At 71.2% G+C, this 43642-nt stretch carries 32 protein-coding genes; 9 read left to right on the plus strand and 23 right to left on the minus strand.

All coding sequences use genetic code 11. From position 1 onward, the window contains the following. Positions 1–50 precede the first annotated feature (50 nt). Positions 51–1136, minus strand: coding sequence for a branched-chain amino acid aminotransferase (locus ACFU53_RS18985; protein ID WP_383993263.1), 1086 nt, complete (start codon positions 1134–1136; stop codon positions 51–53). A gap of 251 nt (positions 1137–1387) precedes the next feature. Beyond that, the gene (locus ACFU53_RS18990) at positions 1388–2431 is read right to left on the minus strand and encodes a 3-isopropylmalate dehydrogenase (RefSeq protein WP_383993267.1); all 1044 of its coding nucleotides are present in this window, start codon (positions 2429–2431) and stop codon (positions 1388–1390) included. A gap of 175 nt (positions 2432–2606) precedes the next feature. On the opposite strand from ACFU53_RS18990, the gene ACFU53_RS18995 reads away from it, so the two are divergent. Next, the gene (locus tag ACFU53_RS18995; RefSeq protein WP_383993270.1) at positions 2607–4181 is read left to right on the plus strand and encodes a purple acid phosphatase family protein; all 1575 of its coding nucleotides are present in this window, start codon (positions 2607–2609) and stop codon (positions 4179–4181) included. 109 nt (positions 4182–4290) lie between these two features. Here ACFU53_RS18995 and ACFU53_RS19000 read toward each other — a convergent pair whose 3' ends face one another. From ACFU53_RS19000 to ACFU53_RS19010, 3 genes are all read right to left on the minus strand, one after another. Beyond that, positions 4291–4422, minus strand: a complete 132-nt coding sequence (locus ACFU53_RS19000) for a hypothetical protein (RefSeq protein WP_005479955.1) — start codon at positions 4420–4422, stop codon at positions 4291–4293. Positions 4423–4761: 339 nt separating this feature from the next. After that, on the minus strand, positions 4762–6393 hold the full coding sequence (gene pruA, locus ACFU53_RS19005) for an L-glutamate gamma-semialdehyde dehydrogenase (RefSeq protein ID WP_383993273.1): 1632 nt from the start codon (positions 6391–6393) through the stop codon (positions 4762–4764). Between the two features lie 107 nt (positions 6394–6500). After that, the gene (locus ACFU53_RS19010; protein WP_383993275.1) at positions 6501–7427 is read right to left on the minus strand and encodes a proline dehydrogenase family protein; all 927 of its coding nucleotides are present in this window, start codon (positions 7425–7427) and stop codon (positions 6501–6503) included. Positions 7428–7538: 111 nt separating this feature from the next. Here ACFU53_RS19010 and ACFU53_RS19015 point away from each other — a divergent pair, with 111 nt between their 5' ends. From ACFU53_RS19015 to ACFU53_RS19035, 5 genes are all read left to right on the plus strand, one after another. After that, entirely contained in the window at positions 7539–8771 is a 1233-nt protein-coding gene (locus tag ACFU53_RS19015; protein WP_383993278.1) for a PucR family transcriptional regulator, read from the plus strand. 112 nt (positions 8772–8883) lie between these two features. Further along, a complete protein-coding gene (locus ACFU53_RS19020) occupies positions 8884–10374 on the plus strand; it encodes an ABC transporter substrate-binding protein (protein WP_383993281.1) in 1491 nt (496 codons plus the stop codon). A gap of 152 nt (positions 10375–10526) precedes the next feature. Continuing rightward, positions 10527–12323, plus strand: coding sequence for an ABC transporter permease subunit (locus tag ACFU53_RS19025; RefSeq protein ID WP_383993346.1), 1797 nt, complete (start codon positions 10527–10529; stop codon positions 12321–12323). A gap of 88 nt (positions 12324–12411) precedes the next feature. After that, a complete protein-coding gene (locus ACFU53_RS19030) occupies positions 12412–13401 on the plus strand; it encodes an ABC transporter ATP-binding protein (protein WP_383993284.1) in 990 nt (329 codons plus the stop codon). Next, complete coding sequence (locus ACFU53_RS19035; protein WP_383993287.1) at positions 13398–14081, plus strand: ATP-binding cassette domain-containing protein; 684 nt, start codon at positions 13398–13400, stop codon at positions 14079–14081. Before ACFU53_RS19030 ends, ACFU53_RS19035 begins: the two co-directional genes overlap by 4 nt. 155 nt (positions 14082–14236) lie before the next feature. On the opposite strand, the gene ACFU53_RS19040 is transcribed toward ACFU53_RS19035, so the two are convergent. Continuing rightward, positions 14237–14842, minus strand: coding sequence for a TetR/AcrR family transcriptional regulator (locus ACFU53_RS19040; RefSeq protein ID WP_383993290.1), 606 nt, complete (start codon positions 14840–14842; stop codon positions 14237–14239). Between the two features lie 98 nt (positions 14843–14940). On the opposite strand from ACFU53_RS19040, the gene ACFU53_RS19045 reads away from it, so the two are divergent. Then, positions 14941–16506 (plus strand): MFS transporter, encoded by a 1566-nt coding sequence (locus tag ACFU53_RS19045; RefSeq protein WP_383993293.1) that lies wholly within the window; start codon positions 14941–14943, stop codon positions 16504–16506. Here the strand turns inward: ACFU53_RS19045 and ACFU53_RS19050 are convergent. From ACFU53_RS19050 to ACFU53_RS19080, 7 genes are all read right to left on the minus strand, one after another. Beyond that, on the minus strand, positions 16484–19429 hold the full coding sequence (locus tag ACFU53_RS19050; protein WP_383993296.1) for an AAA family ATPase: 2946 nt from the start codon (positions 19427–19429) through the stop codon (positions 16484–16486). The two genes, ACFU53_RS19045 and ACFU53_RS19050, sit on opposite strands and share 23 nt — an antisense overlap. A gap of 109 nt (positions 19430–19538) precedes the next feature. Beyond that, positions 19539–21128 carry a phosphoglycerate dehydrogenase gene (gene serA / locus ACFU53_RS19055; RefSeq protein ID WP_383993299.1) on the minus strand — a complete coding sequence of 530 codons (1590 nt, stop codon included), beginning with the start codon at positions 21126–21128 and terminating at the stop codon, positions 19539–19541. Positions 21129–21519: 391 nt separating this feature from the next. Beyond that, positions 21520–22521 (minus strand): ketol-acid reductoisomerase, encoded by a 1002-nt coding sequence (gene ilvC / locus ACFU53_RS19060; RefSeq protein ID WP_383993302.1) that lies wholly within the window; start codon positions 22519–22521, stop codon positions 21520–21522. Between the two features lie 118 nt (positions 22522–22639). Next, positions 22640–23167, minus strand: coding sequence for an acetolactate synthase small subunit (ilvN, locus tag ACFU53_RS19065; RefSeq protein ID WP_383993306.1), 528 nt, complete (start codon positions 23165–23167; stop codon positions 22640–22642). 21 nt (positions 23168–23188) lie between these two features. Further along, the gene (locus tag ACFU53_RS19070; RefSeq protein ID WP_383993309.1) at positions 23189–25036 is read right to left on the minus strand and encodes an acetolactate synthase large subunit; all 1848 of its coding nucleotides are present in this window, start codon (positions 25034–25036) and stop codon (positions 23189–23191) included. Between the two features lie 247 nt (positions 25037–25283). Further along, positions 25284–28343 (minus strand): putative bifunctional diguanylate cyclase/phosphodiesterase, encoded by a 3060-nt coding sequence (locus tag ACFU53_RS19075; RefSeq protein WP_383993312.1) that lies wholly within the window; start codon positions 28341–28343, stop codon positions 25284–25286. Between the two features lie 391 nt (positions 28344–28734). Next, complete coding sequence (locus ACFU53_RS19080) at positions 28735–29736, minus strand: 2-hydroxyacid dehydrogenase (protein WP_383993315.1); 1002 nt, start codon at positions 29734–29736, stop codon at positions 28735–28737. A 74-nt stretch (positions 29737–29810) separates the two neighbouring features. Here ACFU53_RS19080 and ACFU53_RS19085 point away from each other — a divergent pair, with 74 nt between their 5' ends. Both ACFU53_RS19085 and ACFU53_RS19090 read left to right on the plus strand, forming a co-directional pair. Next, positions 29811–30809: an aldo/keto reductase gene (locus ACFU53_RS19085; RefSeq protein ID WP_383993318.1), complete on the plus strand. Its 999-nt coding sequence runs from the start codon at positions 29811–29813 to the stop codon at positions 30807–30809. Positions 30810–30954: 145 nt separating this feature from the next. Then, positions 30955–32121, plus strand: a complete 1167-nt coding sequence (locus ACFU53_RS19090; protein ID WP_383993321.1) for a PQQ-dependent sugar dehydrogenase — start codon at positions 30955–30957, stop codon at positions 32119–32121. Positions 32122–32133: 12 nt separating this feature from the next. On the opposite strand, the gene ACFU53_RS19095 is transcribed toward ACFU53_RS19090, so the two are convergent. From ACFU53_RS19095 to gatC, 10 genes are all read right to left on the minus strand, one after another. Then, complete coding sequence (locus ACFU53_RS19095) at positions 32134–32334, minus strand: DUF6191 domain-containing protein (protein ID WP_383993325.1); 201 nt, start codon at positions 32332–32334, stop codon at positions 32134–32136. 81 nt (positions 32335–32415) lie between these two features. Next, on the minus strand, positions 32416–35499 hold the full coding sequence (locus tag ACFU53_RS19100) for an AAA family ATPase (RefSeq protein WP_383993348.1): 3084 nt from the start codon (positions 35497–35499) through the stop codon (positions 32416–32418). Positions 35500–35630: 131 nt separating this feature from the next. Then, complete coding sequence (locus ACFU53_RS19105) at positions 35631–35846, minus strand: hypothetical protein (RefSeq protein WP_383993327.1); 216 nt, start codon at positions 35844–35846, stop codon at positions 35631–35633. Between the two features lie 203 nt (positions 35847–36049). Further along, on the minus strand, positions 36050–36694 hold the full coding sequence (locus ACFU53_RS19110) for a hypothetical protein (protein ID WP_383993330.1): 645 nt from the start codon (positions 36692–36694) through the stop codon (positions 36050–36052). Positions 36695–36729: 35 nt separating this feature from the next. Then, complete coding sequence (locus ACFU53_RS19115; protein ID WP_383993333.1) at positions 36730–37305, minus strand: GNAT family N-acetyltransferase; 576 nt, start codon at positions 37303–37305, stop codon at positions 36730–36732. Beyond that, positions 37283–39580 carry an MMPL family transporter gene (locus tag ACFU53_RS19120; RefSeq protein WP_383993335.1) on the minus strand — a complete coding sequence of 766 codons (2298 nt, stop codon included), beginning with the start codon at positions 39578–39580 and terminating at the stop codon, positions 37283–37285. Before ACFU53_RS19120 ends, ACFU53_RS19115 begins: the two co-directional genes overlap by 23 nt. Positions 39581–39860: 280 nt before the next feature. Then, a complete protein-coding gene (gatB, locus tag ACFU53_RS19125; protein ID WP_383993338.1) occupies positions 39861–41375 on the minus strand; it encodes an Asp-tRNA(Asn)/Glu-tRNA(Gln) amidotransferase subunit GatB in 1515 nt (504 codons plus the stop codon). A gap of 15 nt (positions 41376–41390) precedes the next feature. Further along, entirely contained in the window at positions 41391–41633 is a 243-nt protein-coding gene (locus ACFU53_RS19130; protein ID WP_037695811.1) for a hypothetical protein, read from the minus strand. Then, a complete protein-coding gene (gatA, locus tag ACFU53_RS19135; protein ID WP_383993342.1) occupies positions 41630–43126 on the minus strand; it encodes an Asp-tRNA(Asn)/Glu-tRNA(Gln) amidotransferase subunit GatA in 1497 nt (498 codons plus the stop codon). The genes ACFU53_RS19130 and gatA overlap by 4 nt, the downstream gene beginning before the upstream one ends. Positions 43127–43133: 7 nt before the next feature. Beyond that, positions 43134–43430, minus strand: a complete 297-nt coding sequence (gene gatC / locus ACFU53_RS19140) for an Asp-tRNA(Asn)/Glu-tRNA(Gln) amidotransferase subunit GatC (RefSeq protein ID WP_005480000.1) — start codon at positions 43428–43430, stop codon at positions 43134–43136. Positions 43431–43642: the final 212 nt, after the last annotated feature.

The following is a 43642-nucleotide window of genomic DNA, read 5'->3' on the forward strand; positions in this document are numbered from 1 at the left end:
GCCGCGGACACATCGTCCGCGGCGGCCCTGGAGGAGATCTACGGTCGGCGTCAGCCCAGCTCGTGCATCCACCCGTGCTTGTCCTCCACCGTGCCGCGCTGGATGTTCAGCAGGGCCTCGCGGAGCTTGAGGGTGACGGGGCCGGGCTCACCGGCGGACTGCTGCCAGGCGGCGCCGGTGCGCTTGACCGTGCCGACGGGGGTGATGACGGCGGCCGTACCGCAGGCGAAGACCTCGGTGAGGGCACCGCTCTCGGAGTCGGCCTGCCACTGGCCGATGGAGATACGGCCTTCCTCGGCGCTGTAGCCGAGGTCGGCGGCGACCGTCAGCAGGGAGTCACGGGTGACGCCCTCCAGGATGGAGCCGGTGAGGGAGGGGGTGACGATGCGGTCGCCGTACACGAAGTACAGGTTCATGCCGCCGAGCTCCTCGACCCACTTGCGCTCGACCGCGTCGAGGTAGCAGACCTGGGCGCAGCCCTCGGCCGCCGCCTCGGCCTGGGCCAGCAGGGAGGCCGCGTAGTTGCCGCCGGTCTTGGCGTCGCCCATGCCGCCGGGGACGGCGCGGACGTGCTCCTCGGAGACCCAGATGGAGACGGGCTTCACGCCGCCGGGGAAGTAGGCGCCGGCCGGGGAGGCGATGACCAGGAAGAGGTACTCGTTGGCCGGCTTGACGCCCAGGCCGACCTCGGTGGCGATCATGAAGGGGCGCAGGTAGAGGGACTCCTCGCCGCCGTGGGCCGGGACCCAGGCCTGGTCCTGCCGCACCAGCACGTCACAGGCCTCGATGAACGTCTCGATGGGCAGTTCCGGCATGCCGAGCCGGCGGGCGGAGGACTGGAAGCGCGCCGCGTTCTTCTCCGGGCGGAAGGTGGCGACGGACCCGTCCGGCTGCCGGTAGGCCTTCAGGCCCTCGAAGATCTCCTGCGCGTAGTGCAGAACCATGGTGGCCGGGTCGAGGGAGAGCGGCGCGTACGGAACGAGCTGGCCGTCGTGCCAGCCCCGGCCCTCGGTCCACTTGATGACGACCATGTGGTCGGTGAAGTGGCGGCCGAAGCCGGGGTCGGCCAGAACCGCGTCGCGCTCGGCGTCGGAGAGCGGACTGGCGGAGGGCTTGAGCTCGATCGTGGGCGTCATGAGTGGTTGTCCTTCACCGGTTGTGTGTGACGGGCCGCGCTCACATCCGTACTGCCAGTGCGAGTGCTGGGACGTCCGAGCATTCCAACATTCGGCGGCTCCGCGTTCGATTATCGCAAGCGGAGTCGGCGGAAGAAAACGGCGTGGATGCGACCCAGGGATGATGGTGACACCCGGCGGGAACAAGCGAAAGCCGCCGGGTGCAGGTGCGACCCGGCGGCTTCGAAAGAATTTCGAGTGAGCGCGGCAGGTCAGCCGGCTACTCGTACGGCGAGGGCGTCGCCGATCTCGTCCGTGGAGCGGGCGGGCAGCTCGCCGCGCTCCGCGAGGTCGGCGGAGACTGCCTCCTCGATGCGCGCGGCCTCGGCCTCGTAGCCGAGGTGCCGCAGGAGCAGGGCGACGGACAGGACCGTGGCGGAGGGGTCGGCCTTGCCCTGGCCGGCGATGTCCGGGGCCGAGCCGTGCACGGGCTCGAACATGGACGGGAACTCTCCGGACGGGTTGATGTTGCCGGAGGCCGCGACGCCGATGCCGCCGGAGACGGCCGCGGCGAGGTCGGTGATGATGTCGCCGAAGAGGTTGTCGGTGACGATCACGTCGAAGCGGGCCGGGTCCGTGACCAGGTAGATGGTGGCCGCGTCGACGTGGATGTAGTCGGTGGTGACCTCGGGGAACTCCTGGGCCACCTTGTTGAAGATGTTCGTCCACAGGTGACCGGCGAAGGTCAGCACGTTGTTCTTGTGGACGAGGGTGAGCTTCTTGCGCGGGCGGGCCTGCGCGCGGGCGAACGCGTCGCGGACCACGCGCTCGACACCGAAGGCCGTGTTCACGGAGACCTCGGTGGCGACCTCGTGCTCGGTGCCCTTGCGGATCGTGCCGCCGTTGCCCGTGTACGGGCCCTCGGTGCCCTCGCGGACCACGACGAAGTCGATCTCGGGCTGGCCGGCGAGCGGGGTGGCGACACCCGGGAGCAGCTTCGACGGACGCAGGTTCACGTGGTGGTCGAAGGCGAAGCGGAGCTTCAGCAGGAAGCCGCGCTCCAGGACCCCGGAGGGGACGCTCGGGTCGCCGATCGCGCCCAGCAGGATCGCGTCGTGCTGCTTCAGCGAGTCGAGGTCGGCGTCGGTGAGGGTCTCACCGGTGGCGTGATACCGCTTGGCGCCGAAGTCGTACTCCTTGGTCTCCAGCTTCACATCCTGCGGAAGGACGGCGGAGAGGAGCTTGAGCCCCTGGGCCACGACTTCCTGACCGATGCCGTCACCGGGGATCACTGCGAGATTGAGGCTGCGAGACATGACGGCACCGTACTCCTGGTCCCACGGGATGACATGGGGTGTCCGCGATGCGGACGCTCGGGCGGGTGACCGACAGGCGGCGGACGGGTGACTGACGGGTGACGGCACCCACACGTCGCCACACGTTCACCCGTATGTGTGGCGCGTGTTGGTATTCGCTGGGAACTTCGTCGCCATGGATATACCCGACTTCGGCATCCCGCCGCAGCTCGCGCGCCGGATGAGCATGGCCGAGCAGCACGAGTACCTGCGTACGAAGCTGACGCGGCGCCGCACGCTGGTGACGGCGGGCTCGCTGGCGGCGGGCGGGCTGCTGACCGGCTGCGGCGACTCCGGATCGTCGGCCTCGCCGAACTCGACGACCTCGGCCCCGTCGCCCGTCACCTCCAAGGTGCCCGGCTCCACCGTCTCCCCCTTCGGTCGCCATCTGGCCTTCGGCGGCGACCCGAAGACACAGATGCGGATCTCCTGGCAGGTGCCGCTCGCGGTGAAGAAGCCGTACGTGCGCGTGGGCCTGAAGCCCGAGGAGCTGAGCCGGAAGATCGACGCCGAGGTCCGCGACCTGCACACGCCGGGGGTCGAGGGCGTGCGCCTGGAGCTGGAGCAGTACTACCTGCACGCGGCCCTGGACGGCCTGCGCCCCGGCACGACGTATTACTACGGCGTCGGCCACGAGGGCTTCGACCCGGCCACCCCGGCCCACCGCTCGACGATCGGCACCTTCCGTACGGCGCCCGCCGCCCCCGAGAAGTTCGTGTTCACCGCGTTCGGCGACCAGGGCGTCGGCAAGGCCGCGGCCGCCAACGACAACCTGATCGTCCGCCAGAAGCCCGCCTTCCATCTCCACGCCGGCGACATCTGCTACGCGAACGGGAACGGCAAGGGTGTGGAGTCGGACGGCTACGACCCCGCGTTCTGGGACCTGTTCCTCAAGCAGAACGAGTCGGTGGCCAGGTCCGTGCCGTGGATGGTGACGACCGGCAACCACGACATGGAGGCCTGGTACTCGCCGGACGGCTACGGCGGCCAGCTCGCCCGCTGGTCGCTCCCGGACAACGGCTTCGACCCGCGTTCGGCGCCGGGGGTGTACGCGTTCACCTATGGCAACGTCGGCTTCGTGGCGCTGGACGCGAACGACGTGTCGTACGAGATCCCCGCCAACTTCGGCTACACGGACGGCCGGCAGACCAAGTGGCTGGACAAGAAGCTGGGTGAGCTGCGGGCGGCGAAGGACATCGACTTCATCGTCGTGTTCTTCCACCACTGCGCCTACTCGACGTCCGCGCACGCCTCCGACGGCGGCATCCGCGACACATGGCTGCCACTGTTCACGAAGCACCAGGTGGACCTGGTGGTCAACGGCCACAACCACGTCTACGAGCGGACCGACGCCGTCAAGGACGGCGGGGTCGGCAGAGCGGTACCCATCGGCGCGTCGACCGACCCGACCCGGGACGGGATCGTGTACGTCACGGCGGGCGGCGGCGGGCGCGATCTGTACGGCTTCCCGTCCGGCGTGAAGGAGAGCTACGAGGGCCACGTCACTCGCCACGACGCCGTCGAGACCTTCGAGTGGACCAGGTCACGGAGGTCCAGGGCGGAGACGGTGGAGTGGTCACGGGTGCGCTACCGGGGCTTCTCCCTGCTCTCGGTGGAGGCGGAGAGCGGCGCGCGACCGGCCCTGAAGGTGTCGGCGCTGGCGCAGAACGGCGAGCGCATCGACCACTTCGAGGTGCGGCGCGGCGCGTAGGTCGTCTGCCCACGGCCGCGCCGCACCCCGAACGGGTGCGGCTCCCGGCTGATGGGGGCACCGAGCGCCCGCTCGTGCGGGCCGTTCGGCACCCGGTTGTGCGGGCCGCTCAGTGCCCGGTCGAACCGCCGTTGTCCCGGCGGTCGAGGGCGCGCTGGAGGGCGGCGGCGGCGTTCTTACGGTCGGACTCGGTCGTCCGGGAAACGTGACGGACTCGGCGGCGGACGGTCGTCTCGGCCATGGGGAATCGACTCCTTCGAGGCAATCCGGAGTACGGAAACGGGAGGTGTACGAGACGCCGGATGGGGCGGGGAGCGGAGCCGCAGGGGTTGCCTGCCTCGGGCTCCGGCTCACGACCGCCATTCGCTGGATCGAGCGAGACGTTCGGCTCCTACAAAGCTAAGTGAGGGCAGCGCATCTGTCTCTACAAATAATCGGACTTCCTACTATCTGAGACGGTGGATTGGGTCACACGCTGTTGACCTGGTGTTTCCTCTTCCGTCACATGACGGCGCCCCCACTCCCGGGTCTCGGGAGCGGGGGCGAGGACGAAGCCGCCGGGCTGGGCCGGGCGTCCGGGTCAGCCCATGTGCGGGTACGTGTAGTCCGTCGGCGGGACCAGCGTCTCCTTGATGGCGCGGGTCAGGGTCCAGCGCATCAGGTTCTGCGGGGCCCCGGCCTTGTCGTTCGTGCCGGAGGCGCGCCCGCCGCCGAAGGGCTGCTGGCCGACGACGGCGCCGGTGGACTTGTCGTTGATGTAGAAGTTGCCGGCCGCGTAGCGGAGCTTCTCCATCGTGTACGCCGCCGCCGCGCGGTCACCCGAGATGACGGAACCCGTCAGGGCGTAGGCCGACACCGACTCCATCTGGGTCAGCATCTCCTCGTACCGGTCGTCCTCGTAGACGTGCACGGCGAGGAGGGGACCGAAGTACTCGGTGGTGAAGACCTCGTTCGTCGGGTCGGTGCACTCGACGACGGTCGGGCGGACGAAGTAGCCCACCGAGTCGTCGTAGGAGCCGCCGGCGACGATCGTGCAGGTCGGGTCGGACTTGGCGCGGTCGATGGCGGCCTTGTTCTTGGCGAAGGACCGTTCGTCGATGACTGCGCCGACGAAGTTGGACAGGTCGGTGACGTCACCCATGGTGAGGTGGTCGACCTCGGCGGCGAACTCCTCCTTGAAGCCGGAGTTCCAGATCGACGCCGGGATGTACGCCCGGGAGGTCGCGCTGCACTTCTGACCCTGGTACTCGAAGGCACCCCGGGTGAGGGCGGTCTTGAGGATCGCGCGGTCGGCGGTCGGGTGGGCGACCACGAAGTCCTTGCCGCCGGTCTCGCCGACCAGCCGCGGGTACGAGCGGTACGTCTCGATGTTCGCGCCGACCGTCTTCCACAGGTACTGGAAGGTCTTCGTCGAGCCGGTGAAGTGGATGCCGGCGAGGTCGCGGTGCTCCAGCGCGACCTTCGACACCTCGACGCCGTCGCCGGTGACGAGGTTGATGACGCCCTTGGGCAGCCCCGCCTCCTCCAGCAGCTGCATCAGCAGCACGGCGGCGTGGGTCTGCGTCGGGGACGGTTTCCACACCACGACGTTGCCCATCAGGGCCGGGGCGGTCGGCAGGTTGCCCGCGATCGCGCTGAAGTTGAAGGGCGTGATCGCGTAGACGAAGCCTTCGAGCGGGCGGTGGTCGAGGCGGTTCCAGACGCCCGGGGAGTTGGCCGGGGGCTGCTCGGCGAGCAGGTCACGGGCGTACTTGACGTTGAAGCGCCAGAAGTCGACCAGCTCGCAGGGACAGTCGATCTCGGCCTGCTGGGCGGTCTTCGACTGACCGAGCATGGTGGAGGCGGCCAGCGTCTCGCGCCAGGGACCGGCGAGCAGTTCGGCGGCGCGCAGGATGATCGCGGCGCGGTCGTCGAAGGACATCGCGCGCCAGGCGGGCGCGGCGGCGAGCGCCGCGTCGATGGCGTCCTGGGCGTCCTGTCCGGTGGCGTTGCCGTAGGTGCCGAGGCGGGCCTTGTGGTTGTGCGGCTGCACCACGTCGAAGCGGTCGCCGCCGCCCATCCGCTTCGCGCCGCCGATCGTCATCGGCAGCTCGACCGGGTTCTCGGCCAGCTCCTTCAGCTTGACCTCCAGCCGGGCACGCTCGGGCGAGCCGGGGGCATAGCCGTGCACCGGCTCGTTGACGGGGGTGGGGACCTGGGTCACAGCGTCCATGGGTTCCGTGTCTCCTTGACGTGAGCGGTGTCGTGAGCCGTGGGTGGGTGACCGTTCCTGTGCGGCCGTATGTCTGTGGGCTCTTGTGCGGCCTATGTCTGTGGGGCTCAGCCCTTGCTGACCATCGAGCGGGCGAAGAAGCGCAGGTTCGCCGGCTTCTCCGCGAGGCGACGCATGAAATAGCCGTACCAGTCGGTGCCGTACGCGGTGTAGACGCGCATCCGGTGTCCCTCGGCGGCGAGCCGCAGATGCTCGTCGCCTCGGATGCCGTACAGCATCTGGAACTCGTACTCGTCGAGCTTGCGCCCGGCCCGGTGGGCGAGTTCCTGGGTGATGGAGATGAGGCGCGGGTCGTGGGACCCGATCATCGGGTACCCCTCTCCCTCCATGAGGATCTTCAGGACCCGTACGTACGCCTTGTCGATCTCGGCCTTCCGCTGGAAGGCGACGTCGACGGGCTCCTTGTACGCGCCCTTGACCAGCCGCACCCGGCTGCCGTTCTCGGCGAGGCGGCGGGCGTCGGCCTCGGTGCGGAAGAGGTAGGCCTGGATCACGCAGCCGGTCTGCGGGAAGTCCCGCCGCAGCTCGTCGTGGATGGCGAACATCGAGTCGAGGGTGGTGTGGTCCTCCGCGTCGAGCGTGACCGTCGTCCCGATCGCGGCGGCGGCCTCGACGACCGGGCGGACGTTGGCGAGCGCCAGCTCGTGGCCGCCGGGCAGAGCCTGCCCGAAAAGGGACAGCTTCACGGACATCTCGGCGCGCTCGCCGAGCTCCAGCTCCTTCAGCCGGTCGATCAGCTCCAGATAGGCGTCGCGGGCGGCGGCTGCCTGCTCGGGGCGGGTGATGTCCTCGCCGACGACGTCCATCGTCACTTCGAGGCCCTTGCCGGTGAGGTCCCGGATGACCGGGACGATGTCGTCGACGCGCTCACCCGGGATGAAGCGGTCGACGACCTGCTTGGTCACGGGCGCCGCCGAGACCAGACGTCGCATCCGGTCGCTGCGCGACGCGGCGAGAATCACGGGACCCAGCACGGGGCACCTCCACAAACCAGCAGATAGAACCACCGTGAAACCTAAGGATCCCCCCGTTCGTCGACCATCGACAGCTGTCACGTATCCGTGCCGCAGATCTCAGACAGATGTATGAAGGGCTTCGAGAAAGACCTCCGAGAAGTGCAGGAGAATGCCCGAGTGACGCCGGAATCCGCATCGCCCCGCCCCGTGGGTGACTACCAGGACCTTGTCGACGAGATCTCCGGGCTGCTCGGCGCCCCGGCGACGCTGGAGAACCGCGACTTCGAGCTGATCGCCTTCGGCGCGTACGACAGCGAGGGCGACCTCGATCCATCGGCCCTGGACCCGGTCCGCACCCGCTCGATCCTGACCCGCCGCTCGACGACGGCGGTACGGGAGTGGTTCGAGGGCTTCGGCATCACCCGGGCGACGGCCCCGGTCCGCATCCCGCCGACTCCGGAGGCGGGGGTGCTCCGGGGCCGCGTCTGCCTCCCTGTACGCCATCGGAGTGTCGTCCTCGGTTACGTCTGGCTCCTGGACGACGATCCGGGCCCCACCGACGCCCAGCTGTCCGCCGCCATGGCGGTCGCCTCCCGCATCGGTGCACTCCTCGCGGACGAGGCCCAGGCCGGCGCGGACCTCACCCGCGAGCTGCGCGCGGTCCTGACCGCCGAGCGCGACTGGGAGCGTGACATGGCCGTGGCAGAGCTGCGCGCGGCCCTCGGCCCGCGCGGCGACGGCGTCCACACGATGGTGTGCGTGGCGCCCTGGCCGTCCGCCGCCCCGGACGACGCCCCGTCCTTCCGTACGGTGCCGGGGGCGACCGCGCTGTGCACGGTGCCGTGGGGCACGGCGGGCCAGGGCCTGGCCCTGCTGGTACGGCTGCGCTCGGCGGACGTACCGGCCCCGGCGCTCACGGCCGCCGCGCGGCTCCTGGAACGCGCGGGCGCGCACGCGGCGGCGGGCGTCTCGGGCGCCCGCGCGGGCCTCGCCGAACTGGGCGCCGACTGGCGGGAGGCCTCGGCGGCGGCCCGCGCGGCGCTGGCGGAGCCGCGGCTGGGACCGGTCGCCGAGTGGCGCTCCATCGGCCCGTACCGCCTGCTGACCGCCCTCCCGCCCGACACCCCCCAGGACCCCTCCGTCCGAGCCCTCCTCACCCCCGCCCACCGCGAACTCGCCCGCACCGCCGAGGCCTTCCTCGACCACGCGGGCCAAGCGGGCCGCACCGCCGCCGAGTTGGGCATCCACCGCCAGACCCTCTACTACCGCCTCTCCCGCGTCGAACAACTCACGGGCCTGCACCTGACCGACGGCGAGGACCGGCTGCTGCTGCACATGGCCCTGAAGGGGGCGCGGCTCTGACGCGTTCTCCCACCCGTCTCAGTGGCGGAAAAACGCGCTTCTGAAAATGATTGTCATCATGCTACGGTCGGGCACGTTGGATCTTTGACCACGCCCTTACTCGGAGTGTCCCGTGCGCCTCCCGGCCCGTTTCGTCCCTCTCACCGCGGTCACCACCGCGGCCTCCGCCCTGCTCACGGGCTGTTTCTCATCGACGGGACCCGAGGAAGCCGGGAGCGAGGGCAAGCGGATACGGATCGCGATGATGCAGCCGCCCCGCTCGGGCCTGTCGCCGCTGTCCGACGACGCGTTCAAGCTGTCTCGCTGGTCGACCGCCGAGACCCTGGTGAAGCTGGACGCGGAGGGCGACGCGCAGCCCGCGCTGGCCACGGAGTGGAAGCGGTCGGGCAAGAAGTGGACGTTCACGATCCGGGACGGCGTGACCTTCCATGACGGTACGAAGCTGACGGGCGAGGCCGTCGTCAACTCCCTCACCGAGGCGGCCACCGCCGCACCCAAGCCCCGCATCCTCGACGGCGTGGACCTCACCGCGCGGGCCGACGGCGACACCGTCACCGTCACCACGGCCACCGAGGACCCGCTGGTCCCGCAGCGCCTGAGCTCGCCGCAGCTGTCGATCCTCGCGGTGAAGGCGTACGAGGGAAAAACGGTGAACCCGGTCGGCGCGGGCACCGGCCCCTTCGAGCTGACCAAGGTGAACGGCACCACCTCCGCCGCCCTCGACCGCTACGACGACTACTGGGGCGGCAAGGCCAAGGCCCCCGGTATCGATGTGACGTTCGTGCCCGACGGCACCGCCCGCGCGGCCTCCCTGCGCAGCGGCGAGGCCGACATCGTCGAGTCGGTCCCGGTGTCGCAGGCCGCCTTGCTCGACCAGGACCTGATCACCGAGGTCCCGATGCCCCGCACCAACACCCTCTACCTGAACACCGGGAAGGGCGTCTTCAAGGACGCCTCGCTGCGCGCCACCGCCCGCGAGGCCGTCGACGCCGAGTCGATCGTCGAGGGCGTGTACGAGGGACGGGCCGATGTCGCCGAGGGTCTGCTCGGGCCCGCGCTCCCCTGGGCCGCCGAGCTACGGCCGACGGTGAAGCGCGCGAAGGCGGGTGACCCCTCCGGCAAGTCCATCACCATCGGCACCTTCACCGATCGCGCCGAGCTGCCCGAGGTCGCGGCCACGCTGCAACAGCAGCTGCAGAAGGCCGGGTTCGAAGTGAAGCTCGATGTGCGCGAGTACGCGAACATCGAGTCCGACGCGCTGGCGGGCGAGTTCGACGCGTTCATCCTGTCCCGGGCGACCGTCCTCGACTCCGGCGACCCGGCCGCGTACCTCTACAGCGACTTCGCCTCCGACGGCTCCTTCAACATCTCCCAGCTCGCCGACAGGACCGTCGACACGGCCCTCGGCAAGGCCTCCGACACCGCCGCCGGTGACGCCCGCCGCCAGGCCGTCATCGACGCCGAGGCCGCCGTCCTCACCACCGACGCGGCCGTACCGATGCTGCACGAGAGGGTGATCCAGGGCGACGCGGCCGGAGTCGTGGACGCGGCACACGACCCGCGCGAGCGGGAGCTGGTCACGGCGGACACGTACGTCAAATGAAGCGTGCTGCAGGGAAGTCGGCCGGCCCGGCACGGGTGGGACGTGCCGTGGGGAAGTCGGCAGACCCACTGTCCGTGGGACGCGTCGTGGGGAAGTCGGCAGACCCACCGTCCGTGGGACGCGTCGTGGGGAGGTCGGCCGCGTCATCGCCCATAGGACGTGCCGCGAGGAGCGCCGGGAAGTGGGTCGGTCCCGCCGGGCTCACCCGCCTCGTCTGTCTCGTCGCCGTGCTGGCCGCCGTCGGTCTGCTGCCGTGGCTGTCCGGCCGCGATCCCGCGCTGACCGTGCTGCGCGCCCGGTCGGCCGAGCAGGAGGCGACGCCCGAGGCGCTGGCCGCGATCCGCGAGGACCTCGGCCTGGAAGCCGGTCCCCTGTCCCTGCTGGGGAATTGGGCTTCCGGGCTGCTGCGCGGCGACCTCGGCACGTCGTGGGTGTCGGGCACGGACGTGCTCCCCTCGGTGGTCTCCGGTCTCCAGGTCTCTCTCGGTCTGATGGGCGCCGCTTTCGCCGTAGCCGTACTGCTGGCCTGCGCGCTGGTCGCCCCGGTGCTCGTACGGGGCCGGGGGTCGGCCGGCGCGTTCGCCGCGATGCTCGCCGCCGTGCCCGAGTTCCTGCTGGCCACGGTGGCGCTGCTGGTGTGCGGGGTGTGGCTGGGCCGGCTGCCGACGGCGGGCTGGGCGGGCCCCGAGTACCTGGTCCTGCCCGCGATCGCGCTCGGTGTCCCGGCCGGCGGTCTGCTGGGCCGCCTGGTCGCGGACGCGCTGCCCGCCGTGCTCGACGAACGCTGGGTGGAGCTGTGGCGCGGCGCGGGCGTGAGCCGGGCCCGTGTCTCGGCGGCCGCCCTGCGCCGCGTACTGCCGCCCCTGGTACCGCAGTTCGGCATGGCCGCCGTCGGTCTGACGGGCGGCGCGGTCGCCGTGGAGACGGTGTTCGCGGTGCCCGGCATCGGCCGTACGGCACTGGGCGCGGCCAAGTCCCAGGACCTCCCCCTCCTCCAGGGCTCGGTCCTCGCCCTCCTCGCCCTGGGCCTGGTCGCGGGCGCCCTGGCCGCGCTCGCCCGACACCGTCTCCTCGGCCCGGCCCTGCGCGACGCGGGCCTCATCCTGCCGCCGGCCCGCCCGGTCCGCACCCACCCCGCGATACCGTCGGCCCTGGCAGTCGTCCTCCTGGTCACCATCGGCTGGGGCCTGTTGCGCGACCCGTTCGCCGTGGACACCACCGCCCGCCTTCTCCCGCCGTCCTGGGCGCACCCGCTCGGCACGGACGGACTCGGCCGTGACGTGCTGGCCCGCCTCGGGCACGGCGCGGCCTCCACGGTCGGCACCGCGGCGGCGGTCTGCGCGCTGAGCCTGCTGGTCTCCCTGGCGCTCGGCTTCCTGCCGGGTGTGGCGGCGGGCGCGGCCGACATCGCCAACGCGCTGCCTCCGGTGATCGTCGGCATCCTCGTCGCCGCGGCGGCCGGCCCCGGCACGGGCGGCGCGGCCCTCGCCGTGGCCCTGATCTCCTGGCCTGCCCTGTCCGCCCACGCGGCGGCGCTGGTCCAGGAGGTCCGTGCGTCCACCTTCCTCACCGCCCAACGGGCCATCGGGGCGAGCCCGTTGTGGATCCTCACCCGGCACGTCCTCCCCTCCGTCGCCGCCCCGGTCGCCCGCCACGCGGTCCTCCGTCTCCCGGGCATCGCCCTGGCCCTCGCCTCCCTGGGCTTCCTGGGCCTCGGCGCCCAACCACCCACCCCCGAGTGGGGGCTGCTCCTCGACGAGTCCCGCGCCTACGTGGAACGCGCCCCGTGGGCGGCCCTGGCCCCGGCGGTCGCCCTGGCCCTGCTGGCCGGGCTCGCGGTGTCGGGGGCGTCGTACGCGGAGCCGCGCACGGGCCGCCGTACGAGGAAACCCGGCCGGGCACACACTGTGAAGGGGGCAGCGTCCGTTGAAGTCGCGACCGAAGTCTGACGTCCCGCCGAAGACTGACGTACTACACAAGTCCGACACCCTGCTGTCGGTTCGCGGGCTACGGATCGCGTTCGACGGGGTGGAGGCCGTGCGCGGGCTGTCCTTCGATGTCCGCCCGCGCGAAGTTCTCGCCCTGGTCGGCGAGTCGGGCGCGGGCAAGTCCCTGACGGCCCGCGCGCTGCTCGGGATGCTGCCCGAGGGCGCGACGACGAGCGGAACCGTACGGCTGCGCGGTGACACGGATCTCGCCGCCCAGCGTGGCCGCGGTATCGCCCTCGTCCCCCAGGACGCCCTCGCCGCCCTCTCCCCCGTGCACCCCGTGGGCGACCAACTGGCCGCCGCCGTACGGTCGGTGGCGCGTGTCTCGCGCAAGGAGGCCCGCGCCCGGGCGGTGGCCGCGCTCGACCGGGTGGGTATCCCCGATGCCGTACGCAGGGCGCGGGCGTATCCGCACGAGTACTCCGGCGGTATGCGCCAGCGAGCCGTGATCGCCATGGCGACGATCAACGAACCGGACGTCGTCGTCGCCGACGAGCCCACGACCGCGCTCGACGCGGAGCTCCAGGAGCAGGTGCTCCGGGTCCTCGGCGAACAGCGGGAGGCGGTCGGTGCCGCGCTCGTGCTGGTCACCCACGACCTGGGCGTGGTCCGGGAACACGCCGACCGTGTGTTGGTCATGTACGCCGGCCGCCAGGTCGAACAGGGCCCGGCGAGAGGGGTGTTGGGGCGTCCGCGAGCGCCGTACACGGCGGGCCTGCTGGCGTCGCTGCCACCGGACGACGACGGCGATGTCGGCTCGGACGGTGCTGTCGGCGGCGGTCGCAGCCATGGCGGTGACGATCCGCGCCCCACTGCCGGTCGTCGTCACCGTCGGCTGCCCTCGATCCCCGGGTCCCCGCCCGCCCCCGACGCCCTCCCGCCGGGCTGCGCCTTCGCGCCGCGCTGTCCGCTCGTCGAGGACCGCTGCCGTCGGGCGGAACCGGAGCCGTGGGTGGCCGACGACGGCCATGAGGTCTCCTGCCACCGCTGGGACGAAGTCCCGTATCCCGCGACCGAGTTGTTCCAGGAGCCCGTATGAACCGGCGTGACCCCCTGCTCGACGTGCGCGACCTGGTCGTCCGCTACGGCACGGTCACCGCCGTCGACCAGGTGTCCTTCACGGTGGACGCGGGCGAGACCCTGGCCCTGAACGGCCCGTCCGGCTGCGGAAAGTCCTCCACGGTCGCCGCCGTGCTGCAGCTGCGCCGCCCTGTTGGGGGCGAAGTCCGTTTCGAGGGGCGGGAGTTGACGACGCTCACCGAACGCGGACTGCGCCCGCTCCGCCCCCGTATGCAGCCGGTCTTCCAGGACCCGTACGGCTCGCTCAGCCCTCGCCACCGCATCCGGGACGCGGTGGCGGAGCCCCTGCGCGTCCAGGGCCGCTGGGACGCGACGGGCCCCGCCCGGGTCGACGAACTCCTCGACCGGGTCGGCCTGGACCCGGCCTACGGCGACCGCTTCCCGCATGAGCTGTCCGGCGGCCAGTGCCAACGCGTCGGAATCGCACGGGCGCTGGCCTCCGATCCCCGCCTGCTGGTCCTCGACGAGCCGGTGTCCGCCCTCGACCCCTCCATCCGGGCCGGGATCCTCAACCTGCTCGCCGACCTCCAGGACGAGCTGAACCTGGGGTACCTCTTCATCTGCCACGACCGCGCGGTCGTACGCCACTTCGCGGACCGCTCGATCGAGATGCGCGCCGGGAGGCTCGTCCCGGCCTAGGCGGAATTCCCCGATCGGCCGCCGACCAGCGGCGATCAACAGTCGATCACTTGCGCCACAAATCCGAACAGCATGCGCACAGCAACCTTAGGCCGCTTCCGTCAGTTCCGCTGGACGACGATCGGCCGGGCGCCCCCGGGCAGGGCTTCACAGACCTAGTCCCCGGCGTCCGCTCCCCCGGGCTTCGCCACGGCCTCCAGCACCCGGCGGAGCCCTTCGGCGAGTTGGTCGGCCTCGGGGGCGCTCGGCGGGTCGAAGGTCCACTGGGCGATCAGCCCGGTCATCAGGGTCACGAAGAACTTGCCCAGGGTGTCCACGTCCCGTTCCGTGACGTCCTCGTCCCGGCCGCCCATGAACATCGGGATCAGGCCCCGTCCGGCCTCCCGCTGCGCCAGCGCCAAGTGGTCCCGCAGTTCGGGTAGTTGGTCGCCCATGACGATGATCTCCATGCTGAGCCGCCACATCGAACCGGGCCCCCGCATGGTGTCGATGACGTTCCCCCACACCTCCTGGAACCGTTCGAGCGACCCGGGCTCGGCACCGCCCGTCACCGGCTCGTCCGCATCGAAGGCCTCGGACATGTCTCCGACCAGGGCCACGTACGCCTGCGCCAGCAACGCGTCCTTCGAGCCGTAGTGGTAGCCGATCGACGCCAGGTTCGTCCCCGACTCCTTGACGATGTCACGCGCCGTCGTACGCGCGAACCCCTTCTCCAGCAGGCAGCGCTTGGCGCCTTCGAGCAGATCCTCACGGTGTCCCATGCGGGTCAGCGTAGCCCCGTGGCCATACAACCGTCCTAGACACATGTTTTATACAGACGTACTAGACGACCGTATAAGACGCCCGTACAGTCACCGTCATGACGACGAACCTCAAGGACCCGGCCGCCCCCGACGCCCCTCGGGGACGCGCCGGTCGCCGCGAATGGACCGCTCTCTGCGTCCTGATGCTTCCGCTGCTGCTGGTCACGATGGACGTGTCGGTGCTGTACTTCGCGGTCCCCGCGATCAGCGCGGATCTGGAACCGAGCGGCACGCAACTGCTGTGGATCTTCGACATCTACGCGTTCGTGCTGGCCGGGCTGCTGATGACGATGGGCTCCCTCGGTGACCGCATCGGCCGTCGCCGCCTCCTGCTGATCGGCGCGGCCGCGTTCGGCGCGGCGTCGCTGGTGGCGGCGTACGCGAACAGCGCCGAGACACTGATCGCGGCCCGCGCGGTGCTCGGCGTCGGCGGCGCGACGCTCATGCCGTCGACGATGGCGCTGACCCGGACGATGTTCACGGACCCCGGCCAGCGGGCGAAGGCGATCGGCATCTGGTCCGGTGTGATGACGGCGGGCATCGCGCTCGGCTCGGTACTCAGCGGTGCGCTCGTGGAGTTCTTCTGGTGGGGCTCGGTCTTCCTGGTGAACCTGCCCGCGATGGCGCTGCTCCTGCTCCTCGGCCCGCTCCTGCTCCCCGAGTCGAGGGACCCGTCCCCCGGCCGCTTCGACCTGCTGAGCGTCCCGCTGTCGATGGCGGCCGTCCTGCCCGTCATCTACGGCCTCAAGGAGATCCCGTCGGAGGGCTGGAACGTGCTGTACGTGGTGTCGCTGACCATGGGCCTGCTCTTCGCGGCCCTGTTCGTCCACCGCCAGCGCACCACGGTCTCCCCCCTCATCTCCCCCGCGCTGTTCCGCGGCAACGGCTTCACCCCGGCCCTCGTCCTCAACCTCGTCGCGGCCTTCGGGATGATGGGCTCGGCCTACTTCACCACCCAGTACCTCCAGTCCGTCCTCGGCAAGAGCGCGCTGGAGGCCGCACTGTGGGGGCTGCTGCCCTCCCTGCTCGTCGGCGTCGCCGCGCCGATCACGACATACCTCGTACAGCGGGGTGTGAACCGGGCGCACGTCGTGTCCGCGGGCTTCGCGACCGCCGCGTGCGGTTACGCGCTGCTGGCCGTCATCGGCACCGACTCCCTCTGGCTGGTCCTCGCCGGCTCCGGCGTCCTGGCCGCCGGCATCGTCACGGTCCTCTCCCAGATGACCGACCTCGCCCTCGGCGCCACCCCCGTGGAACGCGCCGGATCCGCGTCCTCCCTCCTGGAGACCGGTCAGGAGTTCGGCGGCGCCCTCGGCATGGCCACCCTCGGCTCCATCGGCACGGCCCTCTACCACCACGAGATCCCGGCCTCCGCGCCCGCCCCGGCACGCGAAACCCTCGGGGGCGCCCTCGCGGTGGCCGACCAACTGCCCGGCCCCGCGGCCGAGTCCCTGACGGCGGCCGCGCGAGCCGCCTTCACCACCGGCATGCAGGGCGCGGCGACGGCGGGGGCCGTCGTGCTGCTGGGGGCGGCGGTGCTGGCGGTCGGGGCGTTGCGCGCAGTGGGCGTGCGGGATCCCGAGGTGGAGGCAAGCCCGGTCAGGACAGCGAGCCGGTCGTGATCAGCCCCTCCCGATACGCGATGGCCACCGCCTCCGTACGGCTCGCCGCCCCCAACTTGGCCAGGATGTTGGACACATGCACGCTCGCCGTCTTCCCGGTGATGAACAGCTCGTCGCCGATCTGCCGATTGGTACGCCCGAGCGCGAGCAGCCGAAGGACATCGCACTCCCGCGCGGTGAGCGCGGGCAGCAGGGGCACGCCCCCGTCCCCCGAGGCCTGCGCCAACCGCCCCCGACGGACCAGCGCGTCCAGGGCGGCGCGCAACGGCACGGCCCCCAGCCGGTCGGCGGTCTCCCCCACCGCCCGGGCCTGCGCCACGGCCTCCTCCCGCGCCCCCGCCTCCAGCAATGCCTCCGCCAGCCGCAGCCGACACCGGGCCCGCTCGTACGGATCGCCGAACGCGAACGCGTCCACCGCCTTCCGCCACGCCCCCACATCGGGCCCGGTACGCACCCGGGCCCACTCCGCCTCGGCCCGGGCCAGCCAGGCCAGCCCCTCCGGTCCCTGCTCGCCGCCGTCCTCCCCCTCTGCGGCGGTCGCCCGCGCGGCCTCCACCAGTTCCTCCCCCGTGGCGGCCCAGTACTGTGCCCCCTCCTCGTGCCCGGCCGACCTCCGCTCCGCCACCGCGTCCCCGATCGCCCCGAGGGCCAGCGCGGCGAGCCGGACGGTCGCGGCGTGCCGGGACCCGGACTCGTCGGAGAGGGCGGCGACGCTCGTACGGAACTGCGCGACCGCAGCCTCGGGATCGTGCCGCAGGACGGCCGCCTCGGTGAGCGCGACGCCCGCGACGAGCCCGGCCATCCAGTCGTCGTACGGCCCGTTCAGAAGCGCCCGGGCCCGCTCCGCGGCGCTCTCGTCACCGCGGGCGAGGGCGACGTACAGGGCGGGACCGACCGCGTAGCCGACCGCGGCGGGCAGCCGGTCGGCGGCCGCGGCCGAGCGGACGCACTCGTCCCAGCGGCCCAGCGTGTAGAGGCAGAGGGAGTGGAGGTAGCGCATCTCCACCGGGTACGGGGAGGAGAGGAGACCGGTGCGGCCCGCGCTGTCGAGGCCCTCGGAGAGCCAGTCGAGGCATTCGCCGAGGTCGCCGGACTCGAAACAGCCGACGGCGAGGTTGAACAGGGCGCGCATCTCCACGGGGACGTTGCCCGCGCGGCGGGCCAGCTCGCGGGCGTCGCGCAACCGCACCCGTCCCTCCCGCGTACGCCGGTTGCCACGAGGGTCGAGACCGACCACGGAGATGATCAGGTCGGCCCGGGCGTCGCCCAGTCCGAGCCGCTCGGCGACGCGCAGCGCGTCCCCCGCCACCCGCCCGGCCTCCTCGTTCTCCCCCACGTACCGAGCCGCCATCACATGCGTGGCCGCCGCCCACACCCAGGTGGGGGACGGAGGCTCGGCGGGGATCATCGCCAGCGCCTCGCTGCTGTACCGGAACGCGGCCTTCAGACTGTCCACGCGCATCAAGTCACCGGCGAGGGTGTAGCGCACCCGGGCGCCCAACTCCGAGTCCGCGTCCGGGCCGGCTCCGGCGAGCGCCGAGCGGGTGAGGGAGACCGCGCGGTGGTTCTCCCCGGCGCGCGCGGCGGCGGACGAGGCGCGCAGGGTGAGGGTGACCGTGTCGAGGTCCCGGGGCCGCGCCCCGGCGTCCACGGACGACCACAGATCGAGGGCGCCCTCGAGATGCCGCAGTTCCTCGGCGGGCGCCCCGATGCCGTGCGCGTGGTCGGCGGCCTCGACGGACGCCGTCAGCGCGTCGGCGAGGTCGTGGCTCTCGCGCGAGTGGTGGGCGCGCTCGGCGCTCTCCCCGGCACGGCCCCGGCGGGCCAGCAGCTTGGCGAACACCCCGTGCAGCCGGACCCGTTCGCCCGGCAGCAGATCCGCGTAGACGGCCTCCCGCGTGAGGGCGTGCCGGAACTCGTACGTCGCCCCCCGGCCCGGCAGCAGCAGTTGCCGGCCGACCGCCTCCCGCAGCGCCGACTCCAGCTCGTCGTCCGGGAGTTGGACGGCGTCCCGCAGCAGGTCGTGCCCGACCCTGCGCCCCGCCACCGCCGCCGTGCGCAGCACCTGCTGGGCGGCGCCGGGCAGTTGCTCGATCCGGATCAGCAGGACATCGGCCAGCCCGCTCGGCAGCACGGCCCCGGGCTCGTCCGCCGTCGCGGCCAGCAACTCCTCCGCGTAGAACGCGTTGCCCTCCGCCCGCTCGACGATCCGGCCGACCGTGACCTCGGACAGCGGCTCGGCGCGCAGCGAACGCACCAGCCGCGCGACCTCCGTGTCCGGCATCGGCTTCAGCTCCAGCCGCTCCACGGCGGGCAGCCGCACCAGCTCGGCGAGCAGCGGGCGCAGCGGGTGGCGGCGGTGCAGGTCGTCCGCGCGGTACGAGGCGAATACCGCGAGACGGTGGGCGGGGGCGCCGGGAGTGGGCCGCTGGAGCACACCCCGGCTGAGCAGGAAACGCAGCAGATCCCGCGAGGACTGGTCGGCCCAGTGCAGGTCCTCCAGCACGAGCAGGACGGGGGCCGTCCCGGCGAGGTCCGCGAGCAGCGCGGCGATGCCCTCGAAGAGCTGCGGCCGGTCAGCGCCGTCGCCTCCGCCGCCGAGGAGCCGTGCGGTGGCCGGGTGCGCCTGGAAAAGCGGCGCGAAGCGCTCGTCCGCGGCGAGGGCGCCGAGGATCTCCGTGAACGGCAGGTACGGCAGACCGACATCACCGAGGTCCACACAGTGGCCGGTGAACACGGCAGTCCCTTTGCTCACCGCATACGCCGCCGCCTCCGCCAGCGTCCGGCTCTTGCCGACGCCCGCGTCCCCCGCGACCAGCACGGCCCGGGGTTCACCGCCCCCTGCCCGGTCCACGACATCCGTCAACCGGGCCAGCTCGGCGTCCCGCCCGACGAACGGCGCGTGGAATATGTTCTGCGACACACGGCCATCCTGGCACGCACCCCCCGCGATCCTCTCGTCGGCGGGGGGGTGCAGAAGGCGGGACCCTGCCACCCCAGGTGACCAGGCCCCGCCTCCCGCAAGAACAACCTCAGACCAGGTTCACCGACCGCGCCGACGTCGCGCCGATCTCCTCCGCGACCTCGGCAAGCACCGGCTGGGGAACCGTGTCGTCGACGGTCAGCACGGCGAGCGCCTCGCCACCCGCCGTGGAGCGGGCGACCTGCATACCGGCGATGTTGATCCCGGCCTCGCCGAAGATACGGCCGACGGTCCCGACGACACCGGGACGGTCGACGTAGCTGAAGACGACCATGTGGTCGGCGAGGGCGAGGTCCACGTCGTAGTCACCGACGGCGACGATCTTCTGGTGGTGCTTCGGACCGGCCAGCGTGCCGGAGACCGACACCTCCTCGCCGCTGCCGAGCGTGCCGCGCACGGTGACGACGTTGCGGTGGTCGGGCGACTCGGAGCTGGTGGTCAGCCGGACCTCGACGCCGCGCTCCTGGGCGAACAGCGGAGCGTTGACGTAAGACACCGTCTCGTCGACGACGTCCTCGAAGACACCCTTGAGGGCGGACAGCTCCAGCACCTTCACGTCGTGCTGGGTGATCTCGCCGTACACCTCGACGTCGAGGCGGACCGCGACCTCACCGGCCAGCGCGGTGAAGATACGGCCGAGACGCTCGGCGAGCGGCAGCCCCGGCTTGACGTCCTCGGCGATGACACCGCCCTGCACGTTCACCGCGTCCGGGACCAGCTCACCGGCGAGGGCGAGACGCACGGACCGCGCCACCGCGATGCCCGCCTTCTCCTGGGCCTCGTCGGTGGAGGCGCCGAGGTGCGGGGTGCAGACGACCTCGTCCAGCTCGAACAGCGGCGAGTCGGTGCAGGGCTCCTTGGCGTACACGTCGAGGCCCGCGCCCGCGACCCGGCCCTCCTTGAGCGCCGAGTACAGCGCGGCCTCGTCGACGATCCCGCCGCGCGCGGCGTTGACGATGCGCACCGACGGCTTGACCTTCTGCAGCGCCTCGGCGCCGATCAGACCGACCGTCTCGGGGGTCTTCGGCAGGTGGACGGTGATGAAGTCGGAGACCTCGAGCAGCTCGTCCAGCGACAGGACCTTGACGCCCATCTGCGCGGCCCGCGCGGGCTGCACGTAGGGGTCGAAGGCGACGACCTTCATGCCGAAGGCGGACATGCGCTGGGCCACCAGGGCACCGATACGGCCGAGGCCCACGACGCCGAGGGTCTTCTCGGCCAGCTCCACGCCCGTGTACTTGCTGCGCTTCCACTCGCCGTTCTTCAGCGCCGTGTTCGCCTGCGGGATGTGGCGGGCGGTGGCGAGGAGCAGACCACAGGCCAGCTCGGCGGCGGTCACGATGTTCGAGGTGGGGGCGTTGACGACCATCACGCCGGCCTTGGTGGCGGCGGAGACGTCCACGTTGTCCAGGCCGACGCCGGCGCGCGCGACGACCTTCAGCTTCTTCGCGGCGGCGATCGCCTCGGCGTCGACCTTGGTGGCCGAGCGGATCAGGATCGCGTCGACGTCGGCGATGGCCGGGAGCAGTTCGGCTCGGTCCGCTCCGTTGACGTTCCGGATCTCGAAGTCCGGGCCCAGCGCGTCGACGGTGGCGGGCGACAGCTCTTCAGCGATCAGTACGACTGGTTTCGAGCTCACGTGAGTCCTCACAAGTCCAATGCTGCGGACGGCCGTCCCGACGGCCGCAGGCGGTGGAGGGAAGCGGCACCGGAGATTCTCGGGTGTGTTCCCGCGTCGTTCGGTGCGTGCTCTCGGTGTGTCGGGTGAAGGCGCTCGTAGCGGAGCTACTTGGACCTTCACCCGGTGCGGCGAGAGTGCGTGCCGGGCGGCGCGGGGGCGTGCCCGCAAATCTTCGGTGTCGCTGGGCCGCGTGGAAGACGCACGACGCTGTGGGCCTGACGCGTATGTAGTGCAGCAGTGTAGTGGCGCCGGGGGCGTCGCCTCACGCCACTGCGGAAGGATCACCCGGACGTGAAGCAAGGTCGGCCGTGGCACCGGGTGAACACCCGCCACGGCCGACCTCAAGAGGTCACGCCTCTTCGTCGTTCACCCAGCTCATGAGCTTGCGCAGCTCCTTGCCCGTGGTCTCCAGCAGGTGCTCGGAGTCCTGGGTCTTGTACTCGTTGTACTTCTTCAGACCGCCGTGGTACTCGTCCATCCACGCCTGGGCGAACGTGCCGTCCTGGATCTCGGCGAGGATCTTCTTCATCTCGGCCTTGGTGGCGTCCGTGATGATCCGGGGGCCGGTGACGTAGTCGCCCCACTCGGCGGTCTCGGAGATCGACCAGCGCATCTTCTCCAGGCCGCCCTCGTACATGAGGTCGACGATCAGCTTCAGCTCGTGCAGGCACTCGAAGTACGCGATCTCGGGCTGGTAACCGGCCTCGGTCAGCGTCTCGAAACCGGCCTTGACCAGCGCGGCCGTACCACCGCAGAGAACGGCCTGCTCACCGAACAGGTCGGTCTCGGTCTCCTCGGTGAAGGTCGTCTTGATGACACCCGCGCGGGTGCCGCCGATGCCCTTGGCGTACGAGAGAGCCAGCGCGAAGGCGTTGCCGGTCGCGTCCTGCTCGACGGCCGCGATACACGGAACGCCGCGGCCCTCCTCGTACTGGCGGCGGACGAGGTGGCCCGGGCCCTTGGGGGCGACCATGCAGACGTCGACGCCGGCCGGGGGCTTGATGAAGCCGAAGCGGATGTTCAGGCCGTGGCCGAAGAACAGCGCGTCGCCGTCGTTGAGGTTGTCCTTGATGGACTCCTCGTAGACCTGGGCCTGGATCGGGTCCGGGACGAGGATCATGATGACGTCGGCCTCGGCGGCGGCCTCCGACGGGGTCACCACGCGCAGGCCCTGCTCCTCGGCCTTCGCCTTGGACTTGGAGCCCTCGTGCAGACCGACGCGGACGTCCGCACCCGAGTCGCGCAGGGACAGCGCGTGGGCGTGGCCCTGGCTGCCGTAGCCGATGACCGCGACCTTGCGGCCCTGGATGATGGACAGGTCGGCGTCGGCGTCGTAGAACAGCTCGGCCACTTTGGGTTCTCTCCTTGAGTGCAGGTGTTGCGTCCCACCGTATGACGGCGGGCGGAATGAAAGTCTGCGGGTCTCGGTATACGGGCGGCCGCGCGTCGTCGGCCGCCCGTATCGAGTGTCAGGCCGACCGGTCCAGTGCGCGCAGCGAGCGGTCCGTGATCGAACGGGAACCGCGGCCGATCGCGATCGTGCCGGACTGGACCAGCTCCTTGATACCGAACGGCTCCAGCATCTTGAGCATGGCGGTCAGCTTGTCGCTGGACCCGGTGGCCTCGATGGTGACGGCCTCCGGGGAGACGTCGACCGTCTTGGCGCGGAACAGCTGGACGATCTCGACGATCTGGGAGCGCGTCTCGTTGTCGGCGCGCACCTTCACCAGAACGAGTTCCCGCTGAACGGCGGAGCCCGGCTCCAGTTCGACGATCTTCAGGACGTTGACGAGCTTGTTGAGCTGCTTCGTCACCTGCTCCAGCGGCAGTTCCTCGATCACGTTCACCACGATGGTGATACGGGAGATCTCGGGGTGCTCGGTGACACCGACCGCGAGCGAGTCGATGTTGAAGCCGCGGCGGGAGAACAGGGCCGCGATCCGGGCCAGGATGCCCGGGGTGTTCTCCACCAGGACGGAGAGCGTGTGCTTGGACATGTCTCGTTCGGTCTCTCTCGCTCAGTCGTCTTCGTTGTCGCCGAAGTCGGGGCGGACGTCCCGGGCGGCCAGGATCGTGTCGTTCGAGGTGCCGGCGGCGACCATCGGCCACACCATCGCGTCCTCGTGGACGACGAAGTCGACGACGACCGGGCGGTCGTTGATCGAGTTCGCCTCCTCGATGACCTTGTCGAGGTCGTCCGGGGACTCGCAGCGGATCGCGTAGCAGCCCATGGCCTCGGACAGCTTCACGAAGTCGGGGACACGGGTGCCGCGGGCGTTCGGGTTGACGTCGTCCGGGCCGCTGTGCAGGACGGTGTTGGAGTAGCGCTGGTTGTAGAACAGGGTCTGCCACTGGCGGACCATCCCGAGGGCGCCGTTGTTGATGATGGCGACCTTGATCGGGATGTTGTTCAGGGCGCAGGTGGTGAGTTCCTGGTTGGTCATCTGGAAGCAGCCGTCGCCGTCGACCGCCCAGACGGTCTGCGCCGGGGCCCCGGCCTTGGCGCCCATGGCGGCCGGGACCGCGTACCCCATCGTTCCGGCGCCGCCGGAGTTCAGCCAGGTGGCGGGCTTCTCGTACTGGATGAAGTGGGCGGCCCACATCTGGTGCTGGCCGACGCCCGCCGCGAAGATCGTGCCCTCGGGGGCGAGCTGTCCGATGCGCTCGATGACCTGCTGCGGGGAGAGCGAGCCGTCGGCCGGCTGGTCGTAGCCGAGCGGGTAGGTCTCGCGCCAGCGGTTGAGGTCCTTCCACCAGGCGGTGTAGTCGCCCGGGCCGCCCTCGCTGTGCTCCTTCTGCACGGCCTGGACCAGGTCGGCGATGACCTCGCGGGCGTCACCCACGATCGGCACGTCGGCGGCGCGGTTCTTGCCGATCTCGGCCGGGTCGATGTCCGCGTGGACGATCTTGGCGTACGGCGCGAAGCTGTCCAGCTTGCCGGTGACGCGGTCGTCGAAGCGGGCGCCGAGGGCGATGATCAGGTCGGCCTTCTGCAGTCCGGTGACGGCGGCCACGGAGCCGTGCATTCCGGGCATGCCCAGGTGCTGCGGGTGGCTGTCGGGGAACGCGCCGAGCGCCATCAGGGTGGTGGTGACGGGCGCGCCGGTCAGCTCGGCCAGCACCTTCAGCTCGGCCGTCGCCTGCGCCTTGAGGACGCCGCCCCCGACGTACAGGACGGGCCGCTTGGCGGCGGTGATCAGCTTGGCGGCCTCACGGATCTGCTTGGCGTGCGGCTTGGTGACGGGCCGGTAGCCGGGCAGGTCCATGGTCGGCGGCCAGGTGAAGGTTGTCTTCGCCTGGAGGATGTCCTTGGGGATGTCGACCAGGACGGGCCCCGGGCGGCCGGTGGAGGCGATGTGGAACGCCTGCGCGATCGCCCGGGGGATGTCCTCCGCCTTGGTGACCAGGAAGCTGTGCTTGGTGATCGGCATGGTGATGCCGACGATGTCCGCCTCCTGGAAGGCGTCCGTACCGATCGCCTTGGACACGACCTGCCCGGTGATCGCGACCAGCGGCACGGAGTCCATGTGCGCGTCCGCGATCGGGGTGACCAGGTTGGTGGCGCCCGGCCCCGACGTCGCCATGCACACCCCGACCTTGCCGGTGGCCTGCGCGTAACCGGTGGCCGCATGCCCGGCGCCCTGCTCGTGACGGACCAGCACGTGGCGCACCCGCGTGGAGTCCATCAAGGGGTCGTACGCCGGCAGGATGGTGCCCCCGGGGATGCCGAACACCGTGTCGGCCCCGACCTCCTCAAGAGAGCGGATGAGGGACTGCGCACCCGTGACGTGCTCGACGGGGGTGGACGGTCCTCCGGATCGGGGCCGCGGCTGCGGATGGTGGGCCCCGGTGGCCTGCTCGGTCATCGGCATTCTCTTCTCGATGCTGAGGGTGTTTTGCGAGGTTCGTGCAGTGTGCGGCTAGCGCCTGACTGGTGCCCGTGCAACAAAAAACCCCTCCTTGCCACAAGGCAAGCGAGGGGAGCGCGTCGGGTACGGTCGCTGGGGATTCCGGATCGTCGTCCGGTGGGTCCCAGCTTCAGCCGACGCGCTTTCCAAGTACGAGGATTCGAGTGCGCATGGCACTGACCCTCCCCCCGGCGCGCACCACGTGTCAAGCGGGTGGGACGGGAGTCTCATTATGTGAGCGAAGGGCACTTCCGCCTCCGTAGACAGCGGGTACACCACTTGTGTACACCCCTGCTCCACCACCCGCGAACGCGGGCTCCGCGGGCCCGTTGGGCACCGGGTAGTGCCCGAGGGACAGGGCCCGGCGGAGGCGGTACTCGTCCAGCGGTCCGGAGAAGGCGGCGCCCTGGCCGTGGGTGCAGCCCATCGCGCGCAGGGCGACGACCTGCTCGGGCAGATCCACCCCGTCGGCCACGGACTGCAGCCCCAGATCGTCGGCGATGCGCAGCAGCCCACGAGTGATCTTCTGCAGCCGCGTGGACTCCACGATCCCCTCGATGAGGCCGCGGTCCAGCTTCAGTACGTCGACGGGGAGCCGGCGCAGTGCCGTGATGGCCGCATGGCCGCTGCCGAAGCCGTCCAGAGCGACCCGGACCCCGAGGCGCCGGAGGTGGTGCAGCCGGCGCTCCAGATCGTCCAGCGGGCCCTTCAGCTCGGTGTCGGACAGCTCGACGACCAGGGAGCCGGAGGGCAGCCCGTGACGGGTCAGGAGTGTCTCCAGGGAGCCGGGGGGCAGTGAGCGGTCCAGTAGACGCCGGGCGCTCATCCGGACGGACACCGGTACGTTCAGGCCGCTGGTGAGGCGGTCGGCGGCCTGCTCGGCGGCCTGTTCCAGCATCCAGCGGCCCAGCTCGGCGGTCTTGTCGCTGTCCTCGGAGACCCGAAGGAATTCGGCGGGCGTGAAGAGCACCCCCTGGGACGAGCGCCACCGGGCCACGGTCGCGACCGACGAGATCCGGCCGGTTTCCAGCTCCACCACGGGCTGGTTCAGCAGCATGAACTCGCCTTCGTGCAGCGCGGCACGCAGCCGGGTGGCCAGCTCGGCCTTGCGTACGACGTCCTGCTGCATCTGTGGCTTGTACAGCTCGACGCGGCCCTTGCCGGACGCCTTGGCCCGGTACATGGCGAGGTCGGCGTTGCGCAGCAGCTCGCCGGCGCCGAGGCCGGGCTCGGCGAAGGAGACGCCGATGGAGGCTGCCACCCGGACATCGTTGCAGTCGATGGTGTACGGCTGCGAGAGAGTGATGCGGAGCCGGTCGGCGAGCTCGAAGATGTGCTGCTCGCGGGCGGCGCGGTCGCGGGAGCCGTCCCCGACGATGAGGGCCGCGAACTCGTCACCGCCGAGGCGGGAGGCGGTGTCCCCCTGCCGGACGGAGTCCTGCAGTCTGCGGGCGGCCTGGACGAGCAGCTCGTCCCCGGCCTGGTGCCCGATCGTGTCGTTGACGGCCTTGAAGCCGTCGAGGTCGATGAAGAGGACCGCCGTGTTGCGCAGGGCGATACCGCGGTCGGAGGAGCGGCGGCCGGAGAGCGCCTGCTGGACACGCTTGGTGAACAGGGCGCGGTTGGGCAGATCGGTGAGCGGGTCGTGCTCGGCGTTGTGCTGCAGCTGGGCCTGCAGGCGCACTCTCTCCGTCACGTCCCGGCTGTTGAAGATGAGGCCGCCGTGGTGGCGGTTGATAGTGGACTCCACGTTCAACCAGCCGCCGTCGCCGGACTTGAAGCGGCACTCGATGCGGGTGGTGGCCTCGTCGTCGGGGCTGGCGGCGAGGAACCGGCGCACCTCGTGGACGACACAGCCGAGGTCCTCGGGGTGGATGATCGACGCCAGCTCCTTGCCGACGAGGTCCTCCGCGGGGCGTCCGTAGACCCCGGCGGCGGCCGGGCTGACGTAACGGAGGATGCCGTTCGGCGCGGCGATCATGATGACGTCGCTGGAGCCCTGCACCAGGGAACGGAAGTGGTTCTCCTTCTGGGCCAGTTCCTGGGTGAGGGTGACATTGTCGAGGAGCATGATGCCCTGGCGCACGACCAGGGCGAGCACGACGGTGCAGGCGGTGATGAGCACCACGCGGTCGACGCTGCGGCCGTTGAGGACGTTGTAGAGGATGCCCAGGGTGCAGACGGCGGCGGCCAGGTAGGGAGTGAGTGCGGCCAGGGATCCGGCGATGGGGCGGGTGGCCGGGTACCGGCTGTGACCTCCTCCCTGGAGGAGCACATGCACATGTCCTCCCTGTGCGCCGTCGTGCCCGTGACCCGGCTGCACGTCGTGGCGGTGTCCCGGCCGCACGTCGTGCCGCTGGCCCGGGATGTGTTCGTGCACCACGCGCGCGTGCCCGCCCTCGTCCTCCTGTCCCTGCCGCTGGCCGGCCCAGGGGGCGTAGGCGAGGAGTAGGGATCCCGCGAACCAACCGGCGTCGAGGAGCTGGCCGGAGCGGTAGCTGGTGTGCAGCAGGGGCGAGGTGAACAGGGCGTCGCACATCACGGTGAGGGCGAGAGCGCCGATCACGGTGTTGACCGCGGAGCGGTGCATCGAGGAGCGGCGGAAGTGCAGTGCGAGCACCATGCTGACCAGGGCGATGTCGAGCAGCGGGTAGGCCAGCGAAAGCGCGGTGTGCGCGGTGTCGGAGTCGCCGAGCTGGGCGTTCTGGGCGAGGGCGAGGCTCCAGGAGAGGGTGACCAGGGAGCCGCCGATGAGCCAGGAGTCCAGCGCCAGGCAGATCCAGCCGGCCTTGGTCACGGGCCTCTTGGCCAGCACCAGCAGGCCGACGATGGCGGGTGGCGCGAAGCAGAGGAAGAACAGGTCCGCGTAGCTCGGTTCGGGCACGGGCCGCTCCAGGACGACCTCGTACCACCCCCAGACGCCGTTGCCCACGGCCGCCATGGCGGAGGAGAGGGCGAACAGCAGCCAGGCGGGTCGAAAGCGGCTGTGGCGGCGGCGCGCGTAGCGGAAGCAGGAGACGGCGGCCGCGGCGGCCGCGGCGCTGAGCCCGAAGTCGCCCATGACGAGGGCGACTTGCTCATTGCCCCAGCCGAGAGCCGCACCGACGGCGTAGGCCGCGCAGAGCAGGGCGAGGACGAGCTGGGCCCGCAGGCTCGCGCCACCGCGGTCGGGCGCCTGCCCGCCGGGCGGCGGCGGCCCGGGCAGTGGCTTGGCCGCCCGGAGCGTGGGGCTCAGCGTGGAGGCGGAGGACTGGCGGGGACTCACCGGGTCTCCCCGGCGAGCACCGCTCCCGTGCCCCGCTGGACCCGGTGCGTCGGGTGGGTGTGCTTTCTGCGGCTGCTGTGCGTGCGGTGATGACCGTGACCGCCGCGGCCGCCGTGGCTCCCGTGCGGGTGCCTCCGCGTCGCAGCTCGCCAGGGCCGCCGTCGGCGGCTCCGCCGCGTCGGATCGTTCGTCCATAGGCCGTGCATCGCCCGTCGCCCCCCTCGCTGTCTCAAGTCCGCCCCCGGCGCCGAACGGTGCGCGGCGCAGCCCCTGTCGGGACGATACACCAGTCTCGTCACTCAGGGACATAGCTCCTCTACGCTCAGTGACCATCTACGGCCACACGAGCACGGTCCGCTTCCGAAGGAACGCGGAGGGTGCCCGAAATGGATTACGCGTGGTCCGTCTCGCCCGTCGTAAGGACCACGTTGCGCAATGGCTCCCGGTTCACGAATCGCCCCAACTGGTCCACCAGCAGCCTTTTGGCACGCGGCAGGAAGGCCGACGTGGGGCCGCCCACGTGGGGGCTGATGAGCACCCCGGGCGCGCGCCAGAGCGGGTGCCCGGGCGGCAGCGGCTCGGGGTCGGTGACGTCGAGCGCCGCGGTGATGCGCCCGCCGTCCAGTTCCGCGAGCAGTGCCTTGGTGTCGACGACGCCTCCGCGGGCAACATTCACCAAGAGGGCCCCATCCTTCATCCGGGCCAGGAAACCGGCGTTGACCAAGCCTTTCGTCTGTTCCGTGAGAGGAGTGGACAGGATTACGACGTCCGCCTGCGGCAGCAGGGAGGGCAGTTCGGTGAACGAATACACCGGTCCGCGCGCCGTGGTGCGCTCAGAGCGCGCGACGCGCGCCACCCGCGCCACCTCGAAGGGCACGAGCCGGTCCTCGATGGCGGCGCCGATCGCGCCGTAGCCGACGATCAGGACGGTCCTGTCAGCGAGGGCGGGACGGAAGTCGCCCTGCCAGCGCTCCTGTTGCTGGGCCCGTACGAAGTCGGGGACGCCACGCAACGAGGCGAGGGTCAGGGTGAGCGCGAGTTCGGCCGTGCTGGCCTCGTGCACGCCGCGCGCGTTGCACAGCCGGACACCGGGAGCGACCACCGACAGCCGGGCCAGGATGTCGTCGACGCCCGCCGTGAGCGTCTGGACGACCCGCAGGTTCCGCATGGACTCCAGCGGGTTCACCGCGACCGTCCGACGCTTCATGTACGGCACCACGTACAGGACACAGTCCGCGGGATCGCCCGGATACGGCTGTGTGCCGTCCTCACCCCCGTCCCAGAAGAGGTAGTTGGGGCCCTGCGGGAGCCCCTCGATCTCGTCCGGCGGGATGGAGAGCCACACATCGCCGGTCACGTCCGCGGTCGGGTCGGCAGTCGCGTCAGCAGTCATGCTCGGAGGCTATGTCAGGTACCCGGTACGGCAGAGGTTAGGTTGGGGGTCGGGAGAGGGAGGGTCACGACCAGGTGGAGCGCAGGACGATCGGCGCGGCGACGCTCGAGGTGGGGGCCGTAGGACTCGGGTGCATGCCGATGAGCTGGGCGTACACCGGGTCGCGGCAACGGGGCGACGAGTCGATGCGGACGGTGCACCGGGCGCTCGACCTCGGCACCACGTTGCTGGACACGGCCGACATGTACGGCCCCTTCACCAACGAGCTGCTGGTGGGCCGGGTGCTGAAGGAGCGCCGCGCGGAGGCCTTCGTCTCCACCAAGGTGGGCCTGCTGGTGGGCGAGCAGCACGTCGTGGCCAACGGCCGCCCCGGCTATGTGAGACGAGCCTGCGACGCCTCGCTGCGTCGGCTCCAGACCGACGTCATCGACCTCTACCAGCTCCACCGTGCGGACCCCGAGGTCCCCGTCGAGGAGACGTGGGGTGCGATGGCGGAACTCGTACAGGCCGGGAAGGTGAGGGCGTTGGGCCTGTGCGCGGTGGGCGCGCGGGCGGGGCGCCGGTCGGGCGCGGGCATGTACGACACCACGATCCGCCAGCTCCAGCGGGTCCAGCAGATCTTCCCGGTGAGCGCCGTGCAGGCGGAGCTGTCGGTCTGGTCGCGGGAGGCCCTGGACTCCCTTCTCCCCTGGTGCGTGGCCCGCGGCATCGGATTTCTCGCCGCCATGCCCCTGGGGAATGGTTTCCTCACCGGCACCCTGACGCCCGGCGGGGGCTTCGAGCCCGACGACCTCCGCGCCCGTCACCCCCGCTTCACCGCCGACATGATGGCCGCCAACCAACCCCTCGTCGTCGGCCTCCGCCGCGTCGCGGCCCGCCACGGGGCGACCGTGACCCCGGCCCAGGTCGCCCTCGCCTGGGTCCTGTCCCTCGGCCCCCATGTGGTCCCGGTACCGGGCACCAAGCACGCACGGTGGGTGACGGAGAACGCGTCCGCCCATGCCCTGCGCCTCACGGCCGAGGATCTGACAGAGGTGGCGGACCTTCCTCCCGCGCGAGGATCCTGGGACTGAGGGGACGGCGGCCGGCCCCGTGCGTCAGGCGTCGTGCGTCAGGCGTCGTGCGTCAGGCGAAAAATCTGCTTGATCGGGCGGAGGTGGAACCTGTGGGGCACTCGCGGTGTAAGACAGGTAGAAGCTCCACGCCGAAGGGATCGTGATGGTGCAACGTCGAGTGGTGACGGCCGCGTTGGCCGCAGCCGTGCTCATGGTGACGACCGGCTGCTCCTCCGACGACGGAGAGAAGGCGGACGCGGCCGGCAGTTCACCCCCGAGCAGCAGCAGTGCCGAGTCGTCCCCGCCCGATCAGGCGGCGGACGCGGCACCCCCCGCCAAGGGCTCGGTGAAGGTGGTCCGCACCGTCGCCGAGGATCTCGACACCCCTTGGGGCCTCGCACCCCTGCCCGAGGGCGGACTCCTCGTGTCCTCTCGTGACGAGGCCACGATCAGCAGAATCGACGAGGAGTCCGGCAAGAAGACCGTGCTCGGGGAGGTCCCCGGCGTGGCCCCGGCGGGCGAGGGCGGCCTCATGGGCATCGCGGTCTCCCCGGAGTACGCCTCCGACCACATGATCTACGCGTACTTCACCTCGGAGTCCGACAACAGGATCGTGCGGATGCTGTACGACCCCGAGAAGCCCGCCGGCGAGCAGCTCGGCGCCCCCGACACCCTCCTCCGGGGAATCCCCAAGGGCACGAACCACAACGGCGGCCGGCTCGCGTTCGGCCCCGACCAGATGCTGTACGCGAGCACGGGCGAGCGGTACGAGGGCCCCCTGGCCCAGGACAAGGACTCCCTCGGCGGCAAGATCCTCCGCATGACCCCGGACGGCGAGCCGGCCCCGGGCAACCCCTTCGACAACTCCGTCGTGTACTCGTACGGCCACCGCAACGTCCAGGGCCTCGCCTGGGACGGCAAGCAGCGCCTGTGGGCCTCGGAGTTCGGCCAGAACACCTGGGACGAGCTGAACCACATCCAGCCCGGCGGGAACTACGGCTGGCCGGACGTAGAGGGCAAGGGCGGCAAGGCCGGTTACGTCGACCCGGTGGCGGTGTGGGGTACGGACGAGGCCTCCCCGAGCGGTATCGCCATAGCGGAGGGCTCGGTCTGGATGGCCGGCCTGAAGGGCCAGCGTCTGTGGCGCGTCCCTCTGGACGGCACCAAGGCCGCCGCCGACCCCCAGGCCTTCCTGGAGGGCGACTACGGCCGCCTCCGCACGATCGTCTCCGCCGGCGGCGACAAACTCTGGCTGATGACGAGCGAGACGGACGGGCGGGGCTCCCCGGAGGGCGGCGACGACAAGATCCTGGAGCTGGAGGTGAAGTAGACCGCCCGCCCCCTACTCCTCTACGAGGCGCTCCTCGGCCTCTTCCGCCACCGGCTCGGGCGGCCGTACGACGACCTTCCCGGACGCGAGGTCTACCGGTCCGCGTCCGGGGTCGTTGTCCCCTACGTCCTCACGGGTCAGTTCCAGCCGTTTGTGCTCGTCACGGGTGTGCTTGCGGCCGGGTGCGAACAGCTCCTCAAAGGCGTTGAACACAGCTCTCCCTCCCCCAGGGCCGCGAGGCGGCGGGCGGTCGGTCCCGGTCGAACAGCGGAGCCTCGGCGGCCCTCCCTGCCATCATCCCGCCGCCAACCGCTCCCCGGCCCCCGCCGGGGACAACCCCACTCGATGCGCCACCGCCGCCGCCTCGCCCCGGCTTGAGACGCCGAGCTTGGCAAGGATGTTGGAGACGTGGACGCTGGCTGTCTTGGGGGAGATGAAGAGTTCCTCGGCTATCTGGCGGTTGGTTCGGCCGGCGGCCACCAGGCGGAGGACGTCGTCTTCACGGCCGGTGAGGCCGAGCGCGGCGACCGGATCGGCGGGGGCGAGGGCGGGCTCGGGGGCACGGCTCAGGGTGAGGCGGGCGCGGCGGGCGAGGAGGGCGACCTCGTCGGCGAGCGGGCGGGCGCCGAGGTGGTCGGCGACGGCGGCGGCCAGCCGCAGCAGTTCCGTCGCGCGGTCCCGGGCCTCATCGTCCGTGCCGTCGGCCAGCAGCGCCTCGGCGAGGCGGTGCCGGACGCGGGCGAGGTCGTAGGGCCGTTCCAGGGACTCGAAGGCGGTGACGACGTCGGACCAGGTGTCCGGGGCCGTCATGCCCTCGGCGCGCTGGAGTTCGGCGCGGACCCAGTCTTCGTGGGCGAGCCAGACCGGTGCGCCGGTGGTGAGTTTCCTGACTGCGGTGAAGATCCGGTCGAGGGCCTCGTCGCGGCCGGGCCCGGCGGTCGGCAGGGCGCGGGCGTCGGCCTCGGCGGTGGCGGCGGCGAGCAGCAGGGGCCAGGCGTAGCGCTGGGTGCCGACGGGGAAGCCGGTGTCGAGGACGCGGGTCAGTTCGGCGCGGGCTTCCGGGAGGCGGCCCTCGGCGGCGGCGATGCCGATGGTGAGTGCGGATAGTGGCAGATTGCTCTGCGGCATGGGGTTGTGGGTGCCGTAGTAGCTGTGCGCGGCAGCGAGTCGGCGGCCGGCGTCGGCGAGGTCGCCGCGGGCCAGCGCGATGGCAGCGAGGCACATCGCGCTGAGGCCGCCCGGCTTGGAGTTCCCGCCGCCGACCCTGGCCTGCGCGGCTTCTTCCAGGGCCTCGTCCCAGCGGCCGAGGGAGATGAGCGACTCGGAGAGGTTGCCCCGGATCCAGGCTTCGGAGACCGACAGGCCCATGCGCTGGGTGGTTTCGAGGCCCTCGTGCATGAGGTGGACGGCCTCCTGCGAGCGGCCGACGGCCTCCAGGCAGGACGGAAGGTTGACATAGGCACGGCCCACGACGACGGCGGGCCCGCGTTCGAGGGCCCGGCGGCGGACCGCCTCCATCTCCGCGATACCGGCCTCGACTTCGCCGGCGTCGACCATCAGGCCGCCGACGGTCAGGCGCGCGTTCAGTTCGATGTCCTCGGCGTCCACCATGCGTGCGTACTCGACGGCACGCTGGGCGTCGGTGAGTGCGTCGGGGCCGGGGGCGTGCAGCATGGACCAGTTCGCGGCTCGGGAGAGTACCTCTGCGTGCACCTCGGACGGGGGCAGACCGCGAACCAGTTCCTGGGCGGTGGCGATCTCCTTCCAACCGTCGCCCCGGCCGAGATTCTCGATCAGCAGGGAGCGCTGGATCCAGAACCAGGCGGTGCGCAGGGGGTCGTCCACGTCGGCGAGCTGATCGAGGGCCCGTCCGGTGATCCGCATGGCCCGTTCCCGCTCCCCGCACAGGCGTCCGGCGACGGCGGCCTCGGCCATGAGGTCGAGGTAGCGCAGGGGGGTGGTGGCCGGGTCGCAGCCGCAGGGAGGGTAGACCTCGGTGTAGTCGATGGGGCGCAGGGCGGCGCGTACGGCATCGGGGGCGGCGTCCCACAGCTCCATCGCCCGTTCCAGGAGGCGTAGTTGCTCGGAGTGGGCGTGCCGGGAACGGGCCTCGGCGGAGGCGTCGAGGACAGCGGGCAGGGCCTTGGCGGCGTCGTGGGCGTGGTACCAGTAGCTGGCCAGGCGGGTGGCGCGGCCGTCGGCCGGGACGAGCGTCGGGTCGGCCTCCAGAACCTCGGCGTAGCGGCGGTTGAGCCGGGAGCGCTCGCCGGGCAGCAGGTCGTCGCTGACGGCCTCGCGGACCAGGGAGTGCCGGAAGCGGTAGCCGTCGCCGCCGGGGGCGGCGAGCAGGATGTTGGCGCCGACAGCAGCGCGCAGCGCCTCGATGAGGTCGTCCTCGGGGAGCCGGGCCACGGCCGCGAGCAGGGCGTACTCCACGGTGGAGCCGCCCTCGGCGACGATGCGGGCGACCCGCTGGGCGTCCTCGGGGAGCCGTTCGACGCGGACGAGGAGCAGGTCGCGCAGGGAATCGGTGAGGCCGGCGCAGCCGCCGTCGTGGGCGGCGACGGCGAGTTCCTCGACGAAGAAGGCGTTGCCGTCGGAGCGTTCGAAGATCTCGTCGGCGCGTTCCGGGTCGGGTTCGGCGGCGAGGATGCCGACGAGCTGGTGGCCGACCTCGGCGCGGTTGAAGCGGGGCAGATCGACGCGGCGGACCGTGCGGAGGCGGTCGAGTTCGGCGAGGAGGGGGCGCAGTGGGTGGCGGCGGTGGATGTCGTCGGAGCGGTAGGTGGCGAGGACGACGAGGCGGCCGGTGCGCAGGGTGCGCAGGAGGTAGGAGAGGAGGTGGCGGGTGGAGGCGTCGGCCCAGTGCAGGTCCTCCAGGGCGAGGACGATCGTGCGGTCGGCGGCGAGGCGTTCCAGGAGGCGGGCGGTGAGTTCGAAGAGGCGGGCAGTGCCCTCCTCGTCGTGCCGGGCGCGTGGGGTCTCGCCCAACTCGGGGAGCAGCCGGGCCAGTTCCTGTTCCTGTCCGGCGGCCGCGGCGGCCAGTTCGTCGGGCAGTTCGCGGCGCAGGGCACGCAACGCGGTGGAGAAGGGTGCGAAGGGCAGTCCGTCGGCGCCGATCTCGACGCAGCCGCCGAGCGCGACGACCGCGCCCCCGCGCACGGCCTCACCGGCGAACTCCTCGACCAGGCGGGTCTTGCCCACCCCGGCCTCACCGCCGAGCAGCAGCGCCTGTGGCCCGCCCCCGTCTCCCCCGCTCCCCGCCGCCCCCGCGGCGCCCCCACCGGCGCGGGCCAACGCCTCGCGCAACACCTCCAGTTCGTCGGCACGACCGACGAACACCGGACTGACGGACCTGGTCTCCACATCGCCGAGCATCGCACGACCCTCGGACACTCCGGCACCGATTATCCGCAGGCTCCGGACAGCCGGGCGGCGGTCGCCCGCCCCGCGTCCGGCTCCCGCGCCGCCTCGGCCGGTTTCCGCTCCCCCGAGGCCCCTCCCCCCGCTCACGCGGCGCGTGGGAAGCGGAGTCGGCGTATCCGTTCTCCGAGGACCCGTCGTTCGGCGTCCTTGTCCCCCTCCCCCGACGCGGACCCCGCCGTCGTCCCGGAGTCGTGTGCGGCCTCGCGGCGGGCGCGGCGGGCCTCGCGTACCTGGCGGTAGTGCTCCGCCTCGCGGATCAGCTCTGCGGAACGGATCTGCTGGAGCTCGTACTCGAACATCTCGTACCCCTCGTGAAGAGTCGGTCTCGGCTCGCTTGCTGCGATGCCTCAACCTTCGTCTCCGAGGCGGGTCCGCCACATCGGGAGAGTTCCGCATCTTGAACGCGGGAGGGGCCTTAGACCCGTCCTAGGTATCCCTACGACGGGCCTAAGGCCCCTCAGAATCCGTCCTGTCCGCCCCGTCAGCCCTGTCCGGGCGGACGTCAGGTGCTCGGCAGTGCCAGCAGGATGTCGGAGTACTTCAGGGCGGCCAGCACCAGCCCGATGAAGCCGACCGAGACACCGGCCCAGGCGACCGACTTGATCCACGGCGTCTGCACCTGGTCGGGGTCGCCGAACGCGGGCCGCACCAGCACGGCGACACCGACGATCAGCCCGACCAGCGCGAAGATGCCGCCCCACAGCGCGGAGGCCTGCCAGGCGTCGCCGTACACGGCCTGGAGCTGCGTGGCGACGCTCGCGTTCGTCGCCGCCTGCATCTCCAGCTGGCCGGTGAGCTCCTGGCGCGCGGAGGCGACCGTGCCGACCCAGCCGCCGGTCAGCGAGACGAGGCCCAGCACCACGGACACGATGCCGGCGGCACCCTGGCCCACACCCGGCGACGCCTTGGCGGCGGCGGCCGGCGGGAACTCCTCGTCGAACTCTCCGGCCTCGTCGGAGTCGTCGGCCTCGACCGAGTCACCGGCCTCGACCGAGTCACCGGCCTCGACCGAGTCACCGGCTTCCGTCGCGGCTTCCTTCGTCGCCGCGTCCTCCTTGGTGACGTCGGTGCCCTTCACCGACTCGTCGTCGTTCTTGGCCTCGGCGCCCGTGTCGGCCCCGGTCTCGTCAACTGTCTTGGTTCCCATACCTCGCACCGTACGAATGTTGTCTGAGAGGTTTCTTAACGCTCGCTATGAGCGCTGCGAGCGCGTGCCGCACGCCATTCGGGCGCCAGAACGGACCATATCTCCAAGTCGTGCCGGACACCTCGGTGGGGATATCTCTCCCGTTGCACACCGTCCCTGACCATGCCGAGCCGCCGTGCCACGTTCAGGCTCGGTGTGTTGCCGGCGGCCGCGATCCACTCGACCCGGTGGATGGCGCGGACGTCGACGGCCCAGTCGATGAGGATCCGCATGGCACGGGTGATCAGCCCCCGCCCCGTGCCGGCGGGCTCCAGCCAGCAGCCGACCTCGCAGTTGGCGTTCTCCGCGTCGAAGTTGAGGAAGAGGACCCCGCCGACGAGTTTGCCGTCGAGCCAGATGCCGTGCAGGGAGCCGGTGTCGGCGGCGCGCATGTCGGCGTACCGCTGGAGGACGGCGCGCGCGGACGCGACGTCCGTGGCGGTCTGGCCGAAGGGGACGTACTCGTTGACGAAGTCCCGCCCCCGCTCCAGGTGCGCGAGGAACTCCTCGGCGTGCCAGGGTTCCAGGGGCCGCAGTTCGGCCCCGTCGTCACCCAGGGATATCGCGTACATCCGGTTGTCGCTCCTTCGCCCGTACGGCCGTCGTGTCGGCGTCCCCCGCCAGTACTTCGCCGACGCCCCCCGCCAGTACGTCCGCCACCTCGGCGTCCGTCGCGGCGGCCAGCCTCTCATGGGCGGCGCGGGATTCGGGCGGCTCGATGCTGATGCGGGGCATGCGCCTGTCGAGCCAGCGGGGCAGCCACCAGTTGGCGCCGCCGAGCATGTGCATCAGGGCGGGGACGAGGAGCGTACGGAGGACGAAGGCGTCGAGGGCGACAGCGGCGGCGAGGGCGATGCCGAACATGGCGATCACACGGTCGCCGCTGAGCACGAAGGCGAGGAAGACGGAGATCATGATGACCGCCGCGGAGTTGATCACCCGGCTGGTCTCGGCGAGGCCGACCCGGACCGCGCGCCGGTTGTCACCGGTCTCCAGCCACTCCTCGTACATCCGGCTGACCAGGAAGACCTGGTAGTCCATGGAGAGCCCGAAGAGGACCGACACCATGATCACGGGGAGGAAGGGTTCGATCGGCCCGGCCCGGCCGAGGCCCAGCAGCTCGCTCCCCCAGCCCCACTGGAAGATCGCGACGACCACGCCGAACGCGGCGGCGACGGCGGCCACGTTCATCGCGGCGGCCTTGAGCGGTATCCCGATGGACCGGAAGGCGAGCAGGAGCAGCAGACAGCCGAGGCCGATGACGACGCCCACGAACAGCGGCAGCTTGCCGACGATGACGTCCGCGAAATCGTCGTAACCGGCGGTCACGCCGCCGACGTGCAGGTCGAGCGAGGTGTCGGTCTCGGCGCGCGGCAGCACCTCGTCGCGCAGCCGTTCGACCAGATCGCTGGTCTTCGCGGACTGCGGGGAGGAGGTCGGTACGACGGTGAGGTATGCGGTGTCGCCGCCGGTGCTGTACGTCACCGGGGTCACCGCCGATACGCCCTCGGTGGCCCTGAGCGTGGAGTCGAGGTTGTCGAGCGCGAGCTTGTCGGCGGCGCCGTCCACCTTGGTGACCAGGGTGAGCGGGCCGTTCACACCGGGGCCGAAGCCGTCGGCGAGGAGGTCGTACGCCTGGCGGGTGGTCGTCGCCTCGGGGTCGTTGCCCTGGTCGGAGGTGCCCAGGCGCAGCCCGAGCGTGGGCAGGGCCAGCAGGGTCATGACGACGAGGGCGATCGCGCCCAGCTTCTTGGGGTGCCGCTCGACGAAGGCGGACCAACGGGCGGCGAAGCCCGTGGGCAGTTCGGGCTCGGGGCCGTGCTCGGCGAGGCGGCGGCGCTCGCGGCGGCTCAGCGCCCGCATGCCGATGAACGACAGCAGGGCCGGCAGCAGCGTCACGGAGGCGGCGACGGTGAGGACGACGGTCAGGGAGGCGGCGATCGCGACGCCGTTGAGGAAGCCGAGCCGCAGGATCAGCATGCCGAGCAGGGCAATGCAGACCGTGGCGCCCGCGAAGACGACGGCCCGCCCGGTGGTCGCGACCGCGTTCCGTGCGGCCTCCTCGACGGACAGCCCTCGCTTCAGCCCCCGGCGGTGCCGGGTCACGATGAACAGCGCGTAGTCGATGCCGACGCCGAGGCCGATGAGGGTGCCCAGCATGGGCGCGAAGTCGGCGACCGTCATGGCGTGCCCGAGGAGGGTGATCCCCGCGTAGGCGGTGCCCACGCTGACCAGGGCGGTCGCGATCGGCAGCAGGCTGGCGGCGAGGGAGCCGAACGCCAGGAAGAGGACGCCGACGGCGACGAGCACGCCGACGATCTCGGCGAGGTGCCCGCCGGAGGTCTCGGTGAGTCCGATCGAGGTGCCGCCCAGCTCCACCTGGAGCCCGCCGCCCTCGGCGCCCTTCGCGATGTCGACGACGGCCTCGGCCTGCGCCTCGTCCACATCCTCGGCCGGCTTGTCGAAGGTGACGGTGGCGTACGCCGTACGGCCGTCCTCGCTGATCCGGCCGCCGTCGGCGCCGTCGTACGGGTCGGTCACGGTGGCGACGCCCGGCAGGTCGGCGATCTCGTCGAGGGTGCGGGTCATCGTCTGCTCGACGGCGGCGGCCCGTACGGAGCCGTCGTCGCTGTGCCAGACGACGGTGGCGCTGTCACCGCTGACGCCCGGGAACCCCTCGCTCAGAAGGTCGGTGGCGCGGCTGGACTCGGTTCCGGGGGTCTTGTAGTCGTTCGAGTACGCGGCTCCCGCGACGGCGGCGCCGGCGGCCGTGCCGGCGAACGCGAGAAGCCACAGAAGTACGGCGACGAGACGGTGCCGGACGCACCAGCGCGCAAGGGCTGCCACGGATCGTGCTCCTGGGGGGTGATTTTTGGATCTTTGATCGTGTACAGCCGTAAATGGAACTGAACAGCACACAAAGAACGCATGAGCAACGCCCAGCCACTGTTGCACCCAGAAGTGATCGTTGGGCCCCTTTGAGGGTCTCCTCACAGGAGATGGGAGCCACCTCACAGGACAATCGACGGCACTCTGTCGCCCTGTGTCACGGCCGTGGACGCACCTGGGGGCGGTGCATCGCAGTGATGCACCGCCCCCAGGGATACGCGGTGGAACCGCCGGTCGTTCAGCCCTCGCCGACGCCCAGCTTCTCCAGGATCAGCTCCTTGACGCGGGCCGCGTCCGCCTGGCCACGGGTGGCCTTCATGACCGCGCCGACCAGGGCTCCGGCCGCGGCCACCTTGCCGCCGCGGATCTTGTCGGCGATGCCCGGGTTGCCGGCGATGGCCTCCTCGACGGCCGTCGTCAGGGCGCCCTCGTCGGAGACGACCTTCAGACCGCGCCTGTCGACGACCTCGTCCGGGGTGCCTTCGCCCGCGAGGACGCCTTCGATGACCTGGCGGGCCAGCTTGTCGTTCAGGTCGCCCTTCGAGACCAGCTCGGTGACGCGGGCGACCTGCTCCGGCGTGATGGCCAGCTCGTCCAGCGACTTGACCGACTCGTTGGCGCTGCGGGCCAGCTCGCCCATCCACCACTTGCGGGCGGAGACGGCGTCGGCCCCGGCCTCGATGGTGGCGACGATCAGGTCCAGTGCGCCGGCGTTGAGGATCGCCTGCATCTCGGTGCCCGAGATGCCCCACTCCGCGAGGAGCCGGTTGCGACGGACCAGCGGCAGTTCGGGCAGCGAGGCCCGGATCTCCTCGACCCACTCGCGCGAGGGGGCCACCGGTACGAGGTCCGGCTCGGGGAAGTACCGGTAGTCCTCGGCCTCCTCCTTCACGCGGCCCGAGGTCGTGGACCCCGTGTCCTCGTGGAAGTGCCGGGTCTCCTGGATGATCGTCCCGCCGCCGTTCAGCACGGCGGCGTGCCGCTGGATCTCGAAGCGGGCCGCGCGCTCCACGGACCGCAGCGAGTTCACGTTCTTCGTCTCGGAGCGCGTGCCGAACTTCTCGCGGCCGTGCGGGCGCAGCGACAGGTTCACGTCGCAGCGCATCTGGCCCATCTCCATACGGGCCTCCGAGACGCCGAGCGCCTTGATGACCTCGCGCAGCTCACGGACGTACGCCTTGGCGACCTCGGGAGCGCGCATCCCCGCACCCTCGATCGGCTTGGTGACGATCTCGATGAGCGGGATGCCCGCGCGGTTGTAGTCGAGCAGCGAGTGCGAGGCGCCGTGGATACGGCCCGTCGCGCCACCGACGTGCGTCGACTTGCCGGTGTCCTCCTCCATGTGGGCGCGCTCGATCTCCACGCGGAAGGTCTCGCCGTCCTCCAGCTGTACGTCGAGGTAGCCGTTGAAGGCGATCGGCTCGTCGTACTGGGAGGTCTGGAAGTTCTTCGGCATGTCCGGATAGAAGTAGTTCTTCCGGGCGAAGCGGCACCACTCGGCGATCTCGCAGTGCAGCGCGAGACCGATCCTGATCGCGGACTCGACGCCGATCGCGTTGACGACCGGCAGCGCGCCGGGCAGGCCGAGGCAGGTGGGGCAGGTCTGCGTGTTGGCGTCCTGACCGAGTTCGGTCGAACAGCCGCAGAACATCTTCGTCTTGGTGCCGAGTTCGACATGGACCTCGAGGCCCATGACGGGGTCGTACGACGCCAGCGCGTCCTCGTACGACACCAGGTCGGTCGTGGTGGTCACGGTTGAACTTCCCTCTCAGCCCAGCAGGACGTCGTCGTCGCCCAGCCGCTTCAGTTCGCGGTACAGGATGGCGAGGCCGGTGACGATGCCGACGGCGGCTACCGTCGCGTCGATCAGGCGCAGGGTGTCCTCGTCGGCGCGGGCCTTCTTGATCCGCTTGGCGATACCCCACGCGCCGAAGGCGGTGGTGGCGATGGACACGTACGTGCCGGACTTGGACTTCTGGAAGTCCTTGGCCTTGGACAGTGCGTTGGTCACAGCGACGGAGCCTCCTCGAGGAGCGGGTGCCCCCACTTTTCCACGAAGGCGGCCTCTACGGCGGCGCCGACCTTGTAAAGACGGTCGTCCTTCAGTGCCGGGGCGATGATCTGCAGTCCGACCGGCAGCCCGTCCTCCGGCGCGAGGCCGCAGGGCAGGGACATCGCGGCGTTGCCCGCGAGGTTGGTCGGGATGGTGCAGAGGTCCGCCAGGTACATCGCCATCGGGTCGTCGGCGCGCTCGCCGATCGGGAAGGCGGTGGTGGGCGTGGTCGGCGAGACGATGACGTCGACCTTCTCGAACGACTTCTCGAAGTCCCGCGTGATGAGCGTACGGACCTTCTGGGCGCTGCCGTAGTACGCGTCGTAGTAGCCGGAGCTGAGCGCGTACGTGCCGAGCATGATGCGGCGCTTCACCTCGGGGCCGAAGCCCGCCTCACGGGTGAGGGAGGTGACCGCCTCGGCGGAGTTCGTGCCGTCGTCGCCGGTACGCAGGCCGTAGCGCAGACCGTCGAAGCGGGCGAGGTTGCTCGAACACTCGCTCGGCGCGATCAGGTAGTACGCGGCCAGCGCCAGGTCGAAGGACGGGCAGTCCAGCTCGACGATCTCGGCGCCCAGCTCCTTCAGCAGCGCGACCGACTCGTCGAACCGCTGGAGCACACCGGCCTGGTAGCCCTCGCCCCGGAACTGCTTGACGACACCCACGCGCATCCCGGCGACACTGCCGTTGCGGGCGGCCTCGACGACGGGCGGGACCGGGGCGTCGATGGAGGTGGAGTCGAGCGGGTCGTGCCCGGCGATCACCTCGTGCAGCAGCGCCGCGTCCAAAACCGTACGGGCACAGGGCCCGCCCTGGTCGAGGGACGAGGAGAAGGCGACCATGCCGTAGCGGGAGACCGCGCCGTACGTCGGCTTGACGCCGACCGTGCCGGTGACGGCGGCCGGCTGACGGATCGAACCGCCGGTGTCGGTGCCGATGGCGAGAGGTGCCTGATAGGAGGCGAGGGAGGCGGACGAACCGCCGCCGGAGCCACCGGGGATACGGGTGAGGTCCCACGGATTGCCGGTCGGACCGTACGCGCTGTTCTCGGTGGAGGACCCCATGGCGAACTCGTCCATGTTGGTCTTGCCGAGGATGACGACGTCGGCGTCCTTCAGCCGCTTGGTGAGGGTCGCGTCGTACGGCGGGATCCAGCCCTCAAGGATCTTCGAGCCCACGGTGGTCGGAATGCCGACCGTGGTGAAGATGTCCTTGAGCGCGAGCGGAACACCGGCGAGCGGGCCGAGCTTCTCGCCCCTGGCCTTCTTCTCGTCGACGGCACGGGCCTGGGCGAGGGCGCCCTCACGGTCGACGTGCAGGAAGGCGTGCACCTTCTCGTCGACGGCCTCGATCCGGGCCAGGTGGGCCTCGGTGACCTGTACGGCGGTGAGTTCGCCGGAGGCGATCTTCGCGGCGATCTCCGCCGCGGTGAGCTTGATGATGCTGTCGGTCATGACGTGATCAGTCCTCCCCCAGGATCTGCGGCACCTTGAAACGCTGCTGCTCCTGGGCCGGGGCGGCGGAAAGCGCCTGCTCGGGGGTGAGCGAGGGACGGACCTCGTCCGCGCGCATGACGTTCGTCAGCGGCAGCGGGTGCGAGGTCGGCGGTACATCTTGGTCGGCGACCTCGCTGACGCGGGCGACCGCGCCGATGATGTCGTCCAGCTGGCCTGCGAAGTGTTCGAGCTCTTCGGGCTTCAGCTCCAGACGCGCCAGCCGTGCGAGGTGGGCGACCTCCTCGCGCGTGATGCCAGGCATGCAGCGATCCTCTGGGGTGAGTGAGTGTGGTTTGGCGCCAATCCTATGGGGCGCGCGCCGCTGCCCGCGCACGGGTTTGGACTCGGGCGCCTCGAAGCTCGTGGGGGTTGCGGGTTCGTGGGCGGGTGCGGGTGGGTGGGGGCTGGTCGCGCAGTTCCCCGCGCCCCTGCAAAGCCAGGGCTGCGCCCCGGCATTTCGTCGGCCCGCAGGGC

Source organism: Streptomyces sp. NPDC057474 (assembly GCF_042802555.1).
Lineage (GTDB): Bacteria > Actinomycetota > Actinomycetes > Streptomycetales > Streptomycetaceae > Streptomyces.

Coding starts and splice junctions, on each gene's coding strand:
- ACFU53_RS18985 (WP_383993263.1), bottom strand. CDS start 1,136: ATGACGCCCACGATCGAGCTCAAGCCCTCCGCCAGTCCGCTCTCCGAC.
- ACFU53_RS18990 (WP_383993267.1), bottom strand. CDS start 2,431: ATGTCTCGCAGCCTCAATCTCGCAGTGATCCCCGGTGACGGCATCGGT.
- ACFU53_RS18995 (WP_383993270.1), top strand. CDS start 2,607: ATGGATATACCCGACTTCGGCATCCCGCCGCAGCTCGCGCGCCGGATG.
- ACFU53_RS19000 (WP_005479955.1), bottom strand. CDS start 4,422: ATGGCCGAGACGACCGTCCGCCGCCGAGTCCGTCACGTTTCCCGGACG.
- pruA (WP_383993273.1), bottom strand. CDS start 6,393: ATGGACGCTGTGACCCAGGTCCCCACCCCCGTCAACGAGCCGGTGCAC.
- ACFU53_RS19015 (WP_383993278.1), top strand. CDS start 7,539: ATGAAGGGCTTCGAGAAAGACCTCCGAGAAGTGCAGGAGAATGCCCGA.
- ACFU53_RS19035 (WP_383993287.1), top strand. CDS start 13,398: ATGAACCGGCGTGACCCCCTGCTCGACGTGCGCGACCTGGTCGTCCGC.
- ACFU53_RS19040 (WP_383993290.1), bottom strand. CDS start 14,842: ATGGGACACCGTGAGGATCTGCTCGAAGGCGCCAAGCGCTGCCTGCTG.
- ACFU53_RS19045 (WP_383993293.1), top strand. CDS start 14,941: ATGACGACGAACCTCAAGGACCCGGCCGCCCCCGACGCCCCTCGGGGA.
- ilvN (WP_383993306.1), bottom strand. CDS start 23,167: ATGTCCAAGCACACGCTCTCCGTCCTGGTGGAGAACACCCCGGGCATC.
- ACFU53_RS19070 (WP_383993309.1), bottom strand. CDS start 25,036: ATGACCGAGCAGGCCACCGGGGCCCACCATCCGCAGCCGCGGCCCCGA.
- ACFU53_RS19080 (WP_383993315.1), bottom strand. CDS start 29,736: ATGACTGCTGACGCGACTGCCGACCCGACCGCGGACGTGACCGGCGAT.
- ACFU53_RS19090 (WP_383993321.1), top strand. CDS start 30,955: ATGGTGCAACGTCGAGTGGTGACGGCCGCGTTGGCCGCAGCCGTGCTC.
- ACFU53_RS19100 (WP_383993348.1), bottom strand. CDS start 35,499: ATGCTCGGCGATGTGGAGACCAGGTCCGTCAGTCCGGTGTTCGTCGGT.
- ACFU53_RS19105 (WP_383993327.1), bottom strand. CDS start 35,846: ATGTTCGAGTACGAGCTCCAGCAGATCCGTTCCGCAGAGCTGATCCGC.
- ACFU53_RS19110 (WP_383993330.1), bottom strand. CDS start 36,694: ATGGGAACCAAGACAGTTGACGAGACCGGGGCCGACACGGGCGCCGAG.
- ACFU53_RS19115 (WP_383993333.1), bottom strand. CDS start 37,305: ATGTACGCGATATCCCTGGGTGACGACGGGGCCGAACTGCGGCCCCTG.
- gatA (WP_383993342.1), bottom strand. CDS start 43,126: ATGACCGACAGCATCATCAAGCTCACCGCGGCGGAGATCGCCGCGAAG.
- gatC (WP_005480000.1), bottom strand. CDS start 43,430: ATGCCTGGCATCACGCGCGAGGAGGTCGCCCACCTCGCACGGCTGGCG.